Below are 55,274 nucleotides of genomic sequence, written 5' to 3' on the forward strand. Positions count from 1 at the left end.
TCATGGATGCCCACGCCTTGCTAAGTTTCCTGAAAAACCATCGCAGCACTGGAACCAAGCCCCGGCGCGCATTGAAAAATCGTACAGATTGACCCCAAGCAACGTATCCCCACGTCGCGTTGCGCGTTGAGGCTAATGCCATAAAGTGCAATGGCAATAGGCTTTATCTGAAAATGCCTAATCTTTATCCGGAAAAGCTTACCCTATGGCAAATTTAGCGCATAGAAGGACGTGTGGGTTGATTTTGCAAATGCCCACCAACTCAAAGATGTGCTCCCGCCTTGGATGCAGGAAAAGCCCCAAGGCGGGTATATTGTTCAGTCGCCGCGCAGCAGGGCCGCCACGCCGGTGCGGGCGATTTCCATCAGGCCCAACGGGCGCATCAGGTCAGCAAAAGCGTCGATCTTGTCCGGCGCGCCGGTGATCTCGAAGATGAAAGAGTTCAGGGTGCTGTCGACCACATTGGCACGGAAGATGTCAGCCAGTCGCAGCGCCTCGACGCGTTTGTCGCCTTCACCCACGACCTTGATGATGGCCAGTTCGCGTTCAACCGAAGGGCCTTCGACCGTCAGGTCATGCACGTCATGGACAGTCACGATCCGGCCCAGCTGCGCCTTGATCTGTTCGATCACCTGCGGTGTGCCGGTGGTGACAATGGTGATGCGGCTCAGGTGTCCTGTGTGATCCACCTCGGCCACGGTCAGGCTTTCGATGTTGTAACCCCGCCCCGAGAACAGGCCGATCACACGGGCCAGGACACCGGGTTCATTCTCGACCAGTACGGCAATGGTGTGGCGTTCCTGCACGTCCGAGAAGGTAGGCCGTAGGTTATAGGCCGAATGGCGGTTGGAGCCTTTTTTGATATGTAGGGCAGACATTTATGTCCCTTTCATCATCCTGTGTTTGCCGGGCGCAACGGTCGCCCGGCGGTAATCCTCGGACGGTATCAGACCAGAACCGAACCTTTGCTGTCGATCACGCCCTGCGTCTCGGCCTCGCCCAGCAGCATCTCGTTATGTGCCTTGCCCGACGGGATCATGGGGAAGCAATTCTCGTGCTTTTCGACCAGACAGTCGAAGATGACCGGGCCGTCGTAGTTGATCATCTCCATGATCGCATCGTCCAGATCGGCGGGGTCCGAGCAGATGATGCCCTTGGCCCCGAAGGCCTCTGCGAGTTTGACGAAATCGGGCAGGGCTTCGGACCAGCTATGCGAATACCGCTCGCCATGCAGCAGTTCCTGCCACTGGCGGACCATGCCGAGGCGTTCGTTGTTCAGGATGAACTGCTTGACCGGCAGGCGGTACTGAACGGCCGTGCCCATTTCCTGCATGTTCATCAGCCAAGAGGCTTCACCGGCGACGTTGATTACCAGCGCGTCAGGATGAGCCATCTGCACACCGATCGAAGCCGGGAAGCCGTAGCCCATCGTGCCCAACCCGCCCGATGTCATCCAGCGGTTGGGATCTTCGAACCCAAGATATTGTGCCGCCCACATCTGATGTTGCCCAACCTCGGTCGTGATATAGCGATCATGCTTTTTCGTGAGCTCTTCAAGACGTTGCAGCGCGTATTGCGGTTTGATCGACTTTTCGCTGTTGGTGTAGGACAGACAGTTGATCTTGCGCCACTCAGAGATCTGCGCCTGCCATTTCTTGACGGCTGCCGCGTCGGTCTTGCGCCCGCGTGACTTCCACACCTTCAGAATGTCTTCCAGTACATGCGCCACGTCGCCCACAATCGGGATGTCCACACGGATGACCTTGTTGATCGAAGACGGATCAATATCGATATGGGCTTTCTTCGACTTTGGAGAGAACGCGTCGATGCGCCCGGTGATCCGGTCGTCGAACCGTGCGCCGATGTTGATCATCAGGTCACAGCCATGCATCGCAAGGTTCGCCTCGTAGAGGCCATGCATCCCCAGCATCCCCAACCAGTTTTCGCCCGACGCCGGATAGGCACCCAGACCCATCAGGGTTGAGGTGATCGGGAAGCCCGTGGAATCCACCAACTCGCGCAGCAACTGGCTGGCTGCGGGGCCAGAGTTGATGACACCACCACCCGTGTAGAAAACCGGCTTCTTGGCCTTTTCAATGGCTGCAACAAGCTCGTTGATTTCCTCCAGATCGCCTTTCAGCACTGGCTGGTAATGCGAGGTCGAAGGTTTGGGACTGTTGTATTCACCCGTGGCAAACTGCACATCCTTGGGAATGTCGATCAGAACCGGGCCGGGACGGCCCGACTTGGCCACATGGAAGGCCTCGTGCAGCGTCTCGGCCAGCGAATTCGTGTCCTTTACCAGCCAGTTGTGTTTGGTGCAGGGGCGGGTGATGCCAACGGTGTCGGCCTCCTGAAAGGCATCCGATCCGATCATGAAGGTCGGGACCTGCCCGGTCAGAACCACAATCGGAATCGAATCCAGCAACGCATCAGTCAGGCCGGTAACGGCGTTTGTGGCACCGGGACCAGAGGTTACAAGCGCAACACCCGGCTTACCGGTCGACCGCGCATAGCCTTCGGCGGCGTGGATTGCACCCTGTTCGTGACGTACCAGAATGTGGCGAATGTCGTTTTGCAGAAAGATCTCGTCATAGATCGGTAGGACGGCGCCACCGGGGTATCCGAATACCGTGTCCACGCCCTGATCCTTGAGGGCCTGAACCACCATCTTTGCGCCGGTCATCTCACGTGTCATCTGCTTTGCTCCGTTCGCGACATGTGTCTTGCGTTTGACAAAAAAAAGCCCCCGAATTTTCGGAGGCGCATGGGTTCGATTATGGTTTACCGTTACCGGCCCATGCGCGTGGTTCCTACGATTACGACTAGCGTTCTCATCGCCAGAGGCTCCTTTTTGCTTGGAGGGGACATTATGGTCGGGGGGGAGGAGCGTCAACAGGCAAATCCACCAATTTTCTATCTCAATGGCGGTATTTTGCGAAATTTTGTTGCGCAGATTGCCGCATGCCGGGAATTTCCGGGAAAAGGGCAGTCGTTTTCCTGAGGGCGGGACAAGTATGAAGGTCTGAATGCGTCAGGCCGATGTCTGAAATTGGCATGATCCGGTGTTTTGTCTGGGTCACGCTGACCTTGTGGTCGCAAACGAGGGAGGCGGAGCATGTTACAGGACCTGGTAGATCTGGGACGATATCCGATCGATCGCCCGGATTCGCCAGCTTACAGGCGATTGATCGAGGATTTGCGGCGCGAGTTGGAACAGGACGGATGTGCGGTTCTACCGGGTTTCGCACATGCACAGGGGATCGAGCTTTTGGTGCAAGAGGCCGACGAGGTGGCGCCCAATGCACACCGGTCTTTCAATCGTACAAATGCCTATTTCACCAAAGACGACCCACGGTTCGACGCCGCCCATCCGATCAGACGGTTCTATGACCGTTCGAACGCGTTTGTTCCTGCCGACAATTTTGCGCATTCCGGTCCTTTGCGCAGGATTTACGAGTTTAGCGGATTTCTTCCCTTCATTCGGGATGCGCTGGATGAGCCTGAGGACCGCTTCTTTCGTTACGACGACCCACTGGCAGACGTGATCATCAATGTCGTGGAGGAGGGGCAGGGCTTTCCCTGGCATTTCGACACCAACAACTACACCGTGACACTGGCGATCCAGAATGGCGAGCAGGGCGGTGCATTCGAATACGCGCCCAATCTGCGCTCAGCCGAGGATGAGAATTTCGATCAGGTCGCTTCGGTTCTGGATGGAAACACGGCGCGTGTTCATCGGCTGGAATTGCGACCTGGGGACTTGCAGATATTCAAAGGCCGCTATTCCCTGCACAGGGTCGCCCCGGTCAAGGGCACGCGGCGGCGGTATGTGGGTATCTTTTCATTTGTCGAGGCCGAAGGCATGTGCGGCGGGATCGAACGGACGCAGCAGCTTTATGGACGCGTGTTGCCGCATCATTATGAGCGTGAGGGTTTGCGAAAGGATCAGTTGCTGGATTGAAGGGGCACTACCGGAGGTGAACGCTCCCGCCCGCCGTCAACGCGCCTGTGGCGCGTCTTCTCTGGTTGGGCCGGGCAGCGCTGCGCGCTGCGGTTGCGCAAGGATCAGAAACCGACCCCGGTGCCTTGCAGCATGCCATGTTCCAGCGCGTAGCGGGTCAGCCCGGCAGTCGAGGAAATTCCCAGTTTGCGCTTGATGTTCTTGCGATGCGTTTCAACCGTGCGCACCGAGATATCCAGCTTTTGCGCAACCTCTTTGTTTGATTTGCCCTGCGCCAGTTCCAGCAGAATTGTTTGCTCGCGCCCTGTCAGCGCCTCGCGTGCGTTGTCGCCTTTGGGTTTCAGGGACCCACTGGCACCGGTGCACAGATACTGCTCACCCCGCATGACCGCGTCGATGGCCTGCTTGATCTCTTCGGTTGGGACATCTTTGAGAACATAGCCTTTTGCGCCGTGGCTGAGCGCGGTCGAAATGTATTCGGGGCTGTCATGCATCGACAGGATCAGGATGCGCGTATCGGGCAGGCGTTCCAGAATGATTTCCGTGGCGCTGAGTCCGCCGAGGCCAGGCATGTTCAGGTCCATTAAGATGACATCCGGGGAAAGACCAACCGCCTGTTCCACCGCGGCCTGACCGCTGCCGAGTGTTCCAACCACTTCGATATCGTCGTAGCTTTCAAGGATCGACTGAATGCCCTCGGCCACCATGGGATGATCGTCGACAATAAGAACTCGGATGTTTTTGGCGCTCATGTACCGGCCTTTCGGTTCGGAGTTGCGTCTTCCTGCGGTGGCAACAGGTGGCTCAGCGGCAGGCTGGCCTCGATCACCGTTCCGCCGCGCGGTCCGCGTGATGACAGAATACGCAGCGATCCGTCAAGTTGTTCAATTCGCTCCTGCATGTTGCGCAGGCCGATGCCGGTGGTCGGGGTTCCGGATTCTGCGCGCAACCCACGGCCATTGTCGGTGATCCGCATGGTTGCGCCTTTCTTGTGGCCACGCAGGTCAATCGTAACATAAGAGGCATCCGCGTGCCGTTCGATATTTGTCAGCGCCTCTTGTGCGATGCGGTAGAGCGCGATCTTGCTGTCCTGATCCAGCCGGTTACGGAATACAACGGTGGAAAACTCGGTCTCGATCCCGGTTCGTTCGCGAAAATCGTCGGTCAGAGCCTTCAGCGCAGGTCCAAGGCCAAGGTCGTCCAGCACGCCGGGGCGCAGGTCGCGGCTGATGCGGCGCACCTCGGTGATGGCGGTGCGAAGATGGTCGATGCCTTTGTCCAGCGGATCGCGCGCACCCGCATCATCGCCGCGCAACAGACGGCGGCGCGCATTGTCCAGCGCATAGCGTACACCCACAAGGATCTGGCTGATGCCATCATGCAGTTCGCGGGCAACCCGGCCGCGTTCCTCTTCCTGCGCGTCGAAGACACGTTGCGTCAGTTCCTTCAGCTTGGCATCCGCCAACCGTCGCTCGCGAATGTTCAGCAACATGCCCGAGGCAAAGACAATCAGAACGGCGGCAACAACAATGGCGCCGATATACATGAAGGTGCGTTGCACGCGGGCCTCGACCTCGGCTCTTGCGTTGGCGACCGTGGCGACAATGTCGTCAATGAAGACCCCGGTACCCACGACCCAGCGCCAGTCCTGCAACCCGACGACATAGGCGATCATTTGCGCCTCATCCCCGGTCGAGGGTTTTTCCCACATGAAGCTGTGCCACCCGGCCCCCTGACGGGCGAGGCGAATGAACTCGTTAACAATGGGCGTTCCATCGCTGTCGGTCAGACCTTCCCAGTTGCGGTTGATGAATTGTGTCTGTCGGGGGCTGACCAGATTGTTGCCATCATAATCGTAAACGAAAAAGAACCCGTCCTGCCCATAGATCATTGCCGAGAGAATCTGCGAGACAAGGTTCTTTGACACCTCGTCATCCGGTTCAGCGCGGCCATAGATATAGGCAAACCCATTTCGCGCCTGCGTCACGTAGTTGCGAAGTTCTTCTTTCTTGGCCTCGATCAGGCTGCGCTCCAGGGCTTCGATCTCGCGCTCGGCGGTCGCACGCGCCTCATAGGCTACAAGCACAGCGATTGCGGCCACGGCCACAACCAGCGGGATTGCGGCCACCAGCGACAGTTTCTGCGCATAGGTCAGCGAGACCAGATGTCGAAGTCTTTGCATGGACGAATCGATACGCAAGCGGCGTCAAAAATGCAAAAAGATTGGCGTTGGTCTGTGAAATTCCGGTGTTTGGGCCGTTTTTGTTGGAGTTTTCGTTCGGAAATTTCACCGCATCCCCAAAAGAAATCGATTCTCTACGCAGTAGTAGGTATTCCCTTTCGCTTCGCTCACATTAGGCTGACGCGCACTGAATGCGACAGGTCCGGTTCTGCCGGATCGTGACTATGAAGGGGAGGAACACTCATATGGATCGTCGTTCATTTCTGAAAAAATCCGCGCTGGGCGGTTCGGCAGCTGCAGCAACCGCTCTGGCGGCTCCGGCCTATGCACAGGGACAGCGCACACTGACCATGGTGACCTCGTGGGGTCGTGGTCTGGCTGGCGTGTTTGACAGCGCACAGCGTTGTGCCGACAGCATCAACGCCATGTCGGATGGCAGCCTGAATGTTGAAATCAAAGCGGCAGGCGAACTGGTTGGCGCGTTCGAGGTGTTTGACGCGGTGTCGTCCGGTCAGGCCGACATGTATCACGCCGCTGACTATTACTTTGTGGGTCAGCACCCAGGTTACGCCTTCTTTACGGCTGTGCCTTTCGGCATGACCGCGCAGGAACTGGTGAACTGGTACTATCATGACGGCGGTATGGAGCTGCATGATGAGCTGGGCGAAATCTTTGGCCTGAAGTCCTTCCTGGCCGGTAACACCGGTGCGCAGGCGGGCGGCTGGTTCTCGAAAGAAATCAACAGCCCTGAAGACTTCAATGGTCTGAAGTTCCGTATGCCCGGTCTGGGCGGCAAAGCACTGGGCAAACTGGGCGCGTCTGTTCAGAACATCCCCGGTTCCGAAGTGTATCAGGCGCTGTCGTCCGGCGCGATTGACGGAACCGAGTGGATCGGACCCTGGGCCGACGAAAAGGCGGGCTTCCAGGAAATCACCAAGACCTACTACACCGCGGGCTTCCACGAGCCGGGCGCAGGTCTGTCGCTGGCAACCAACCGCGACGTGTTCAATGAACTGACCCCGGCCCAGCAGAAGATCATCGAGATCGCTGCCGCAGAAGCACACCAGTGGAACCTGGCGCAATTCCTGGCCAACAACGGTGCAGCGCTGCAGCGCCTGCAGGCCGGTGGTGTCAAGGTCCTGGAATTCCCTGACAGTGTCTGGGATGCGTTCGGCAAGGCCAGCCAGGAAGTTCTGGACGAGAACATGGGCGATGAGCTGTTCAAGAAGATCCACGACAGCGCAATGCCGTCGATGGCGGCTTCGTCGGCATGGAACAACCTGTCGTCGGGTGTCTACACCGCACAGCGTGACCGTGTTCGCGGCTAATCCTTCCTGATCAAAGGAAAAACGGTTTCCCCGCACCTTGCGGGGAAACCATTCCCGTTGCGTGAAAGGACTTGGGCAAGCCACAATAGGCCTGCGCGCAACTGAGACGACCTGGGGACAACATGCAGGACGAAAACGGTATCTCGTTCTTCGGCGCCCTGTGGAATGGACTGGTCTGGTTCATTCAGAACATTGCCGAAGCCTTCTATAATTTCGGATATGCGATCACGCATCCGCAGCTCTGGCTGGACTGGTCTGACAAGGCGTCGATCATGCGCTTTGTGTATTACGGCGGCTCGGTCGAGTTCTTCTTTGTGGTGTTCACCTTCTTTTTGGTTCTGACAGCCGTCGGGTTGTATTACCGGAACTTCATGTGGGCCATCGTGCGCGGCCTGGAAGGTTTCGCAAACACCACCGGGCGGTTCTTTGCCTGGGCGGGTCTGCTGATGGTGATTCAGCAGATTGTCATCGTATTCATGCAACGGGTCTTTACCCGTCCTGACATGTCCTTCGGTCTGGGCATTCCGTTCCAGATGGATATCAGCTGGTTCGCGGAAGAGCTGAAACTGTATAACGCCATGGTTGTTTGTCTGTGTTGTACCTACACATTTGTGCAGGGCGGGCATGTGCGCGTTGATCTGATCTATGCCGGTATCAGCCACCGCGCCAAGCGTGTGGTCGATATGTGCGGTGCGTTGCTGTTCATGATGCCAATGGCGGTGCTGACCTGGATGTACGGCTGGTTCTTCCTGTGGCGGCACCTGATCGTGCCGAACCCATCGGCCAGTGACGCGCTGGACCGTCTGGTTGCCAAATCCCGCGCCCTGCGTTGGAACGTGGAAACCATCGGGTTCAGCCCCAACGGGTTCAATGCCTACTTCCTGTTCAAGATCCTGCTGGTGGCCTTTGCGGCCATGGTGTTCCTGCACGCCATCGCGTTTTTGTACCGGTCGTATCTGGAATTTGTGGAAGGGCCGGACAGCGTTGGAAAATACCTCGACAAGGACAGTCTTGGTGAGGGTGAAGAAGCCTATGAAGGCGCGCATTAAGGGCGGAGACAAAGACAATGCTATTCGGACTTGATGGCGTCGAGATAGGCCTTATTATCGTATTCTTTTGCCTTTTCGGGGGCATCCTTTCCGGCTTTCCGGTGGCTTTTGCCATCGGCGGGGCAGGGATTATATCCTTTGGCATCATCGCCGCGCTGGACAGTGCGGGGTTGCTGATCCACCAGGCGATTGACGTTGGATCGCAAAGTTATCGGGACCTTGTGAATTCCGGGATCAAGCCGGACACCATATCGGTGTTCCGATACCCGGATTTGCCAAGGCTCGCCGAACCGGTTTTTGCCTCGGGCTGGGAAACCGCGCTGGACCGCAACGTGTCGTTCATCGTGAACCGCATGAACGAGCGGGTTCTGGCCGGTCAATCCATCGAGACCCTTCTGGCCGTGCTCATGTTTGTTCTGATGGGCATCACGCTGGAACGTTCAAAGATTGCCAACGATCTTCTGACGACGATGGCACGTGTTTTTGGCCCACTTCCGGGTGGTCTGGCCGTGTCGATCGTGGTTGTGGGGGCGTTCCTTGCGGCTTCGACCGGTATCGTTGGCGCGACCGTTGTGACGATGGGCCTGCTGGCGCTTCCAACCATGTTGCGCAACAACTATTCGCCGGAACTGGCGACCGGTGTGATCGCGGCATCGGGCACCCTGGGGCAAATCATTCCACCGTCGATCGTGATCGTCCTGCTGGGCACATTGGCGGGGGATCTGTATTCGACAGCGCAGGAAACCCGGGCTGTTGAAGCCGGTTGTACCGACGCGCTGACCTATCTGGGTGAGCCTGCGGTTGTCTCGGTCGGAACATTGTTCCAGGCTGCGCTGCTGCCGGGGATCATGCTGGCGCTGCTCTACGCTCTCTACGCCTTTGGCTATGCGCTGCTGAACCCGCACAAAGCGCCTGCTGTGGCTGTGTCCGGTGGCTCCGGGGAACCCATTACGCGGTCAGAAGGCCTGACATGGTTGCTGGGCGCGCCGGTTGCCCTGATCGTCGGCGCGGTCCTTCTGGGCAATGTCGGTGTGATCGGAAGCCAGAACATCTCGGTCTCGGCCTTTTCGGATATCGGCGAGGGTGCGTCGCTGCGGACCAACGTGTCGGCAGAGTGCAAGGCGTCGATGATCGATCTGCACGGGCAAGTTGCCTGGGATCAGGCTGTTGCCGAGCAGGAGGCAATTGATGCCGCTGGCGGCGCAACCGAAGCGCATCGCCTGACAGAAGAGGAACTGGCCGCCGAACAACAAAAAAGGATTGCCGACGCGGCGCCGATTGGCACTGGTGTGGCGGTTTCCCTTGTTCTGCTGGGGCTGACCCTGGTTCTGGGCCGTGGTATCGCACCGTCGCGGTCACCGCAGCCGCTGATCCTTGGCGCGATCGGGCTGCTGCTGATGGCATTGGCCGATATCCTGATGATATCGCCTACCACATCCTCTGGCGTGACTTTCGTGCTGCTCGCCCTGCCGTTCGCGCTCGCCATGTATGGCTGCAAAGAGGCTGCGGCGCGCTGTGCCACAAACGATCTGATCCGCGTGGTCTTCCCGCCGCTTGTTCTTATCATCGCGGTGCTGGGCTCGATCCTGGGAGGTGTCACCAATCCGACACCGGCGGCTGCGCTGGGCGCGGGTGGCGCGATCATGCTGGCGGCCTATCGCAAGCTGCAGGATCAGGGCCGTTCGGGCAAAGTGGTCATCTGGTCGACTTTCGCCGTTGTCATTGCATTGCTGATGGGGGTCAACTTTGACCTGCGTATCAATCAAGGCAATGTGACGGTGGAAAGCTGGATCGCCTTCATCATTGCTTATGCGGCCTACCTGTACGCGCTGTTCGGTCTGCTTTACGGGTGCTGGGTGCTGTATTCCAGCGGTGTATTGACCCCGGTGGTTCGCGAGACGGCCAAGGTGACCTCGATGGTATTCACCATCCTGATCGGATCGCAGTTGCTGAACCTCGTGGTGATTTCATTCGGAGGGGAGCATTATATCCAGCAATTCCTGAAGAGCTTTGACAACGAGTTCACGGTTTTCCTGATCGTGATGCTGGTGCTGTTCATTCTGGGGTTCGTGCTGGATTTCCTCGAGATCATCTACATCGTGATCCCCATCGTGGGCCCTGTGATCTATGGCGGCTCGTTCGATCCGAAATGGGTCACGATTATGGTGGCGGTGAACCTTCAGACGTCGTTCCTGACGCCACCTTTCGGGTTTGCGTTGTTCTACCTTCGGGGGGTTGCGCCGAAGGAGGTGACTACAGGTCATATTTATCGCGGGATCGTTCCGTTTGTTCTGATCCAGGTGATGGGGATCGCGATCTTGTGGTTCTTCCCGACGATTGTCACGATCGTTCCGGACCTGATGCCAAACTGATCCGATCCGGAAGAGAATATTGCAAAGGGGGCCGATTGGCCCCCTTTTCTGTTTATTTCGGGGCAAGGGGCCAGCCCCTTCTTGGCCTGCGGCCAATTCATCCCCGGGATATTTTTGGCCAGATGAAGATGCGGATCAGGTGAACTGGATCAGGTCCCAGCGATTGCCGAAGGGATCACGCCAGACAGCGACGACGCCATAGGATTCGTGGCGTGGTTCTTCTTCGAAGTGAACATCCCTGGCGCGCATGTTCGCATGGTCGCGATAGAAATCATCGGTTTGCAGGAAGAACCCAACGCGCCCGCCGGTCTGGTTGCCTATGGCGGCGGTTTGTTCAGGTCCGTCAGCCTTTGCCAGAAGAAGGCAGCCGCTGTCCGAACCGGGAGGCGCGACCAGAACCCAGCGCTTGCCATTGCCGAGGTCTATGTCCTTGATAAGTTGGAAGCTGAGCGTCTTTGTATAAAACAAGATGGCGTTGTCGTAATCCGGCACCACAAGGGTGACGGCATGCAGGCTTTGTTTCATCGCGCGGTCAGCCTTTGGTCGGGTGCCGGTCAGGCAGCTGGATATTGGCGACCTGTTCGGCGATTGGCGGCGCCGACAAGGGGTGATGCGATGTGCCGGTATAGGCATCCGGATCGCTGATTTTTTGCCAGCCCCCCTGAATATAGGCCTCGAGCCCTGAAAACTTGGCTTTGTAGCCCATCTTGGGGCTGCCGGGGACCCAGTACCCCAGATAGATATAGGGCAGGCCCGCCTCACGTGCGATGTCGATATGGTCGAGGATCATGTAGGTGCCGAGTGAGTTTTGCGGCTGTTCCGGGTCGTAGAAAGAATAGACCATACTTAGCCCGTCATCGAGCACATCGGTCAGGCTGACGGCGATCAACTCGCCCGTTTCAGGATCGGCATATTCCACAACGCGGCTGCGGATCGGTGTTTCCTCGATCATCGCGGCGAATTCGAAAACATCCATGTCAGCCATGCCGCCATCGGCGTGACGGGTGTCAAGATAACGGCGGAACAGCTCGTATTGCTCATCCGTGGCCCATGGCGAGGTTGCGCGGCGTTCCAGGTAACCATTCCGCCTTGCTGCGCGCTTCTGGCTTTTGGTCGGCCGGAAGGCTGAAACATCGATCCGAGCAGACAGGCAGGCTGCGCAATCCGTACACGAAGGACGGTAGAGTACATTCTGAGACCGGCGAAATCCTTGTTGAGACAGGGAGTTGTTCAGCTGTTCAGCCCCTTCGCCTTGCAGGGCGGTGAACAGTTTACGTTCCATCCTGCCGCCAAGATAAGGGCAGGGCTGCGGTGCCGTGACATAGAATTGTGGCGCAATTGGCAGCGTATGTCGCATGAAATCCCCATCCAACCTCGGGAGGGATGATAGCAACCGTTCCCGAGACCGCCAAGTGTTTCACGCAACCTTGCGTCAGGCCCGTTGGTTGATCATCACGGTGCCCAGAAAACTGTCGGTCAGACCCTGGCCACGGGCGCTGGTCATCATCATGATGACCGAGATGATCTGGACCACGGGAAAGGCCATGCTGACAAAATAGCCGGCAGTGTGGGCAAGCGCCTTGCCCAGGTCCATTCGTTCTCCGAACGCGTCACGCAGCTCGATCCCCATAAAGCGCATTCCCAGCGTGGCTGAGCCGTTGGCGATGGTCACCACCCGGTAGACGAAGCTGACAACGGCGTAGATCAGGGCCAGGAAAAACAGACCCAGAAACGCAGTAAAGAGGATTGCCACCGTGCAAAGCAGCGAAATGAAGGCGATATCGAACAGCCAGGCGACAAAGCGTTTGGTTGTCACGGAACGATAGAAATCGGGTTGGGTGTCCGGGTCGGGCAGATGGTTCATTCGATAGGTCCGAAAAACTGGGGTAGGGGCACCCTGTCCCGAAACACCGGGGCAGGGCAAGGTCAATCAGGCGGGCTCGCCCTTGCCATCTTCGTCATGGTTCTCGCGGGCGCGTTCATCCATGAATTGGTCGAATTCGGCCTTGTCCTTGGCGTCACGCAGGCGGCGCAGGAATGCTTCGAAATCCTGTTGTTCGCGTTCCAGGCGGGCCAGTGTATCTGCTTTGTAGGCGTCAAAGGCGCTGTTGCCCGAGGGCTTCATTGCACTCATGTGGCTGTGCCAGGATTTGCGGCGGTTGCAGGATTTGCTGAACATGCGTTTGCTCCAGATCATATAGGCCAGCAGGGCAAGGCCAACGGGCCAGAAGAAGATAAATCCAAGAACCATGGCGGCGATCCAGGCCCCTTTGCCTTTGTCATCCAGCCAGGCTTCGGTTCGATAAAGCCATCCCGGATTCGCGGGGACGGCGGGGTCGGACAATGCGGTCATTTGAGCTCTCCAGGGTTGATGTAAACTCTATTCACATTGCATAGATGGGGTATCGTTTGGTTGCGTGCAAGGGGTAATGTGAAAAAGATTTACATTAAGCAATCCGGTTGACGTTTCAGGATCTGGCTCGCAGGGTCTGGGTATGGATATGACGGACAACAAAGCTGCCCCTGCACTAAAGGACATTCTTGAACTGGAAACGCAGGTCTGGGTGGCGCTGGTTGAAGGCGATGCAAGCGCCGACCGCGCCTTGCTGAGCGCGGATTTTCTGGGCGTTTATCCCACGGGTTTTGCCAATCGGGACGATCACGTCGGGCAATTTGCAGATGCGCCAACGATGGCCGAGTTTGATCTGAGTGACACTCGGTTACGCGTTCTGACCCCGGATATCGTCTTGCTGTCCTACCGTGCCGATTACCTGCGCCCGGGCGCAGATCGGCGCGAGGCAATGCTGATTTCATCTTTGTGGGAACGAAGAAACGACGTTTGGGTCAACAGCTTCAGTCAGGATACGCCGGTTCAGGAAACCTGATCAGAATGCCCCATTGACGATTACGTCCCGCAATGCGCAGGTTGCGCGCATGACTGACGCTCTTGCCATTACCCGCCTTCCACGTGCGTTTGATCCGTCTCTGGGCGATGAAACCCGCGCTCTGATACCTGATCTGTCGCAGGAGATGGGAGAGCTGGTGGCGGGAATCGCCGGGTCCAGCCCATATCTGAAAGGCCTGATCGAGCGTGAAAGGGAATGGCTGCCTGATGCCTTATTGCGCCCGGATCAGGCGCTGTCTGAAGTCATGGCGGATGCGCGTAAGCTGCCGCCGGATCAGCTGAAGTCCGGCTTGCGGCAGGCAAAGCGGCGTGTGGCGCTGTTGACCGCGCTTGCCGACATTGCAGGTGCCTGGCCGCTTGAAAAAGTCACCGCGGCACTGACCGATTTCGGGGCATTGGCCGCGGATACAGCGGCCAAGGCCGAGATTGCGACGTTGATCCGGCGCAACAAACTGCCGGGTATGACCGAGGACGATATCGAAACTGCCGCCGGGATGGTCATTCTGGCCATGGGCAAGATGGGCGCGCATGAGCTGAACTACAGCTCGGATATCGATCTGATTGTGCTGTTTGATGAGACGCGGTTCGATCCCGATGACTTCTACGAGGCCCGGCAGGGCATGGTACGGGCAACGCGGAACTTCTGCGCGACGCTCAGCGACAAGACTGCCGATGGCTATGTTTTCCGTACCGATCTGAGGCTGAGGCCAGATCCTGCCGTAACACCGGTCTGCATGGCGATGGAGGCCGCTGAACGGTACTACGAAAGCCTCGGCCGCACGTGGGAGCGCGCGGCGTATATCAAGGCCCGTCCCTGTGCCGGAGACTTGGCTGCGGGGCAGCGGTTTCTGGACACATTGCGCCCCTTTGTCTGGCGTCGCCATCTGGATTTTGCCGCCATTCAGGACGCGCATGATATGCGTCTTCGGATTCGCGAAAATAAAGGTACGGGCGGGGCCTTGTCGATTCCCGGCCACGACATGAAGCTGGGGCAGGGCGGTATTCGCGAGATCGAGTTCTTCACCCAGACCCGTCAGCTGATCGCAGGTGGTCGCGATCCGGATTTGCGGGTGCGCGGAACGGTTCCGGGGTTGGCGGCGTTGGCGTCAAAAGGCTGGGTGCCGCAGGATGTCGCGGATAAATTGACCGATCATTACCGGGCACATCGCGAAGTCGAACACCGCATTCAGATGGTTCATGATGCACAGACGCATAAGGTGCCGAAATCACCGGAAGGCATCGAACGTATCGCCTGTCTGATGGGGATCGGCAGCGATGAACTGAAACAGGACCTGAAAAACCGCCTGACCGAAGTGCACGAACTGACTGAAGGATTTTTTGCGCCTGGACCCGGTCCTGCACCTGTGGCGGTGCAGGATGTGGAGTTTGACCAGAGTATTCTGGCCCGGTGGACGACATATCCGGCCTTAAGGTCCCAGCGCGGGTCGCGGATATTCGAACGGTTGCGGCCCGAGTTGCTGTCGCGTCTTGCTAAGACCGCCAAACCGGATGAGGCGTTGATGGCGCTGGATGGGTTTCTGTCTGGCCTTCCCGCCGGGGTTCAGCTGTTTTCCTTGTTCGAGGCCAATCCGCAACTGATCGACCTGCTGGTCGATATCGTTGGCACATCTCATGCTCTTGCCTCGCATCTGTCGCGCAATGCCTCGGTTTTCGACGCGGTGATCGGCGGCAGTTTCTTTGCCGATTGGCCGGGTCAGAAGGCATTGCAAATCGAACTGGCCCGTGCGCTGGCGGAGGAGCCTGACTACGAAACCCGGCTCGACCTTGCACGGCGCTGGTGCAAGGAATGGCATTTCCGGGTCGGTGTCCACCACTTGCGGGGTCTGATCGACGGGGCACAGGCAGGCCGGCAATATGCAGAACTTGCACAATCGGTGATTGCCGCCATCCTGCCATATGTTGCCGAGAATTTCGCCCGCAAACACGGGCCCGCCCCGGGGCGCGGAGCGGCGGTGTTGGGCATGGGATCGTTGGGCGCAGGACGGATCAATTCGCAATCCGATCTGGACATGATTGTGATCTATGACCCGCAGGATCAGGACATGTCCGATGGTCCGCGTCCTCTGGCCACGCGCACCTATTATGCGCGGTTCACGCAGGCGCTGATCACGGCACTTTCGGCACCGATGTCACAGGGGCGGCTGTATGAGGTCGACATGCGCCTGCGCCCGTCCGGCAATCAGGGGCCGGTTGCCACCAGTTGGGCCAGCTTTACCAATTATCAGCAGAATGAGGCCTGGGTGTGGGAACATCTGGCCCTGACCCGTGCTAATGTCGTTGCGGGTGATGCCGGTTTGGCAAATGATATCGAAGCGTTTCGCGTCGGGTTTCTGTCGCGCCCACGCGAGCGGGACAATGTCTTGCGCGAAGTCGCCGAGATGCGAACGCGTCTGGCCGCAGCCAAGGCACCCGCCGGGATCTGGGATGCCAAAAACGGGCCCGGCCGCCTGATGGATATCGAACTAATGGCCGAAACCGGTGCCTTGCTGGCAGGGACTACCGCCCGCGACGTGTCCTCAGGCCTCGATGGTGCCGTCGCTGCCGGGTTGCTGGATGTCGCGCAGGCGCAATCCCTGAAAGACTGCTACAGCCTATGCTGGTCGGTGCAATGTGCGGCCCGGCTTCTTTCGGGCAAGGTCATCGAGGCGGAACAGATCGGTGAAGGAGGTGTGGATTTCCTGTGCCGCGCCACCGGGTTTGAACAGGTCGATGCACTGCAACGGGCATTGCAGAAGAGTTACACAACCGCGGCCGACCTGATCGGCAGCGTGATCCAAGAGGGCGAAAATGGCACGCAGCACTGATCCCAATGACCACAAAGGTCTGATCCAGGAAGCCTATCGCATCGAAGGCATCACCTTGCCGGAATGCCGCAGCATATTTCTGGACTGGGCGCTCAGCCTGCCCGAAGAGCGTGACCAGAACTCGGCGCTGACCGAATTGCACGCGGCATACGCGCCGCACAGCCCGGATCATCCCATGACTCAGGTTCTGTCCGAGGGCCTTCAGGCGGCCCAAACCCCGAAACGGCGCGGTGGCTGGCGCTCACGAAACCGCTAGGGCTTTTCCATCGGCATATTCGCGACTAAGAGGGCGCCATGACCCAATCTGCCGACCGCCCCCGTATCCGCCTGAAACCCAAAGCCAACGCGCGCGGCCTGCGCCATGGTTTCCCTTGGGTCTATGCAAATGACATCGTCACCGACCGCCGTACGCGCAAGATCCCCGCAGGCGCTCTGGCGATTCTCGAGGATGACAACCGTGCAGCGCTTGCGCTGGTGGCCGTCAATCCTGACTCAAAAATCATGTGCAGGGTGCTGGATCACGACACAAACGCGCAGTTGGACAATACTTGGTTCGAAACCCGCCTCAGCCGCGCCGTTGCACTGCGTGAAACTCTGTTTGATGCGCCTTTCTATCGTCTGGTCCATGCCGAGGCCGATGGCTTTCCCGGTGTGATCATCGACAGGTTTGGCGATAGCTGTGTCATCCAGCCCAACGCGGCTTGGGCCGAGATGCATCTGGATACGCTCACCGACGCACTGATCAAGGTCACAGGCGTGACGACGGTGCTGAAAAACGCCTCGGGCCGTACGCGCGGGCTGGAAGGGCTGGACGATGAGAACCAGACTTTGCACGGCACCGCACCCGACGCACCCCTGCCTGTGCCGATGAATGGTGCCACGTATATGGCCGACCTGACCGGAGGTCAGAAAACCGGCCTGTTTTACGATCAACGCCCCAACCATGCCTTTGCCGCACGGCTGGTACATCCCGGAGCGCAGGTGCTGGACGTGTTCAGCCATGTCGGCGGCTTTGGTCTGGCAATGCTGGCTGCAGGTGCCGGGCAAGCCCTGTCCGTCGATGGGTCTGCGGCCGCGCTGGAACTGGCCACCAAAGGCGCGGCGGCTTCGGGCCTTGCCGACAGGTTCCAGACCCGGCAGGGCGACGCGTTCGATGTGTTGACCCAATTGGGGGACGAGGGTGCGGCGTTTGACGTGGTCATCTGTGACCCACCTGCCTTTGCCCCGTCAAAACAAGCGCTCGACGCGGGGTTGCGCGCTTATGAACGTATCGCACGGCTTGCCGCACCTCTGGTCAAACCCGGCGGCTATCTGGGGCTGTGCTCGTGTTCTCATGCCGCCGATCTGGGACGGTTCCGCGACGCCTCCTCCCGCGGGATCGGCCGGGCGGGTCGACATGCGCAACTGATCCACACCGGATTTGCCGGGCCGGATCACCCGCAACTGCCGCAACTGGCGGAAAGCGGCTACCTCAAAGCGGTGTTCTACCGCCTATGAAGGCTGTTCTCGACACTTGCGTCCTCTATCCCACGGTCATGCGCGAGATGCTGTTGGGTGCTGCGCGATTGGGGCATTTCACCCCGCTCTGGTCCGCCCGCATCCTCGAAGAATGGGCCCGCGCCGCCCGTAAGTTGGGCCCGACGGGTGAGGCGCAGGCGCGCGCCGAGATCGCGTTGGTGCAAGCGGCCTGGCCGGATGCTGAACGTCCAACGAATGAGGGTCTTCAAAACCGTCTGTGGCTGCCGGACGCCGCAGATATCCACGTGCTGGCTACAGCAATAGCTGCTTCCGCTGATCTGATTGTCACGGTTAATGCCAAGGATTTTCCCAGAAATATCCTGACTGATGAAGGGCTTGACCGGCAAGACCCCGACAGCCTGCTGTACGGCTTTTGGCAATCCAATCCAGAAGGCATGAGCACACTTGCCACTCAGGTCCTTGCCGAAGCCAATCGCCTCTCAGCCGAAAAATGGACCCTTCGCGCGCTCATGAAAAAAGCCCGGCTTCCGCGATTGGGCAAGGCACTCGCCACCTGAGTGGGATCCAGCTTCATCTGGCCCAAAATATCCCGGAGAGCGCGAGAGGCTGGCCTCTCGCAGCACAGGCTTCACTGCTGTGCCCAACGCTGTTCAAGCTTTTCCAGCGCCGCAACACGTTCATCTGTCTTGGGATGGCTCATCAGCCATGCCGGGACCACCCCGGCGCGTTGCTGTGTCAACTCTTCCAGCTTGTGAAACAGTGATTTCTGCGGACCGATTCCGATACCGGCTTTTGTCAGCAAGGCGGCCGCATATTCATCCGCTTCATACTCATCCCCCCGCGACAGGCGCGAGGCGATCAGTGCGGTCAACGCGTTGGCAATCATCGCTCCGACAAAAGGGATGAACCGGTTCAGGACCATGATCAGCGCCGTGCGCATCGCATTCTGCCCCGAAAAATCGATCATCCGCCGCCGCGCGTGACCTAGTGCCACATGGCCCAACTCATGCGCGATTACACTGGCCATTTCCTCAGCCGAAACCTCGCCGTTGCGGAACTTGCGGTAAAATCCCCGCGTGATGAATATCCGCCCGTCCGGTGCGGCCAGCCCGTTCACCGGGTCGATCTCGTAGATATAAACCGGAACCCGCTCGATCTCGAGCGCGGCAGCCAGCCGGTCGGTCATGCGCTTGAGGGCCGGGTCAACAAGTTCGGTCGACTTTGCGTCCAGTTCCCGATGGGTGCGCCAGACGGAAATCCGGTACATCACAATTCCATAGGCAATGGCCAGCAGGATAGGGGTCAGACGCAGCATGGGCTAGATATGGGTTTTCAACACCCCAAGAGCAAATGGAAAATAGAAGCTTCTCACAATCCAGCCGCATTTCAAAGTGAGGCTGCAGAGCGCGACCGTGTTCATGGATCGCTTTCAGGTTGCGGAAGCGTACGTCCAATTTCATAGCAACGTTCCAAAAGCGCCTGTCGCCGCGGGGCTGATCCGGTCGCGCCATGCAACAGCTCGAGTTTCCGGGGTGAAAACCCGAAATACCCGAACGTGCCTTTGGTCCAGAGTGTCTCAAGCGCGTCGGTGTATCCTTTGGTTTCCATTTCGTCAGAACGCGCACCGGCTGGCACCAACAGTAACCCTGTTCGGGACCTCTGGAGGGACTTTTCCGGATCGTCCAACTGATCGTAGGCCCAGCCCCACATCCACACGCGGTCGACCCAGCCTTTCATCATCGAAGGCATTCCCCACCAGAACAGCGGAAAGGCCAGGCAGATTGCATCGGCGCGCGCAATCCGTGTTTGTTCCGCAAGTATGTCTTGCGGCGCGCCCGTGCCTGCTTCGCCTTCTATATCCGCCATTGACCAGCGTGGATCGAACCCTTCTGCATGCAAATCCGCAACCTCGGTGGTATGGCCAGCCGCCTTTGCGCCTTCGCAGAGTTTCGCGACAGTGGCGGCCGTAAAGGAGTTCGGCTTTGGGTGATCCAGGATTGTCAGCAGATGCACAGTAAGCTCCTCAGGTTTTCAAACGGCAACCGGGTTACTGTGAAAGCTCAACCCTGCTTGAGGTCAAGGTATTAATCAGCAGGAATACCTGAAGGTGTGTTTCACCGCGTCAGCTCGCGCATTCCCTGTTCCAGACCAGCCAGTGTCATGGGCACCATGCGATCTTCAAAGATGTCGCGGATCATGCCGATGGAATGAGTATATTCCCAGTATTTCTCGGGCACCGGGTTGATCCACAGGTTTGACGCCCACTGTTCGCGCGCGCGTTGCAGCCAGACTTGCCCGGCTTCCTGGTTCCAATGTTCATTGGCACCGCCGGGATAGGCGATCTCATAGGGGCTCATCGAGGCGTCGCCGACAAAGATGCACTTGTAGTCTGACCCATAGGTGCGCAGCACTTCGTGGGTCGGGGTCTGTTGGTTCCAGCGGCGGCGGTTGTCGCGCCAGACCCCTTCATACAGGCAATTGTGAAAGTAGTAATATTCCAGATGCTTGAACTCGGTTCTTGCAGCGGAAAACAACTCTTCAACCACTTTGATATGCGGGTCCATCGAGCCGCCGACGTCCAGAAACAACAGTACCTTCACCGCGTTGTGGCGCTCGGGCCGGGTTTTGACATCCAGATAGCCATGCTCGGCCGTGGCACGGATGGTGCCGTCCAGATCCAGCTCTTCAGCTGCCCCCTCCCGCGCCCAGCGGCGCAGGCGTTTCAAGGCGACCTTGATGTTGCGGGTGCCCAGTTCAACCGTGTCGTCGAGGTTCCTGAATTCCCGCTTGTCCCAGACCTTGACGGCACGCTGGTGGCGGCTTTCTTTCTGTCCGATACGGACGCCTTCAGGGTTGTACCCATAAGCCCCGAACGGAGAGGTTCCTGCGGTACCAATCCATTTGTTACCGCCCTGGTGACGGCCTTGTTGTTCCTTGAGGCGCTCGCGCAACGTTTCCATCAGCTTGTCGAAACCGCCGAGCGCTTCGATCTCTGCCTTCTCCTCGTCCGACAGGTGTTTCTCGGCCATCTTGGCCAGCCAATCGGCTGGGATATCGACAGCTTCCAACACCTGATCGAAACTGATCTCGCCCAAGCCCTCAAAGCTGGCGGCAAAGGCGCGGTCGAACTTGTCGATATTGCGTTCGTCCTTCACCATCGACACGCGGGCAAGGTAGTAGAACGCTTCGACATCATAGGTGACCAGACCCTTTTTCATGCCTTCCAGAAAAGTCAGATACTCCCGGAGCGATACCGGGATGCCCGCTTTGCGGAGGTTTTCGAAAAAGGGCAGGAACATCGCGTCACGCCACCATGCGAAGCAGAACCAGCGAGATCACCAGACCCACAAGCGCAAAAGCGATCCCATATCCGGCGGCATACTGCGCCATGTCGGCGCCGTTTCCATTGCGTTTTTTTGCGGTCAAAGCACCCAGGATTGCACCCAGTATCGCCATTCCCAGTACTAGCAACATATGTGTTTTATCCGTCTTTCGTGCTGTCAGCGGGGCGTCGGCCACTGTTTTGAGCCAGAGATTGAGCCACCAAATCCGAACCGAACCCGTATCGCGCCCATCCAAGGCTGTCCAGCCTGACGGCACGTGCCTGCTGCAATTGACCGGCCTGTTTCAAGGCCTCGGACTTGAGCAGCAGCAACGTTGCCAGCAGCGAAGCGTTTTCCGCGCGGGTCATCACGTCGATGGCCTGATCCAGTTCGGGCAGAACCTCGGGTCCGCGATCCTGCGCAAGCGCAAAGGCTGCGGTCTGGGTTGAGACATAAGCCTGATGAACCTCGGTTCCGGGCGTCGCGCGAAGAAATTGTTGCGCGATCTTGAACTGCCGCTGGGCTTCTGCCGGATCACGAAACTGCTCCATCCGGCCCATCAGGTAGTGGGGATAGGCGCGGCGGTGATCTGTCCATCCCAGTTGCTGCCCGATGCGGGCTGCCTTTTGCGCGGCGCGCATCTGTCGGGGGGAACCCGGCCCCGGTCCCAGTGATTTCTGGATCGCGTTGATCCACTCTCGGGGGGTATTTGTGGGGGGTTGCGCAGCTATTCTGTCGCCGCGTGGATTCAGACGGCTGAGAATTCCGGGGATGACGGCGGCGACCTGATCGCGGGTCATGCCGGTGTGCAGTTCGGGCGCATAAGCCGCGCTCAGGATCAGCATGTCGAACCCGGTCAAGACCGTATGAATATTGTCGTCGTTGAACACCGAATCCGGCAGATGATAGAGGTCGTTCAGAGGACCAAGGGACTGTGCCAGTTCTTCGTGCAGACAATCGCGCATTTCCTGCGGGCTGACATCGTAGGGGATGAAAATCCCCAATCTTTCGCGCTGGCGCAGCTCAACCCAACTGCTTTTGGGTTTGCGGCGGTCGCGCTGATACTCGGCCAGGCTGGACGCGTTTGGCACCACGAAACAGGCCGCGTTTGGCAGAATTTGCAGAATGTCCTTCTGGCTGACCGCTTCGATCGTGATATTGGCCTGACCGTCGTTGATTTGTCGGATGTTGATGCCTGCCTCGCGCTTCAGGCGGTTCAGCAGGCGGGTCAAATCCTGCTGCATACTTTGTGTCGGCGATCCGGTCAGGCGAACGGTGATCGGCGTTTCGAACCGCGTGAACACGGGCAGTGCGGCCCCGCTTTCCAGTTCGAAATGCAGGGACAGGAAATCCGACGCGATGTTCGTATTGGACCGTGCCGGTGGCGAAGGGCGGGGTGCCGCAAAAGACTTGGCCGGCGGCAACGCCACTTCGACATATGGGACATCGTTCCCGAGTTCGATTGTCTCGACAGACGTGCAGCCAGCGATAACCAGCGCCAGAAAAAGGGCGCCCAAACGCATCATGGGCGGGCGTACTTGATGAACGGTGTCAGGGTGCCGATGCGATCATAAAGGTGGCGTGCCATGTGGTTGAACTCTTGCGTCAGCCAGTAAACGGATGGGGCGCCCTGGCGATCCGCCTCTTCATAAACCGCCTGAATCAAGGCGCGACCGACGCCCGTTCCTCGGGTTTCAGGTCGGGCGAACAGGTCTTGCAGATAACAGACCTTTTCCACTTTCCAGGCGTGGCGGTGAAACAGGTAATGCGTCAGTCCGACCAAAACACCATCCTGTTCCGCGACAAAACAGGAAAAATCCTGCGGGTCGTCGCCCACCAATCTGGAAAAGGTCGATTCATACACGTTTTCAGGCAGGGTGGTTTCATAAAACGCCAGATAATCCCGCCACATTTCGGCCCACTGATCTTTGTCCTCGGCCCGCAGGGTCCGGATTGTCAGAGCGTTCGCCAAGTGATGACCCCAATACTGCTGCTTTGCAACGCGGTTGCGTCAGGTATCTCGATGCTGACACCCGAGATACCCAATGGCAAGCCGTGATCACAGATTGTTCACACGCAGGCTAGCGTTTGCCACGTGCCATGAATGCAAGACGTTCGAACAGATGCACATCCTGTTCATTTTTCAGCAAGGCGCCATGCAGCTTCGGCAGCGCGCTGGCCCCGTCACGCCTGAGGTCTTCCGCCGTCAGGTCTTCGGCCAGCAACAGCTTCAGCCAGTCCAGCACCTCTGAGGTCGAGGGCTTTTTCTTGAGCCCTTGCGTCTCGCGGATTTCATAGAATTGCGTCAGCGCGGCGGTCAGAAGTGCGTCCTTGATGCCGGGGTGATGCACATCGACGATCCGGCGCATCGTCGCCTCATCCGGAAAGCGGATATAGTGGAAGAAACAGCGGCGCAGGAAGGCGTCGGGCAGCTCTTTTTCGTTGTTCGAAGTTATGATGACGATAGGGCGGTGCTTGGCCCTGACCGTCTCGCCCGTTTCGTAGACATGGAACTCCATCTTATCGAGTTCCTGCAACAGGTCATTGGGGAACTCGATATCCGCCTTGTCGATTTCGTCGATCAGCAGAACAACCTTTTCGTTGGCGTCGAAGGCCTGCCACAGCTTGCCCTTGCGGATATAGTTCGACACGTCATGGACGCGCTCTTCGCCCAATTGGCTGTCACGCAGGCGGCTGACGGCATCATATTCATAAAGACCCTGCTGCGCGCGGGTGGTGGATTTCACATTCCACTCGATCATTCTCAGCCCCAGCGCACCGGCCACCTGCCTGGCCAACTCGGTCTTGCCGGTACCGGGCTCGCCCTTCACCAGAAGGGGGCGTTCCAGCGTGACAGCGGCGTTCACGGCAATGGTCAGATCGTCGGTGGCGACATATTCGGCTGTACCTTGGAAACGTGCGGTCATGGGCCTCTCGTGCGTATATTGTGTTGGACGGGCAGGTTGTGGTTTCCGGGTTACAGAGCGGCAAGGTTTTTTACAACCCGCGTCCCTGCGTCGCCCGGCGGGAATTGTGCTGCAACTCCAAGCCCTTTTGCTTGATTCCGATATAGACCAATCCCGGGCGCCGTGCCTCTCGCCCCAAAAAAGCCTGTCAAATTTCATAGAAATACAAGGTTTTGTTGATGTTTGTCTCATAGTTAGACAAATCCGCAGGGGTGCACCGTTGCGCAACGTTTGTGTAGTGACATTCCACCGCCCGTCGGCTAAACGCTGCGCAGAAGGGAGAGCCAAATGTCAGCTGAAACAGCCTCGAACGACGTCACTGGCCATACCGAGGGAGCAAATATGAAGCAGGAAGTTTTTCTGCCGGAAGATTACCGTCCGGCCGAAGATGAGCCTTTCATGAATGATCGTCAGCTTGAGTATTTTCGCCGCAAGCTGCTGGATTGGAAGACAGAGTTACTGGCTGGTAGCCGCGACACCATCGAAGGGCTGCAAGACAACACCCGTAACATTCCGGACGTCGCGGACCGCGCCAGCGAAGAAACAGACCGTGCGCTGGAGCTGCGGACCCGTGATCGTCAGCGAAAGCTGGTCGCCAAGATCGACTCGGCCCTGCGCCGGATTGATGATGGCGAATACGGGTATTGCGAAATGACGGGCGATCCGATCTCGCTGAAACGTCTGGACGCACGACCGATAGCAACCATGACACTTGAAGCGCAAGAGCGCCACGAGCGTCGCGAAAAGGTCCACCGCGACGATTAATCGCCGGGTATGTGTAAGGAATCCAAACGCCGGGGCCTGTGGCTCCGGCGTTTTTGCGTTATGTGGGTGTCATGAAGATAGACGGATTGAAATTCTGTGTAATCGGCGGTGGAATCGGCGGCCTGGCCTCGGCACTGGCGCTGCAACACCGTGGGGCGCATGTCACGCTTCTGGAGCAAGCCCCGGCCCTGACCGAAGTCGGTGCTGGTTTGCAGATCAGCGAGAACGGGATGCGCGTTCTTCATGCACTTGGCGTCACAGGTCTTTCTGTCGGGCAGAAATCCCATGGAACTGTCTTGCGCGATTACCGAAATGGGTGCCTGGTCAGTCGGCTGCCAGGCCCCGCAGCTGGTCCGACCTACTACTACCACCGTGCCGACCTTCTGAACCTTCTTCATGATGCGGCCTGTGACGCAGGCGTGGATCTCCGGTTGGGTGCCAAAGTTTCGCATGTGCAAAAGCACCCCAACGAGGCAGAGGTGGTCTTGGCGTCAGGCGAGCGAATTCGCGCAGAATGCGCCATTGCGGCCGATGGCGGCCGCAGCGTGCTCCGCCCGGCTCTGAACGGGGCAGAGGCGCCGGAGTTCACGCATCAGGTGGCCTGGCGCGCCACCATACCCTGGCAGCCCGGTCATGATCCGGTTTCCGCATCCCTGACGATGGGGCCGGGGCGGCATGTAGTGACCTATCCGCTGCGCGACGAAAGCATGATGAACATTGTCGCGGTCGAAGAGCGTTCGGACTGGCGGGAAGAAGGATGGCGTCAGACGGGCGATCCTGACGAGTTGCGTAAGCGATTTGCAGATTTCGGTGGCCCCGTGCGCGACATTCTGTCGAAAGTCACGGATGTGCATCTGTGGGCATTGTTTCTTCGGCCTGTCGCGCAAAACTGGCAGAATGGCCGATTGGTTCTGCTAGGGGACGCGGCCCATCCAACATTGCCATTCATGGCACAGGGTGCATGTCTGGCGCTTGAAGACGCCTGGGTGCTGGCGCGCGCGTTTGACGAACGATCGGGTATCACCAGCGCGCTGGCAACCTATGAAACGACCCGCAAACCAAGGGCGCAGCGCGTCGTCACGGCGGCCGGATCAAATGCGCGGAACTTTCATCTGCGCGGTCCAGCCCGATTGGCTGCGCAATGTGTGCTGAGGGTCGTTGGCGCCCGGTTGTCCCAACGCTATGAGTGGATCTACAGTCACGACGTCACGGCTGCTTAGGGCCTCAAAGATCCAGGTCAATCCAGACGGGAACGTGATCGGATGGCTTTTCGTGCCCCCGAACAGCCGCATCAATCTGGCAATCCCGCATGAGGTCGGCCGCTTGTGGCGTCAACAGGAAATGATCAATCCGAATTCCGTCATTCCGATTCCACGCGCCAGCCTGATAATCCCAGAAAGAATAGTGGTCGGGATCCTGCGTTGTCGCGCGGAAGGCCTCGGTAAAGCCAAGGTTTAGGATTTTTCTAAAGGCGGCCCGGCTTTCCGGGCGGAACAACGCGTCTTCCCGCCAGGCATCGGGGCGTTTGGCATCCTCGGCCTGTGGGATGATGTTATAATCACCCGCCATTAGCGCCATCTCTTCTGATTCCATCAGACCCTTTGCGCGCTCATAAAGCCGTTCCATCCAGGCCAGCTTGTAATCGTATTTCGGTCCGGGTGCCGGATTCCCGTTGGGCAGATACAGCCCACAGAGGCGCAAGGCCTTTTTGCCCACGACGGTCGCCTCGATCCACCGCGCCTGTTCATCATTGTCATCACCGGGAAGGCCGCGTGATACATCCTCCAGCGGAAGCCTCGACAGGATCGCGACGCCGTTGAAGCTTTTTTGACCGTGTGTTTCCACGTTGTACCCGCGATCTTCAAACATCTCGCGGGGGAAGTTTTCGTCGACGGATTTGATTTCCTGAAGAAGAACAACGTCGGGTTGGGCATCGTCCAACCAGCGGGGCAGCGCCTCGGTTCGCGCCTTGATGCCATTGATGTTGTACGTGGCGATTTTCATGCGCGATCCTCCGAAACTTTGTGGCAACCTATCGCTCAGAACGGGCCCAGCGGCAAGTCGGAGATCGGATTAGCGAGGCTCTGCCTCGCGCTCCGGGATATTTTTAGCCAGATGAAGAAACGGATCCTTAACCATTTTTTCGATACTTGAAAGGGCGGTACAGGCGGGGACGCCGATGACCGCGCCAGGTGAAGCTCTCTGGTCGTTTTGGTCAGAGAGCGGATCCCTGCTTCATCTGGCTGAAAATATCCTGGGGGTGTGGGGGCAAAGCCCCCACCGGTTACATCGAAAACGACGTGCCGCAGCCACAGGAAGAGGTGGCGTTGGGGTTGTCGATCACAAACCGCGCACCAATAAGTTCCTGAGTAAAATCTATCACCGCGTTTTCAAGAAAGGGCAGAGAGACCGGGTCGACGATGACTTTCTGCCCTTTGCCTTCAAGAATGAGGTCGTCGGTGTTTGGCGTATCCAGAGCAATTTCATATTGAAAACCGGAACATCCACCGCCCTCCACTGCGACACGCAGGGCTTGCCCCTGTTCCGCGGCACCGATTTCGGCAAGGCGGTCAAAGGCGCGTTCGGTGACTGATGGGGGCAGATTCATGCCGGTCTCCAAAGGTTTATTTCCCAAGCGACCTACAATATATGAAACCAAAAGACAGGCGACAAGGACAAGGCCTTTGGACAGAGCGGGTTTTGCTTCGGACCCAGACCGCGCAAGGGGGCGGCTGGTGCCAGAGGAAGAGAGCAGCTTCCGGTCATGCTTTCAGCGTGATCGCGACCGGATCATTCACGCCAGTGCGTTTCGGCGGCTCAAGCACAAGACGCAAGTCTTTGTCGAGCATGAAGGTGACAGTTATCGAACACGGCTGACCCATTCCATCGAAGTTGCTCAGGTCGCGCGAACAATTTCAGGGGCGTTGGGCCTGAATCCTGAACTCACCGAAGCTGTTGCGCTGGCGCACGACCTGGGTCATACGCCCTTTGGTCATACGGGTGAGGACGCCCTCCACGCGCTGATGGCGCCTTACGGGGGGTTTGATCACAACGCTCAGGCCATTCGGATCGTAACCAAGCTGGAGCGGCATTATGCCGGGTTTGACGGATGCAACCTGACTTGGGAGTGTCTGGAGGGTATCGCCAAGCATAACGGTCCGGTTGTTGGCGATCTGCCCTGGGCCCTGGCTGAATGCAACCAGGGCTTTGACCTTGAACTTCATACCCATGCAAGTGCCGAGGCGCAGGTGGCGGCCTTGTCTGATGACATTGCTTACAACAATCACGACCTTCTGGATGGGTTGCGTGCGGGGTTGTTTGAAGATGATGATCTGCGCCATCTTCCGATCGTGGGGGCGTGTTACGCGGATGTGGATGCGAAATACCCCGGTCTTGATCCGTATCGGCGGCGTCATGAAGCACTGCGGCGGGTTTTTGGGGTCATGGTGGCGGACGTCATCACAACGTCGCGCGACTTGATCGCGGCCTCGGGCGCGCAGTCGGTCGAAGAGGTTCGCCATCTTGGGCATCCTGTCATCCGATTCTCGACCGGGACTTGGGCGGATCTGAAACAAATCAGGGCGTTCCTGTTCACCCGGATGTATCGCGCACCCAGCGTCATGAAGGTGCGGGCCGAGGTTGCAACGGTTGTCGAAGACCTGTTCCCGATCTACCTGAACGATCCGAAACAGATGCCGGCACGCTGGCACGAGGACATTGAAGCTGCGGCGGACGAGACTGCTCTGGCCCGGATCGTATCGGACTATATTGCAGGAATGACCGACCGTTTCGCTTTGCAGGATCACGCCCGGCTGACGGGCTGATTGCGCCGCAATGAAACGGGTAATGGTCCATGTTTGCGACCTTTATTGCGGGTTGATTGGTACCTTGCGCAGGCGGGAAGCGATGATCAGAAGCCGTACGACGGACAGTGCGCAGGGTATTTGAAATCTCAGACAGAGGATATCTGGGCAACATTGGCAGACATTGGGCGCAAACCATGTCCAAACAATAGGCGTCCATTGACCTTGCCGTGATGCGTGGTAAACCGCCGGGCAAGCAAAAGGACATCCGAAATGAACCTGTTTTCCGAGATCCGCGGCCTTGTACTGGACGCGCTGGCACAGATGCAGTCCGAAGGCGCGTTGCCCGAGGGGCTGAATTTTGACAACGTGGCGGTCGAACCGCCGCGTGATGCGGCGCATGGCGACATGGCGACCAACGCGGCGATGGTGCTGGCAAAACCGGCCAGGATGAAACCGCGTGACATTGCCGAGGCATTGGCAGGGAAGCTGGTGGCGGATGATCGGATCACCAGCGCCGATGTGGCGGGTCCGGGCTTTCTCAATTTGCGGCTGGCACCGTCGGTCTGGCAAGGCGTGCTGGCGGCCGTGCTGGAGAAGGGCACCGATTATGGCCGCTCGACTATGGGCCATGGGCAAAAGGTCAACGTTGAATATGTTTCGGCCAACCCAACCGGTCCGCTGCACGTGGGTCATACACGGGGCGCGGTTTTCGGGGATGCTCTGGCAAGCCTGTTGGCCTATTCCGGCCATGACGTGACCCGTGAGTATTACATCAACGACGGCGGTGCGCAGGTGGATGTGCTGGCGCGCTCGGCTTACGAACGCTATCGCGAGGCCAATGGTCTGAGCCCCGAGATTGCCGAAGGTCTTTATCCTGGCGACTACCTGATCCCGATCGGTGAGGCGTTGAAAGAGAAATACGGCGACAGCCTGATCGACAAGCCGGAAAGTGACTGGCTGGAAGAGGTGCGTGAGTTCTCGACTGACGCGATGATGGATCTGATCCGCGCTGACCTGAAAGCGCTGGGCGTCGAGATGGATGTGTTCTTCTCGGAAAAATCTCTCTATGGCACTGGTCGGATTGAGGCCGCATTGCAATCGCTGACTGACAAGGGCCTGATTTACGAAGGCGTGCTCGAGCCGCCGAAAGGCAAAAAGCCCGAGGATTGGGAGCCACGCGAACAGACGCTGTTCAAATCGACCGAACATGGCGACGACGTCGACCGCCCTGTCAAGAAATCGGATGGTAGCTGGACTTATTTTGCCCCGGATATTGCTTATCACTATGACAAGGTGACCCGTGGTTTTGACGCACTGATCGACGTGTTTGGCGCCGACCATGGCGGCTATGTCAAACGGATGAAGGCGGCTGTTTCGGCACTGTCCGACGGTAAGGTGCCGCTTGATATCAAGCTGACACAGCTGGTGAAGCTGTGGAAGAATGGCGAGCCGTTCAAGATGTCCAAGCGGGCAGGGAACTTTGTCACTCTGCGCGATGTGGTCGATCAGGTGGGCCCGGACGTGACGCGGTTTGTGATGCTGACCCGCAAGAACGACGCGCCGTTGGATTTCGATTTTGACAAAGTGCTGGAACAAAGCCGCGAGAACCCCGTGTTCTACGTTCAGTATGCACATGCCCGTGTCATGAGCGTGCTGCGCCGCGCGGCCGAGGCTGGAATTGCGGCTGATGATGCGATCCTTGCGGGTGCTGACCTGAGCAAGAACGATCATGCCTCGGAACTGGTTGTTGCGAAGAAGCTGGCAGAATGGCCACGGCTGGTGGAGATTGCGGCCCGAACCAATGAGCCGCACAGGGTCGCCTTTTATCTCTATGAACTCGCAGGCGACTTTCACGCGTTGTGGAACAAGGGCAATGACGAGACGCAATTGCGTTTCATCCAGGATGGCGATGTTGCCACAAGCCAGTCAAAAATCGCTTTGGCCCGGGCCGTTTCTGTTGTGATTTCAGCGGGCTTGGGTATTCTTGGCGTTACTCCGGCGCAGGAGATGCGGTAACGAATATCGCCCGAACCGCCGGTACGAGGTAGGCAAGAAATGACCCGCGGGCCTTATTTTCAGGCGCGAAACGGGCAGTGAGGCGGACATGGCGAGTTACGATTACTCGGGGCACCAAAGCCCCGGGCAGAATCATTACCCGAATCAAGCGCATTCAGATGATGTGTATGATTTTCCCGAAGACATGCAGGAAGATGACGCGCCGCGTGGCTCGTTTGGTCTGGGCAGGGCGGTCAATTTCCTGGGGGCTGTTGCATCCTTGACGCTGGTCGCCGGTGTCGGGGTCTGGGGCTATCAACTGATCATGCGCGATGTCAGTGGCGTGCCGGTTGTTCGCGCCGCCGAAGGGCCGATGCGTGTGCAGCCGGAAAATCCGGGTGGAACTCCGGCCGATCATCAGGGCTTTGCCGTGAATGCCGTCGCCGCCGAAGGCAGTGCTGCGGCGCCGGCCGACCGGTTGATCCTTGCGCCGCGCCCGGTGTCCTTGACGGACGAAGATCTGCCCGCCGGAGAACTGAAGCCGACCCCTGCGCTGCATGTGGTCGAAGAACCGATCACCACGCAGGAGGCCGCGCGCTTGCGCCAGAACGCAGTAGATGCGCTGGTTGCGGAATTGGCGGGTGCGGCGGCAGAAACGCAGCAAGAGTTCGAAGATGGTGTGCAACTGGCATCGCTGACCACCCCTGATGAAGAACCCGCCATTGACCCGGCAGATTTTGCTGCGGCCTTGCCGGACCCGAGCTTCGCCGAGTTGCCGGGCGTGCGCCGATCGTTGCGCCCTGTGACGCGTCCGGCACGGTCCACCCGCAGTCAGGTCGCGCCCAGCGAGAATTCCGAAGACGCCATCAATGCAGCGGTGAAAGCCGCGGTCGGGGTGGATGTTGATCCGGATACACTGGCCAAGGGAACCCGGCTGGCGCAGCTTGGAGCTTATGACAGCACGCAAGTGGCACAGGCTGAGTGGGACCGTTTGAATGGTCAATTTGGTGATTATTTGTCGGGAAAACAGCGGGTTATCCAGAAAACTTCAAGCGGTGGACGGACCTTCTACCGCCTTCGTGTGCTGGGGTTCGAAGACCTGAGCGACTCGCGCCAGTTCTGCGCTGCTCTGGTCGCGCAAGGCGCTGATTGTATCCCGGTGGCCGTGAGGTGAAGTTCGGAGCAGCGATCACAGATGCTGAAGGACTGCGCCTGACGCAGGAGGAAAGAGACCTGTTTCGCCAGATGAACCCGTTTGGGTTCATTCTGTTCGCCCGCAATATTGAAAGCGCCGATCAGGTGCGGGCCTTGTGTGATGATTTCCGCGAGGCCGTTGGGCGCAACTGTCCCATTACCATTGATCAGGAAGGTGGGCGCGTACAGCGTTTGCGCGCACCCTTGGCCCGCGAATGGCTGCCGCCGCTGGATCATGTGATCAGGGCGGGTGATCAAGCGGAACGCGCCATGTACCTCAGGTACCGCCTGATTGCGGATGAGCTGTTTGGTCTGGGTATCGACAGCAACTGTGCCCCCATGGTCGATGTGGCGCGGCCCGAGACCCACGCGTTTCTGAAAAACCGCTGTTATGCCTTTGATCCTGAACAGATTTCCAGGATCGGCAGGGCCGCGGCACAGGGTCATCTGGATGGGGGTGTTCTTCCGGTTCTCAAGCACATTCCCGGCCATGGCCGTGCCACTCTGGACAGTCACCATGACCTTCCGCACGTTGATTTGCCGCTGGAAGAGTTGGAATACAGCGATTTCGCGCCGTTCCGCGCCTTGAATGACCTGCCGATGGGGATGACAGCACATCTGGTCTTCGATCAGATCGATCCCCGGCCAGCCACCATTTCTGCGGCCATGATGGGCCTGATCCGAGACAATATCGGCTTTGGCGGCCTGATCATGACCGACGATATTTCGATGAAAGCGCTCAGTGGGGCGTTGACGGACCTCACACAGCAATCTTTGCAGGCGGGCTGTGATGTGGTTCTTCATTGCAATGGCAGCTTTTCTAAACGCGCCGCTGTGATGGAAGTCGCCGGGGAGATGTCGGATGTGGCACAAGCCCGCGCAGAACGGGCGCTGGAGATGCGGAAACCCCCGCGGGAACTTGACATCCAAGCCGCCGAAGCGGAACTATCTGCCCTAATGGGCGGGCAGGTATATGAACGATAATCTTTTTAGCGAAGACCCTGTCTCGGTCGCGGATCGTCTTGCGGCCGAAGCGCTGATTGTTGATGTCGACGGCTTCGAAGGCCCGTTGGATGTTCTGCTGACCCTGTCCCGCACGCAAAAAGTGGATCTGCGCAAGATCTCGGTTCTTGCGCTGGCGCAGCAATATCTGGCCTTTGTTGAAAAGGCGCGTGCGCTGCGCATTGAACTGGCCGCCGATTATCTGGTCATGGCGGCGTGGCTGGCCTTTCTCAAGTCCCGTCTACTGCTACCGCCAGACCCCGATGACGACGGGCCATCGGGTGAAGAGCTGGCCGCGCATCTGGCGTTTCAACTTGAACGCCTGCAGGCGATGCGTGACGTCGCTGCACGGTTGATGGCCCGCGACCAACTGGGGCGTGATTTTTTCAAACGCGGGCAGGGCGAGGACGTCACCCGCATTCGCACCGTGACTTATTCTGCCACGCTGCTGGACCTGATGCAGGGTTATGCCCGTATCCGCACCCGTGACGAATTCCGCCCCTTTGTGATGGACCGCGATGCGGTGTTCACGATGGAGCAGGCACTGGAGCGGATGCGCCCGCTGATCGGTTTTGCGGGGACGTGGACCGATATGGAAACCTATCTGCCCGATGGTTGGGATACTGACCCGGTGCGCCGCAGATCGGCGACGGCTGCGACCTTTGCGGCCTCGCTGGAACTGGTGAAAGAAGGACATATGGAGATCAAGCAGAGCGAGACATTCGCGCCGATCCATTTGCGCAAGAGGACCCAGACACGTGACTGACGTCCCAGAAGAAACCGGCACCCTGTTCGAGGCGCCACCGCTGGCGGAACAGGAGCGTATGGTCGAGGCCGTTTTGTTTGCCAGTGCCGATCCGGTGACGATTGCCGATCTTGAGGCGCGGATGCCGCATGGAAGCGACGCCGCGCAAGCCGTTGAATTGCTTCAGAGACGTTACGAAGGGCGTGGCGTGCGCGTGGTGCGCGTTGGTGAGGCATGGGCGATCCGTACGGCCCCTGATCTGGGCTTTCTGATGCAGAAGGAAACGGTTGAGACTCGCAAACTCAGCCGCGCCGCGATTGAGACATTGGCGATCGTGGCCTATCACCAGCCCTGCACCCGCGCCGAGATTGAGGAAATTCGCGGCGTATCAGTCTCTCGCGGGACGATTGATCAATTGCTAGAGATGGAGTGGATCAGGTTGGGCCGTCGCCGAATGACACCGGGTCGTCCGGTGACATTTGTGGTGACGCCAGAGTTTCTGGATCATTTTGGTCTGGAGAACGCCCGCGATCTGCCAGGTCTCAAGGAACTAAGGGCTGCGGGATTGTTGGAAAACCGGCCTCCACCGGGGGCGATCCCGCTGGGTGAGGGGCGCGAGGACGAAGTGGACGAGGACCAGTCGGAACTGTTTGAGGAGTAATAACCCGGACAGGTCACAACAGGTCAGGCGCGGAACCTGTGGCAGTAAACGCGGGTTATACGACACATGCACCGTTGAAAAAAATTGTGAGGATCAGACGGCCGCTTTGAAGTGCTTGGACAGTTTCAGGCCTTGCCCCTGATAGTTCGATGCAATCCCGGCACCATATAGCTGCGTGGGCATCTCGGCCATTTTCTCATAGACAAGACGCCCGACCACCTGTCCGTGTTCCAGCACGAAAGGCGCTTCGTGGCATCGCACCTCAAGCACACCGCGTGACCCGGCACCGCCTGCTGCGGCATGGCCAAAGCCGGGATCGAAGAACCCGGCATAATGCACTCGGAATTCACCAACCATCGCCAGATAAGGTGCCATTTCGGCGGCATACATCGGCGGGATATGGACCGCCTCGCGGCTGACAAGGATATAGAATGCGCCGGGGTCAAGTATGATGCGACCGTCCTTGGTGCGCACTTCCTCCCAATAGTCCTGGGGGTCGTATTCGCCAATTCGGTCCAGATCGATTACCCCGGTATGGGGCTTGGCGCGATAGCCGACCAGATCGGTGTCGGGCAGTTGCAGATCGACCGAAAAGCCAAGACCATCATGAATCACAGCAGGCCCGTCCACCAACGGCGATTCGGCGTGCAGGGCGGTCAGTTCGGCGTCAGACAAGACGGCCTGACCCTGACGGAAACGAATCTGGTTTAGACGCATACCGGGTCGGACCAGAACCGAAAACGAACGTGGACAGATCTCGGCGTACAGCGGGCCTTTGTAGCCTGCGGGCACGCGATCGAACTCGGTGCCACCATCGGTGATGGTACGGGTCAGAAGGTCAAGCCGCCCGGTCGAGCTTTTGGCATTGGCGACGGCGGTCATGTCGCGGGGCAGGGCAAGCGATTCCATCAGAGGCACCAGATAGACGCAGCCCTTTTCCAGAACAGCGCCGTCCGAGATGTCGATGCGGTGCATTTCAAACTCGGCCAAGCGATCCGTAACAGTCCGTCCTTCGCCCGCGAGGAACGAGGCGCGCACTCGGTAAGCAACTGTTCCTAAACGCAAATCAAGGCTGGCCGGTTGAATTTGCGCTGGCAGAACATCGGGGTTGGCGGCAATTTCTCCGCGCGCGATCATTGCTTCGATTTGCTGGTTCGCGCAAACACCTGTCATCTCGATCCCCTCGTGTGCCAGAGCGGGATCTGGCCTTTGTGCCATAAACGTCGGTGTGATTTGGTCGGGCTAGCAGGACTCGAACCTGCGACCTTCCGTCCCCCAGACGGACGCGCTACCAGGCTGCGCCATAGCCCGACGTTGGGCCGTTCATAAAGATTTTCCCGGCAGGGGCAAGAGGAAAACACTGCCTTTTTTCCTAACCCGTCGCCTGTGTTTCAACACGATCCAGCCAACGGCGCAGGTCTTTTGCAATTGGTTCAATCCGGCGCAGAAGTTCGTCGTCAAACTCGGCGCACTTCCACGCCAGCGAAGCAATTCCGCCCATCAGGGGCGCTGTGTTCAGGTCAGACTCTGGTTCTTGCTCTGACGCGGCCGCGGGAAGTGCTTCGGCCTGCACACCTTCATTCACCGGCTGCTCGGCCGGTTCGTCCAGATCCATAGGAATTTGTTCGGTGGTGGCTGCGGGTTTGGGTTCGAACGGCACCACAGTACCTTGAACGGGTTCAATCAGGGCAGGGCCCGGTTCGTCCAGAGGCGGAGACAGTGCTGCGACATGTGCGACGCCTTGCTCGCGCAGGATGCGCTGCACGCCCTTGATTGTGGTCCCGTCTTCATGAAGCAGTTTCTTGATGCCCCCCAGAAGACGCATGTCATTGGGGCGGTAATACCGACGCCCGCCTGCGCGTTTGACCGGTTTGACCTGAGTGAAGCGGCTTTCCCAGAATCGCAAGACATGGGCCTGGACACCAAGCCAATCCGCTACTTCACTGATCGTGCGAAACGCGTCGCGGGATTTGCTCATATCCGCGTGACCCTGGGGTTACTTGCGATTCCCGACGGCGACGCGATCTTTCATAAGATGCGACGGGCGAAAGGTCAGTACACGGCGGGGCTGTATCGGAACCTCTTCGCCGGTTTTGGGGTTGCGGCCGACTCGCGCGGTCTTGTCGCGAACACTGAACGTACCGAAGGACGAGATTTTCACCTGCTCACCACGCACCAGAGCGTCGGACATGTGGTTCAGAACGCTTTCGACCAGCTGCGCACTTTCGTTGCGCGAAAGCCCAACTTCGCGAAAGACGGCCTCGCTCAGATCCATTCGAGTCAGTGTATTGTCGCCCATGTCATTTCCCCTGTTGCTGTCAAAGCATACGGGTACGGCAAATTCGCTGTCAATATCAATGAATTGCAGGAAGCTGTGTAAGCTGGATTGCGCCGGTTACCAGCGCAGAACCACCGCGCCCCAGGCCAGACCGCCGCCAATCGCTTCCGTCACGATCAGGTCGCCGGGTTTGATCTGCCCGCGTTGTTTACCAACCGACAATGCCAATGGGATGGATGCAGCCGAGGTGTTGCCGTGATCCTGAACGGTCACAACTACATTATCCATTGGCAGGCCCATCTTTTTGGCCGTGCCCTGAATGATGCGAATATTGGCCTGATGAGGAACAATCCAGTCTACGTCAGCGCTGCTCAGCCCCGCGCGGTCCAGGGCTGTCTCAGCGGTTTTGGTAAGCTTTTCAACGGCATGTCGGAAGACCTGATTGCCCTGCATACGCAGATGCCCGGTGGATTGGGTCGAAACCCCCCCATCGACATAAAGAAGGTCCTTGTAGCGCCCGTCCGAGTTCAGATCGGTTGCGAGTATGCCGCGATCCGCAGCGGTGCCTTCGCCGTCCTGCGCTTCGAGTACCAATGCGCCGGCACCATCACCGAACAGAACGCAGGTCGAGCGGTCGGTCCAGTCCATAATCCGGGAAAAGGTTTCGGCACCAATGACCAGCACGCGTTTGGCCTGACCTGACAGAATCAAAGCATTTGCGTTGCTGAGGGCGAAAACGAATCCTGCGCAGACAGCCTGTACGTCGAAGGCAAACCCTTTGGTCATGCCCAGTCGGGCCTGAACCATGGTCGCGGCAGAAGGAAAGGTCAGGTCTGCGGTCGAGGTCGCCAGGACGATCGCGTCGATATCATCCGCTGTCAGGCCCGCATCGGCCAGCGCAGCTTCGGCAGCCTTGGTGGCCAGGTCCGACGTCGTTTCGTCATCGGCAGCAAAGTGGCGGCGTTCGATCCCCGACCGGGTTCTGATCCACTCATCCGTCGTGTCCAGCGTTTTCTCGAACTCGGAATTGGGAACAATACGTTCCGGCAAATAATGCCCGACACCTACTACAACTGAACGGCCTGCCATTTTTGGGGTACTGCCTTTTTGTTATTTATCGGTCTGCGGCGCTGCTTGCGCGGCATCTTGTTCAAGCTGGGCTGTGGATGCAACCCGCGCCGCTAATTTTTCGGCGAAACCGGACTGTGCCAGAGTAAAGGCCAGTTTGATCGCCGCCGACACTCCGGTCGCATCTGCCCCGCCGTGGGATTTAATAACGGTCCCGTTCAGACCCAGAAACACGCCACCGTTCACACGACGCGGATCGATGCGCTTTTTCAGGCGCTGTAGTGACGTGATGGCCAGAATCGAAGCCAATCGGGACAACGGAGAGTATTTGAACGCCTCACGCAGAAGCTCTCCGATCAGGCTGGCGGTGCCTTCGCCTGTTTTGATCGCAACATTGCCCGTAAACCCATCAGTAACAATGACATCTGCCTTGTCACCGGGAATATCACTGCCTTCGACAAAGCCAACAAATTCGAAATTCGCCTGTTCCGCGAAATCCGAGATCAAGGCGTGCGCTTCTTTCAGTTCCGCGCGGCCCTTATGCTCCTCGGTGCCAACGTTCAGAAGCCCGATCCGGGGGCGGTTCAGGGCCATGCCGTTGCGCGCATAAGACGCGCCCATCAGGGCGAATTGCAGCAAATCCTTGGCGTCGGCGCGTACATCGGCGCCCACATCCAGCATTACATTGAACCCTTGCGGGTTGCGCGAAGGCCACAGGATCGCGATTGCGGGGCGGTTCACACCCGGCAATTTGCGCAGACGCATCATCGACAGGGCCATCAGGGCACCGGTGTTCCCGCAGGACACCGCGCCATGAGCTTCGCCCTGACGAACCGCTTCCAGCGCGGACCACATCGAGGTCTGCTTGCCGTTGCGCACAACCTGGCTGGGCTTGTCCTCCATCGTGACAACGTCGGGGCAATCACGAAAAACGACGCGCCCTTCAAGGACACGTCGTTTAGCAACCAGCTTGCGCAATACCTGTTCGGGCCCGTGCAGCAGGAACCCGATATTCGGGTTCTTGCCAGCCGATTTTGCCAGACCTGCAACGACGACAGCGGGACCTGCGTCCCCTCCCATTGCGTCAACCGAGATGGTGATCCGTCCGGCGTGCGTGGGCTGATCGTTCATGCCTTGGCCTGCGCTCGATCAGGCTTAGGCTGCGTCTTCGTCCAGATCGATTTCGTCGGCCTGTGCGACGACTTCGCGATCGTCATAGTGGCCGCAAGATGCACAAACGTGGTGCGGGCGTTTCAGCTCGCCGCAGTTCGGGCATTCGTTCGGGTTTGCAGCAACCAGAGCGTCGTGTGCGCGGCGGTTGTTGCGACGCGACTTGGAAACTTTGTTCTGTTGGACGGCCATGGTCTCAACCTTTGTCTGACTGGGGGCCGCAGATTCGCTGCCGACCCGGGTTTCGTAGTTCGTTTATCGTGGTTTGACGCGCGTTTAGGCGACGAGCCCCGCAATGTCCAACCCAAAATCCGATGAGCGCGCGAAAATACTGCGATTCTCGGCATGTTCAAGCGATTTTTCTGACCGCCTGCTATGACAGGAAATCCGGCACCTGTCACTCGTCTTTTTTTAGCACATCGCGCAATCCTGCCAATCCTGCAAAGGGTTTGGCATCGTCATCCGTCATCGCCTGTTTGCCCGGTTCTGTGTAGGCAGCCTGACCCAGTTCCGCGCCGTCTTTCCGTGGATATTGTGGCAAAGCCAGAGACAGGGCCTCGATCATGACAAGGGCCGGATCAATTTCCGGTCCCAAAGGTTCAGATTCGTCATCTTCAGGGATCTCGAACTCTGGATCATCAGGGTCTGCCCAATCCGCAAGAAATGTCCGGTGCACTGGAATGTCGATCCTTGTCGTCACCGGTTCCAGCGTCACCACGCAAGGTTGGGTGACAGTTGCACCGAGTTTGCCGTTTAGAACCCAGTCCCGTTTGCCCTGCGCCCGCAGGTCGCCGGAAAAGCTGAGCTTTCGCAGCCCCAGCAGCCCAAGGTCTTGCCTGATTTGCTCAAGCACGGTGGTTGCAGGGCGCAGATCGAACCGTGTCGGGGCGTTCTGCGGCAGGTCTGACACCCGAAATGATGTCGCGTTGCTCATTCGTGAGCCTTTCTATGTGTTGAACCGTGGCAACGGTTTATGTAATCGGATAGAAGCCGAAGAAGGCCAAGGCAAGAGGGTGCAGATGTTGAAGGTAGTGAACCGGTTGAAACCAGCTGCGAAATCGCTTGTGTTTGTTGCCTGTCTGGCTGCGACCGGAGCTTGTACGGCTGTCTTCAAGAATCACGGCTATGTGCCACCGGCCGAGGAACTGGCGGAAATCAAAGTGGGCGTAGACACGCGGGACAGCGTGCAAGAGGCCATCGGCGCGCCGGGCGCATCCGGCGTGGTTCGGGATTCGGGCTATTACTATGTCCGCTCTCGCGTGCGTCACTACGGTCCGAAACGGCCCGAGGTGGTATCCCGCGAACTGGTTGCCATCAGTTTTGATCAGCGCGGTGTTGTCAGAAATATCGAACGCTTTGGTCTTGAAGACGGGAATGTGATTGCTCTGGAGCGCCGCGTTACCGATTCCAACGTTCAGGACAAAGGCTTCCTGCGTCAGCTGCTGGGCAATATCGGCAACTTCAATCCGGCCAACATTCCGGGCGCCAACTAATTTGCGCCAAAACCTTGCGGTAGTCACAGGGCAGTCACATGTCTTGTGCTAACGGTGTCGTACCGACGCCTGAGGGTCGGCAACCGTGGAGGACGCGACCGTGGCAACGGCAGTTTTGTTAAGCAAGGGGCGCTATCGCGCCAGACTGGCGCAATCGCCCGAGGATATCAGAACAGCTCAGGCATTGCGGACCTTGGCTTTTGGCACAGAGCAACCGGACTGCGACGAGTTTGATGCACGCTGTAGCCATATCCTGATCGAGGATATGCGCTCGGCAGACCGGCTGGTCTGCTGCTTTCGGATGCTGACCATGGATAGTGGCGGCGAGATCGGGCGAAGTTATTCGGCACAGTTCTACGACCTGACCTCGCTCGAAGGCTTCGAAGGCCGGATGGTTGAAATGGGACGATTTTGTATCCATCCCGATCACAGCGACCCCGACATCCTGCGTGTAGCCTGGGGGGCAATGACGGCCTACGTTGACCGGAACAACGTCGAGATGCTGTTTGGATGTTCCTCTTTTGCCGGAACCGAAACTGAGCAGTATCTGGATGCGTTTGCGATGCTCAAACACCGCCATTTGGGCCCGAAACGTTGGTTGCCGCGTGTGAAGGCTCCGGATGTGTTTCGATTTGCCGCGCGTCTGCGGCGCAGACCGGATGTGAAAAAGGCAATGCTGCGGATGCCACCCTTGTTGCGGACCTATCTGATGATGGGCGGTTGGGTCAGCGATCATGCAGTGGTGGATCGCCACATGAACACGCTGCACGTTTTCACAGGGGTGGAAATCGGTGCGATCCCGCCGGCACGCAAACGTCTGTTGCGGGCGGTGGCCGGGTAGATTGAGTATTTTTGAAAAGGTGAAGACGGGGCGTTGACGCAATGTGTCAGCCGGTTTAGCTGGCGCACATGGCGAGAATTCCTTTGTTGCAGATGTCCGGCATTTCCCTGACTTTCGGGGGTGACCCGGTGTTTTCCGAACTGGATCTGGTGGTTCAACCCGGTGATCGTGTTGCGCTGGTGGGGCGAAACGGGTCCGGAAAATCCACGCTGATGAAAGTGATGGCCGGTCTGGTCGAGGCGGATCGGGGCGAGATCGTCGTGCCGCCCGGAAAATCCGTTGGCTATATGGAGCAAGATCCGACAATGGAAGGCTTTGCCACGTTGGGGGATTACGCCTCCAGCGGGTTGGAGCCGGGAGAACTTTACAAGGTTGAACGGGCCGGTGAAGGGTTGAAGTTCGATCCTTCACGGGCGGTTGAGACGGCTTCGGGCGGAGAGAGGCGGCGGGCTGCGCTGGCCAAGCTGATGGCAGAAGCTCCGGATCTGATGTTGCTGGACGAGCCGACCAACCATCTGGATATCGAAGCCATCGCGTGGCTGGAACGCGAACTTGGCGCGACCCGAGCGGCCTTTGTGCTGATCTCGCATGACCGGGCCTTTTTGAGGGCGTTGACCCGGGCAACACTTTGGATCGACCGGGGGGCTGTTCGGCGACAGGAACAGGGCTTTGAAGCCTTTGAGGCCTGGCGGGACAAGGTCTGGGAGGAAGAGGACCAGCAACGCCACAAGCTGAACCGCCTGATCAAGTCCGAAGCGAAATGGGCGGTAGAGGGCATTAGCGCCCGACGCAAACGTAACCAAGGCCGGGTGCGGGCCTTGCAGGCGTTGCGGGCCGAAAAGGCGGCGCAGATCAAACGTCAGGGTTCGGCTGCAATGGCACTGGAGGCCGGGCCAAAATCAGGCCGTAAAGTGATTGAGGCCAGGGCGCTGGCCAAAGGGTTTGGCGACAAGCAGATCGTTCGGAACTTTGATCTGCTGGTGCAGCGCGGTGACCGGGTGGCCTTTGTCGGGCCGAACGGTGTTGGCAAAACAACGTTGCTGAAGATGCTGCTGGGGCAGGTGGAGCCGGACGAGGGCTCGGTTTCCTTGGGGACGAACCTTGAAATCGCGGTGTTCGATCAGACCCGTGCCCAACTGGACCCCGAGATGAGCCTGTGGGACAGTCTGACCGGCGATCCGGAAATGCGGGTGTCGGGCAAGGCCGATCAGGTTATGGTGGGCGGGCAGCCCAAACATGTTGTAGGGTATCTCAAGGAATTTCTGTTTGACGAACGGCAGGCCCGAGCAGCCGTGAAATCCCTGTCAGGTGGGGAAAAAGCCCGGTTGTTACTGGCTAAGCTGATGGCGAAACCCTCGAACCTTCTGGTGCTGGACGAACCGACCAACGATCTGGATGTCGAGACGCTGGACCTGCTGCAAGAGCTTTTGGATGATTATGACGGCACCGTTCTGCTGGTGAGCCATGACCGGGATTTTCTGGACCGCGTGGCGACAACCACCATCGCGATGGAGGGGAACGGACGGGCGACAGTCTATGCTGGCGGCTGGTCGGATTACATCGCGCAGCGTGGCGACGTGATCCAAAAAAGCGTAGAAAAAGCAAAAGCTTCAAAGCCAAAGATCAAGCAGGAAGAAAAGCCGAAATCCGGCCTATCCTTCTCGGAAAAGCACCGGCTGGAGAAACTGCCTGCCGAGATCGCGCGCCTAGAGGCCGAGATTGCCAAGCTGGAAGAGTTGATGTCCGATCCCGAGCTGTTCACGCGCGAACCGGTGAAGTTCCAAAAAGCGACCGAGGCGCTGGTTGAGCGGCAGGAGAAACTCTCGGCCGCTGAAGAGGAATGGCTGACGCTCGAAGAGAAGGCTGAAAGCGCTTAGCGCGCCATACGTTTTGCCGGATTACCTGCCACGGTTTCTCTGGCGGGGACGTCTTTGGTGATGACGCTGCCAGCGCCGATTGTGGCGTAGTCGCCTATGGTTACGCCGGGCAACAGGATCGCTCCGCCGCCAACCCAAACCCGCCTGCCGATGGTGACGGGCAGGCCGATTTCCAACCCTTGTGCCCGATCAGCCGGGTCTTTGGCATGATGGGCGCAGTAAATCTGAACATTGGGGCCAAACATCGTGTCGTCGCCGACCCGAACGAGGGCCGTGTCCAGAACCACGCATCCGGCATTGAAGAAAACCCGGCTGCCCAGATGGATGTTCATTCCATACGCGCAGTGAAAAGGGGCTTCGAGAAAACAGTCCTCGCCGACATGGCCCAGCAGCGCGTGTAGTTCCGGGGCCATCGCGCCGCGTGTGTCGGGCGGACAGGTGTTGTGAGCGTGAACAGCCCGTCGTGCCCGCGCGCGCAGATCGTCCAACTCAGGATCGAGACAGCAGTACCACTGCCCGGACTGCATTTTCTGGCGCTCCGACATAGAGCTGTCTTACCGCATCCGCAGAGCGCCGTCGATGCGGATGACCTCGCCGTTCAGGTAGCCCATTTCAACGATGAAACCGGCCAGCCGCCCGTATTCCTTGGGGTCACCCAGGCGGGCCGGGTTCGGGACGTCGGCGGCCAGTTGTTTCTGCACGTCTTCGGGAAGGCCCGCCAGCATCGGGGTCATAAAGATACCCGGCGCAATGGTCATGACGCGAATCCCGGTCGAGGCCAGATCGCGGGCCATTGGCAGGGTCATGCCAACAACCCCGCCTTTCGATGCAGCATAAGCCGCCTGTCCCTTTTGGCCGTCGAATGCGGCAATAGATGCAGTGTTGATGATCACACCGCGCGCCCCGTCCGGTTCGGGTTCGTTCTTTGCCATCTCGGCAGCGGCCAGCCTTGAGACGTTGAATGTGCCGACAAGATTGATGTCGATCGTACGCTGGAACGCGTCCAGCGGGTGGGGCCCATCCTTGCCGACTGTCTTGATTCCATAAGCGATACCCGCGCAGTTCACAGTCGCGGTGATCTTGCCCATCTTGTCCATGCCGTGGCGCACGGCAGCTGCGACCGAGGTTTCGTCGGTTACATCCGTCAGCGCAAAATATCCGCCGATTTCGGAGGCGACTTGAGCGCCACGGTCCGCGTCACGGTCCAGAATAGTGACTTGCGCGCCCTGCGCGGCAAAGTGACGGGCGGTGGCTTCACCCAGACCGGATGCGCCGCCGGTGACAAGAGCGGCTGTGGTGGACAAGTGCATCGGAACTCCTCCCTAGGATATGAACAACTGTTCAATAACTGCTTTGCAGGGGCGGTGTCCACATCTTTGAGCCTGAACGCCTAAAGGGGCGGGGCGGACTGACCGCCGCCGGGTCAATACGCATCTTTAAGGCATCTTAATCCGCGCTTCACGAAAACGCGCCTGTTCGTGAACGAAGTAATCACAGCCATTGCGTGTTTTTTCGTCAGGAGGTTCCGATATGGTAAATGGTATGAAACAAACACTGGGCGCTGTTCTGGCTGCACCTGTCTTTGGGATTGTGGTTGCCGGCAGTGCTGTTGCAGCGCCGGAAACGTGTAACTGGAAAACGGCTCGAAATCTTGCGAATGCAGGCGACTATGCCGGTCTTTGCGATTGTGTTCAGGTGACCCCGAGCTTTCTGGACAGACTTCAGAAGCGACCGGATTTTGAGACAACGCTGCGCGTTACCGGGGCGCAATGCCCGGGCCTGGCCGCTTTGCTGACAGATGTGCCAACGGCAAGCCTGTCCGGTCTGGCAGAGAATCGGGGTGAAAGTCGCGGTTCAGAACCCGGCGGGGCGGGATTTGCGAACGCGGCTGGACCAGACGGCCCCGGCGGTGGTGGAGAACCTGACAACGGCGGCCAAGAACCCGGTGGTGGCGGAGAACCCGGCGGTGGCGGTGGAGAACCTAGCGGTGGCGGTGGAGAACCCGGCGGTGGCGGTGGAGAACCCGGCGGTGGCGGTGGAGAGCCCGGCGGCGGTGGCGGGGAACCCGGTGGTGGCGATGGTGAACCCGGCGGTGGCAAAGGCAATAACGGCGGCGGAAAGGGCCATAACGGCGGCGGCAAAGGTGGCGATAAGGGTAACAATGGCGGCGGCAACGGCGGCGAGGGCAGCAGTCCGGGTCGCGGAAACAACGCCAATGACGACGAGGGCGAAAGCGACCGGCCCGGTCGCGGAAAGGGACGTCAGTAGCCTTGCCCATTCCAAAATAGATACGGCCACCCAATCGGGTGGCCGTTTCCTGCTTTGCAATCAAAGGTGAAAGGGGCGTCAGCCCAGTTGCACCAATGCGTGGCGTTTCTTGCCTGCACTCAGCTTGATCGGGGATGACAATGCGCCCGCGTCGATCATCAAACCTGCATCCGTCAGCGGAGCGTCGTCCAGTTTGGCCCCGTTTTCGGCAATCAGGCGCTTGGCCTCTTTGCCGGATTTGGCCAGACCTGATTTGACAATGATCTGGACGATGGACATGCCGTCGCCCAGTTCATCCGCGCTGAGGGTCAGGGTGGGCAGATCGTCTCCAACGCCACCTTTTTCGAACACTTCACGGGCCGTGGCTTCGGCCGTTGCCGCAGCTTGCGCCCCGTGCAAAAGGGCTGTCACCTCATTGGCGAGGCGGATTTTGGCCTCATTGATCTCGGACCCGGCAAGCGCGCCAAGACGGTCACATTCGTCCACCGGCAATTCGGTATAGAGCTTCAGGAACCGCCCGACATCCGCATCGGTGGTGTTGCGCCAGAACTGCCAGAATTCATAGGGCGAGCGCATCTCGGCGTTCAGCCAGACCGCGCCATCCTGCGATTTGCCCATCTTCTTGCCGTCGCTGGTGGTCAACAAGGGAGAGGTCAGGCCGTAGATTTCGTGATCCAGCACCCGGCGTGTCAGGTCGATACCGTTGACAATGTTGCCCCACTGGTCGCTGCCGCCCATTTGCAGAACACAGCCATAGCGGCGGTTCAGTTCCAGAAAGTCATAGGCTTGCAGGATCATGTAGTTGAACTCGAGAAACGACAGCGACTGTTCGCGATCCAGCCGGGATTTCACCGATTCAAAGCTGAGCATCCGGTTGACCGAAAAATGCCGCCCGATGTCGCGCAGGAAATCGAGGTAGTTCAGATCATCCAGCCATTCGGCATTGTTCAACATCAGCGCCTTGTTTTCGGCGTCAGTGTCGTAATCGATATAGGCCGCGAACACCTTTTTGATGCCTGCGATGTTTTCGTCGATCTGTTCGGGACCCAGCAGGGGGCGTTCATCCGCGCGGAACGAGGGGTCGCCCACCTTGGTGGTGCCGCCGCCCATAAGGGTGATCGGCTGATGACCGGTCTTCTGGAACCAGCGCAGCATCATGATCTGGATCAGACTGCCCACATGCAACGACTTGGCCGTTGCATCAAAGCCGATATAGGCCGGCTTGCACCCACTGATCAGCGCGTCGTCAAGGCCCTGATAATCGGTGCAGTCGGCGAGGAAGCCGCGCTCGATCATCGTGGCGATGAAATCCGATTTGGGGTGGTAGGTCATATCGTGCCCTCGGGGTTTGTGTTGCGGGGCACTGTATAGGCGGCGCTGCGGATGAGGAAAAGCCACCTTTTCACTCTAAAAGCGCGTGCCGTGATATGCGCGCGCAGCTTGATGGCCGGGGTGTTGATCCTGAAGCGCGACGTCGGAAAAAAACCGACGCGCCCAATCAGAAGGCTTGCCAAGGCGGCATAACAAAAGCACCTTGACCAAGCTGCAACCCAGAGGTGAAGTCCGGAAACCCCGGGCACGGCGGAAACATTGCCAGATCAGGAGGCAGGCGTGGGCCAAACCATCAAGAAACACGGAATGGTTCGGGCATTGGGCGCGATGTCCGGTACGTCGCTGGACGGGGTGGACGCTGCGGTAGTGGAAACCGACGGGCACTCCATCGCTGGATTCGGGAAAAGCGGTTATCGCGCCTATACCGAAGCCGAACGCGAAATTCTGCGGGCGGCTTTGGGGCAATGGCACGGCCCGCAAGTCGATGCGGCAGCTGAGATGGTGACCTTTGCCCATGCCGAGGCGCTGTCCGAGTTCGAAGACGTGGATCTGATCGGCTTTCACGGCCAGACGCTGGCGCATGAACCGCGCGGGCGCGGGACATTGCAGGTGGGCGATGGTCTTGGTCTGGCGCAGGCTTTGGGGCGCCCGGTGGTTTGGGACTTCCGAAGCGATGACGTGGCGATGGGGGGCGAGGGTGCTCCGCTGGCGCCGTTTTTTCACTTTGCTTGCGCCAAGTGGTTTGGTGCGGACCGCCCGTTGTGCTTTCTAAACCTGGGTGGTGTTGGTAATCTGACCTATGTGGACCCAAGCTTTGATGGTCCCGAGGCGCCGGGGGCGCTGCTTGCCTTTGATACGGGGCCGGCGAATGCACCGGTCGATGACCTGATGCAGGCCCGGCTGGGGCAGCCGATGGACCGGGATGGAGCAGTTGCGCGCAATGGCACCGTCGAAATGGGTGCGCTGGAGCTGTTTCTGGCTGAGCCTTTCTTCGCACGCATGCCGCCCAAGTCGCTGGACCGGAATGATTTCTCTGAGATGATCGACCTGGTGAAAGAACTGGGTGACGCTGACGCGGTGGCGACCCTGACCGGGATGTGCGCAGCGGGGGTGGTGCAGGGGATGGAACACTGTCCGCAACCGCCGTCTTGCGTGCTGGTTACAGGCGGCGGTCGGCGCAATCCGGTGTTGATGGAGATGCTGCGCGTGTCCCTCGACTGCCCGGTCGAACCGGTCGAGGCCGTGGGGCTGGACGGTGACATGCTCGAGGCGCAGGCTTTTGCCTATCTGGCCGTGCGCGTGGCGCGGGGATTGCCAACCTCGTGCCCCGGAACAACCGGGGTGAAAGCGCTGGTAGGCGGCGGCATGGTCAGTTCAGTGAGCGTTCAACCGGTGGGTTGAGGCTACATCCAGGTACTGGCTAACGCGTTATCGACACACAGGCTTGCCACTGCGTCGGGCTGTGTCGAAGTGAAAATGCCCTTTGTGATACCGGTCAGCATCAGGACCAAGAACAGTTCCGAACAGGCCACAGGCTCCGCTGTGCAACTCTTGTAACACGGCGCTTTGATCGGTATCGCTCCACCCGTCCTGAACGGTGATCTGCGTTCCGTCCTGCAACACGAAGGTCGAGATATCGATGGCCCGACCCCGCGCATGTTCGGAAATGCGCGCATAGGGCTGGCTGTTCTGCGTCTTGCAGGCATAGTGGCCAACAACGCGCATCCCCTTGAGCCCACCACCCAGATCAGCGAAGACGGGTTTGGCGACGTTTTCGATCCACGTTTTCAGCGTGACAGCTGTCTGACAGTCCATCAGCGAAAACTGGCTGAGCGCAACATCCGAAATTCTGTAAATCCGGACCGGGTTGGCGATGCCGCAACCTTGCGCTTTTCCAGCCAAAGACGTGCGGGTTTCGCCCAAGATGGTCCAGTCACCACAGACCGCGCCGCGGTCGCGCATACGCTGACGACCCACTTCAAACTGGCGGAACTTGCAAGGGCGCAGCGCAGGGCGTTTCGAGATCAGCACCGCAGGTTCGACAGTCGCTGCAGGTTCGATGTGTTCAGTTGCGAATTCCTCCTCCAGATCGGGTAGTGCCAATTCGGATGAAAGGGGGGATTCTGCGCAGGCGGTCTCGGCGTTTGCAAGACCGGTGCTTGCGAACAGAAGCAGAAGGACCAGAAAGATGTGTTTCGCAATCACCCGATGCTCCGATACCTGCGGTTGCGTTTACAGAATGATAAATGTGTAACTTTCTGTAAACTCACCTTTTCAGAGCATCCCCAGACCAGCCTATCCCCGAGGGATATCAAACCCAGGTTCTGCCAGTTGGAACCCATCGAATTGAAATCCGGGAGACACTGTACAGCTGACCAGTGTGTAATCACCGGTGCTGCGCGCGGCCTGCCAATGGCCGGTGGGAACAATCAGTTGCGGTGCGCCCCGAGACAAATCAGGCGACAGCACATGGTCAACCGCCGGGCCCTTGTCTGTTGCGCTCAAGGACAGGATTAATGGCGCGCCCGCGTGGTAGAGCCAGATCTCGGTCGCGTCGACCCGGTGCCAGTGGCTGCTTTCCCCCGCCTGCAGCAAGAAGTAGATACAGGTGCCGGTCGGGCGGCCCTTGTTCTCGGCGCGCCAGGTTTCCGCGTACCAGCCGCCCTCGGGGTGAGGTTGCAGGTTCAGGCGGTCGATGATCTCTTGTGCGGTCATGTGGCCCTCGTGTGTTTGACGCGATTATGCACGGCAAGGTGTGATCCGCTATGGTATTCGTGCGCACGGGGAATATGTTTGCCGCATGACACTGACCATTCCATTCGATAACTCATATGCCCGCCTGCCGGACGCGTTTTTTGCGCGACAGAATCCGGCGCCTGTACGCGCGCCCAAGTTGATCGCGTTCAATGATGATCTGGCACGGCTGTTGGAGGTCCATCCGGGCGACGTGCAAGAGATGGCGGAAGCCTTTGCAGGTAATCGCATCCCCGATGGTGCGGACCCCATCGCGCAGCTTTATTCCGGGCATCAGTTTGGCCAGTACAACCCGCAGCTTGGGGACGGGCGCGCGGTGCTGTTGGGCGAAACTGTCGGAACGGATGGTGTGCGGCGGGATGTTCAGCTGAAAGGTTCGGGTCCGACGCCGTTTTCACGTAGGGGCGACGGCAGGGCGTGGCTGGGTCCGGTTCTGCGCGAATACGTGGTGTCCGAGGCGATGCACGCGCTGGGCATCCCCACAACACGCGCGCTGGCGGCGGTAGAGACCGGTGAAACCGTGTTCCGGGAGGGTCCGATGCCCGGTGCGGTGCTAACCCGGGTTGCAACCAGCCATTTGCGAGTAGGTACCTTTCAGGTCTTTGCCGCGCGGGGGCAGTTGGAAAATCTGCGGCGTCTGACAGAGTATGCCATCGCGCGCCACTATCCCGGCGTCGAAGGGCCAATGGGCCTGCTGCGCGCCGTTCGGGATGCGCAGGCCCGCCTGATCGCTCGGTGGATGAGCGTGGGCTTTATCCATGGGGTCATGAACACCGACAATTGCTCGATCGCGGGTGAGACCATCGATTATGGCCCCTGTGCCTTCATGGACGTTTATCACCCCAATACGGTCTACAGCTCGATAGATCGGATGGGCCGTTATGCCTATTCCAACCAGCCAGATATAGCAGTGTGGAATCTGGCGCAGCTGGCAACTTCACTGATCCAGCAGATGGACAACAAGGACGCCGCTGTTGAGGAGGCGACCGAGATCGTGCACGCCATGCCGGACCTGCTGCAACAGAACTGGTTGACCCGGTTCCGGGCAAAGGTCGGACTGACGACCGCTGAAGAAGGCGATCAGGCGCTGATCACCGATCTGCTAAAACGCATGGCCGAGGGGCAGGCTGATTTCACCAACACCTTCCGTGCGCTGGGCAAAGATACCGCGCGCGATCAGTTTATCGACCCGCAGGCCTTTGACAGCTGGGCAGAGGGCTGGCGTGCACGTTTGGCACGTGAGGCGTCACCGCATGACGTGATGACAGCAGCGAACCCGGCCTTTATTCCGCGCAATCACCGTGTCGAGCAGATGATCCAATCAGCGGTGGCGGGGGATTACCGGCCGTTCCATCGGCTGAACGCCGTCCTCGCGCGGCCTTACGACGATCAGGCAGATGCGGACGATCTGAAACGGCCCCCGACCGATAACGAGGTCGTGCACGCCACGTTCTGTGGTACGTGACGGTCAAACATCTCTGGTAGTCGCTCGGTGCGGTATGGTTTCGCTGGGAGGGGCGAATTGTTTTGTCCGGTCTAAATCGGTGTTGGATGCGCTGAAACTGCGGCACTTCCGTCCTGCCGCTCCCGGATGAATTGAGGGGAAACCCATTTGTTTCCGGCCGCGTCACGTGCCGGGTTTTTAAGCGATATACCATGCCAAGGCGACTTCCCCGGTTGCCGTTGCTGCGAAGTGAAACTGAAGGGTTGCGTCCGGCGGCAGGCGTGTCACTTTGGGTCAAGCCCACTGGTCAAATCTACATGCAGTCATCTTCCACCCTTCGCATTGCCAGCTATAACATTCAGAAATGCCTCGGGCTGGATTTCCGGCGCCAGCCGCAGCGCATTTTGCAGGTCATCGAACATATGCAGGCCGATATCGTTGTGTTGCAGGAGGCCGACAAACGTCTGCCGCCGCGCCCGGCGGCCCTGCCGCATTTCATGTTGGATGAAGCGGGGTGGCAGATCGTCGATCTGGGCGGTGCCGGTAGTCTGGGCTGGCATGGCAACGCGGTGATCTGGCGTGGCGAGGGCCTTTCGGTCCGGCGGACCGGACATCACGAATTGCCCGGGCTTGAACCGCGCGGCGCGGTCCGTGTCGAATTTGATACCCAAATCGGGCCGTTGCGGGTGATGGGTATGCATCTGGGGCTGTTGCCTGCATCGCGACGTCAGCAGATCTCGCATATCAGGCGGTTTGATAAAGAGCTGGAGCAGATGCCGACTGTCTGGGCGGGGGATTTCAACGAATGGTCCCGACAGCCGATTCTGGATCACCTCGCGCCGGAAATGCGTTTCCTGCCCCCCAAGCCAAGTTTTCCCGCGGCGCAGCCGCTGGGCGCGTTGGATCGGATCGCGCTGGGCGCGGGCGTCAGGGCCACTGCGCATGGTGTCCATGACGCGCGCCCTGCACATATCGCATCGGATCATTTGCCGGTCTGGGCTGATTTGGCGCGCGTGGCTTAACTTCAACGGAAAAGAAGAAATCCCTGTGGCGCAAAGTGCGCAGACATACTAAGACAGACACCCGAGCAATTCTGAGGGGCATCATGTCGGAAACGATTATTGGACGTTGTGAGGCCAAGGGTCTGCGCATGACCGGTCAAAGAAGGATCATCGCGCAGGTATTGGAACAAAGCGACGACCATCCGGATGTCGAAGAACTGTACGCGCGTGCTTCTGCCATCGACACAGGCATCTCAATTGCGACGGTGTATCGTACGGTCAAATTGTTCGAAGAGGCCGGAATTCTGGAACGTCTGGAGTTCGGCGATGGGCGGGCCCGATACGAGGATGCCGAGCGTGATCACCACGATCACCTGATCGACATGCACTCGGGCGAGGTTATCGAATTTGTTGACCCCGAGATCGAAGCCCTGCAGGAAAAGATCGCCGCCAAGCTTGGGTACAAGCTGAAAGGGCATCGGCTGGAACTGTACGGCGTACCGCTCAAGCAGAAGTGATCCATCACAAATCGCGAACGGCCCGAACACGTTAATTCATTGAACGTGTCGGGAAATGGCTTGCCAGACGTCGCTGGTTGCGGTTCATGTGCCCGGACACTGCACCCCAAGTACCCTTTTCCTGTGGACGCGCGCATGAATAACGTAAACGGCATCCTTTTGCTGATCGGCTCGATGGCGGCCTTTTCGCTTGAGGATATGTTCATCAAGTTCCTGTCGGGCGCTGTGCCGACCGGTCAGATCATGGTGTGTCTGGGTGTGTTCTGCGGGCTTGTCTTTGCGGTGATGTCGGTGGTCACCCGCAAACGCATTTTCGATCCCGTGGCGTGGAAACTGCTGCCGATGCTGCGCGCAGGGACAGAAGGATTCGGTGCCGTGACCTTTGTCACCGCGCTGTCGCTGATCGATCTGTCCACTGTCGCCGCCGTGTTTCAGGCCATGCCGCTTGCCGTGACCATGGGCGCGGCCCTGTTTCTGGGAGAGCAGGTCGGCTGGCGCCGCTGGAGTGCCATTGGTGTCGGCTTTGTCGGTGTTCTGATGATCATTCGCCCCGGATTGGAAGGGTTTCAGCCGGACTCGCTGTTTGTCGTGCTGACCGTGTTTGCGATTGCGGCGCGTGATCTGATAACCCGCAAGCTGGATGTTCGGGTGGCTTCATCCGTTGTGGCGATGCAGGCGTATATCGCAGTGGCGCTGGCGGGGTTGCTGTTGATGGTTGTTTCAGGAACACCCTTCGTGCCGGTACAAAGCGGCCAGGCAGGTCCGTATCTGGGGGCGATCGGTTTTGGTGTTCTAGGGTATTACGGCATCGTTACGGCCATGCGGGTTGGCGAGGCTTCGGCCATGATGCCATTCCGTTACACGCGTTTGGTGTTTTCGATCCTTGCCGGAATGCTGATGTTCGGGGAACGCCCTGACGCGCTGACAATGGCAGGGGCGAGCCTCATCATCGGATCTGGCCTGTATACCTTTATCCGCGAGCGACGTTTGGCGCGCAATCTGGTTCCGGCGTGAACCTGTTGGCGCAAACAGCAAACTGTTAGCCCTAAAGGTCGGTAGATATGCGTGTTAGCGATAACGGAACCGGTTTACTTTTGGCCGGTTGCTGCTATGACGCGTGCAACCGACTGCAGCCATAGGGACAGACCTCATGAGCACCATTATTGACATCCACGCGCGCGAAATTCTGGACAGCCGGGGCAACCCGACGGTCGAGGTCGACGTGATTCTGGAAGACGGCACCATGGGCCGCGCCGCCGTACCGTCCGGTGCGTCCACCGGTGCACATGAAGCCGTTGAAAAACGCGACGGCCACAAATCCCGCTATATGGGCAAAGGGGTTCTGGAAGCCGTGGCCGCCGTGAATGGTGAGATCGCCGAGGAACTGGTGGGTTTTGACGCGACAGAACAAGTGGCCATCGATCAGGCGATGATCGAACTGGATGGAACCAATAACAAAGGCCGTCTGGGTGCCAACGCCATTCTGGGCGTGTCGCTGGCCACCGCAAAGGCGGCAGCCGATTTCACCACGCAGCCCCTTTATCGCTATGTCGGCGGCACCTCGGCCCGCGTGCTGCCGGTGCCGATGATGAATATCATTAACGGCGGCGAACACGCTGACAACCCGATCGACATTCAGGAATTCATGATCATGCCAACCTCGGCTGCGAATATTCGCGAAGCCGTGCGCATGGGGTCCGAAGTGTTCCACACCCTGAAGAAAGAGCTGTCGGCTGCCGGTCTGGCCACCGGTGTCGGTGACGAGGGCGGTTTTGCCCCGAACATCGCCAGCACCCGCGAGGCGCTGGATTTCATCCTGAAATCCATTGAAAAGGCGGGCTACAAACCGGGCGAAGAAATCCACCTGGCTTTGGATTGCGCGGCGACCGAGTATTACAAGGACGGCAAATACGTTCTGGCGGGCGAGGGGATCACCCTGACGTCCGAGGAAAACGCAGCCTATCTGGCGGCGCTGGTCAATGACTATCCGATCATCTCGATCGAAGACGGCATGTCCGAGGATGATTGGGACGGCTGGAAAGCCCTGACCGACGCCATCGGCGACAAGGTGCAGTTGGTGGGCGACGACCTGTTTGTGACCAATCCGGCGCGCTTGGCCGAAGGGATCAAGCGCGGCTGCGCGAACTCGATGCTGGTCAAGGTGAACCAGATCGGTTCGCTGACCGAAACTCTGCGCGCCGTCGATATGGCGCACCGTGCGCGTTACACAAACGTGATGTCGCACCGTTCGGGCGAGACCGAGGATGCCACCATTGCTGATCTGGCGGTGGCGACCAATTGCGGTCAGATCAAAACTGGCTCGCTGGCGCGGTCGGACCGGTTGGCCAAATACAACCAGTTGATCCGCATCGAGGAATCACTGGGCGAGGTTGCGGAATACGCAGGCGCGTCGATCCTTCGCAAGTAACGCGCGTGGTGCTAGGCTGGCCCCTGGGTTTGATCCGGGAGTCGCATTGTGCTGAACATCATCGAACCGGAAACGCCGGACCAGTTTGAAGCGGTTCGGCGTTTGTGTTGGGATTACAGGGATTTCCTGCTGGCACTGGATGAAAGAACCGCCCAGATCGTTCAGGCCTTCTACCCAAGCGAAAAATACACCCGTGTAATGGACAACATCGACGCGGAACACACGCCGCCGAACGGTGGGA

The 55,274-nt window shown here is 58.8% G+C and carries 58 protein-coding genes and 1 tRNA gene (2 of these 59 running past the window's edge); 28 read left to right on the forward strand and 31 right to left on the reverse strand.

Going from position 1 to position 55,274, the window contains the following annotated elements:
- From AC2FPW_RS14495 to AC2FPW_RS14505, 3 genes are all read right to left on the reverse strand, one after another.
- Positions 1 to 4, reverse strand: the start of a protein-coding gene (locus AC2FPW_RS14495; RefSeq protein ID WP_496814262.1) for a helix-turn-helix domain-containing protein. It extends 626 nt beyond the left edge of the window; 4 of the gene's 630 nt are visible here — the first part of the coding sequence; it begins with the start codon at positions 2 to 4; the stop codon falls past the left edge of the window.
- 313 nt (positions 5 to 317) lie between these two features.
- Complete coding sequence (ilvN, locus tag AC2FPW_RS14500) at positions 318 to 878, reverse strand: acetolactate synthase small subunit (RefSeq protein ID WP_209503637.1); 561 nt, start codon at positions 876 to 878, stop codon at positions 318 to 320.
- A 68-nt stretch (positions 879 to 946) separates the two neighbouring features.
- Positions 947 to 2,698 (reverse strand): acetolactate synthase 3 large subunit, encoded by a 1,752-nt coding sequence (locus AC2FPW_RS14505; RefSeq protein ID WP_480584774.1) that lies wholly within the window; start codon positions 2,696 to 2,698, stop codon positions 947 to 949.
- A gap of 420 nt (positions 2,699 to 3,118) precedes the next feature.
- On the opposite strand from AC2FPW_RS14505, the gene AC2FPW_RS14510 reads away from it, so the two are divergent.
- On the forward strand, positions 3,119 to 3,964 hold the full coding sequence (locus AC2FPW_RS14510) for a HalD/BesD family halogenase (protein ID WP_496814264.1): 846 nt from the start codon (positions 3,119 to 3,121) through the stop codon (positions 3,962 to 3,964).
- A gap of 104 nt (positions 3,965 to 4,068) precedes the next feature.
- Here the strand turns inward: AC2FPW_RS14510 and AC2FPW_RS14515 are convergent, their stop codons facing one another.
- Both AC2FPW_RS14515 and AC2FPW_RS14520 read right to left on the reverse strand, forming a co-directional pair.
- A complete protein-coding gene (locus AC2FPW_RS14515) occupies positions 4,069 to 4,716 on the reverse strand; it encodes a response regulator transcription factor (protein WP_496814265.1) in 648 nt (215 codons plus the stop codon).
- Positions 4,713 to 6,146, reverse strand: a complete 1,434-nt coding sequence (locus AC2FPW_RS14520) for a cache domain-containing protein (protein ID WP_496814267.1) — start codon at positions 6,144 to 6,146, stop codon at positions 4,713 to 4,715. The genes AC2FPW_RS14515 and AC2FPW_RS14520 overlap by 4 nt, the downstream gene beginning before the upstream one ends.
- Positions 6,147 to 6,391: 245 nt before the next feature.
- Between AC2FPW_RS14520 and AC2FPW_RS14525 the strand changes: the two genes are divergently transcribed.
- The 3 genes from AC2FPW_RS14525 to AC2FPW_RS14535 all read left to right on the forward strand — a co-directional run bounded on the left by AC2FPW_RS14525 (position 6,392) and on the right by AC2FPW_RS14535 (position 10,895).
- The gene (locus AC2FPW_RS14525; protein WP_267363846.1) at positions 6,392 to 7,474 is read left to right on the forward strand and encodes a TRAP transporter substrate-binding protein; all 1,083 of its coding nucleotides are present in this window, start codon (positions 6,392 to 6,394) and stop codon (positions 7,472 to 7,474) included.
- Between the two features lie 122 nt (positions 7,475 to 7,596).
- A complete protein-coding gene (locus AC2FPW_RS14530; RefSeq protein ID WP_480913273.1) occupies positions 7,597 to 8,523 on the forward strand; it encodes a TRAP transporter small permease subunit in 927 nt (308 codons plus the stop codon).
- 17 nt (positions 8,524 to 8,540) lie between these two features.
- A complete protein-coding gene (locus AC2FPW_RS14535; RefSeq protein WP_496814269.1) occupies positions 8,541 to 10,895 on the forward strand; it encodes a TRAP transporter large permease in 2,355 nt (784 codons plus the stop codon).
- A 135-nt stretch (positions 10,896 to 11,030) separates the two neighbouring features.
- Here AC2FPW_RS14535 and AC2FPW_RS14540 read toward each other — a convergent pair whose 3' ends face one another.
- The 4 genes from AC2FPW_RS14540 to AC2FPW_RS14555 form a co-directional block, all read right to left on the reverse strand.
- Positions 11,031 to 11,420, reverse strand: coding sequence for a VOC family protein (locus tag AC2FPW_RS14540; protein WP_496814271.1), 390 nt, complete (start codon positions 11,418 to 11,420; stop codon positions 11,031 to 11,033).
- 7 nt (positions 11,421 to 11,427) lie between these two features.
- The gene (locus AC2FPW_RS14545) at positions 11,428 to 12,252 is read right to left on the reverse strand and encodes an arginyltransferase (RefSeq protein WP_480480490.1); all 825 of its coding nucleotides are present in this window, start codon (positions 12,250 to 12,252) and stop codon (positions 11,428 to 11,430) included.
- Between the two features lie 75 nt (positions 12,253 to 12,327).
- Positions 12,328 to 12,759: an RDD family protein gene (locus AC2FPW_RS14550; RefSeq protein WP_209503648.1), complete on the reverse strand. Its 432-nt coding sequence runs from the start codon at positions 12,757 to 12,759 to the stop codon at positions 12,328 to 12,330.
- Between the two features lie 66 nt (positions 12,760 to 12,825).
- Positions 12,826 to 13,248 carry a DUF2852 domain-containing protein gene (locus AC2FPW_RS14555; RefSeq protein WP_209503649.1) on the reverse strand — a complete coding sequence of 141 codons (423 nt, stop codon included), beginning with the start codon at positions 13,246 to 13,248 and terminating at the stop codon, positions 12,826 to 12,828.
- 148 nt (positions 13,249 to 13,396) lie between these two features.
- Between AC2FPW_RS14555 and AC2FPW_RS14560 the strand changes: the two genes are divergently transcribed.
- The 5 genes from AC2FPW_RS14560 to AC2FPW_RS14580 are packed head-to-tail and all read left to right on the forward strand — an operon-like array spanning position 13,397 to position 18,661.
- Positions 13,397 to 13,780, forward strand: coding sequence for a DUF4440 domain-containing protein (locus AC2FPW_RS14560; protein WP_496814272.1), 384 nt, complete (start codon positions 13,397 to 13,399; stop codon positions 13,778 to 13,780).
- 49 nt (positions 13,781 to 13,829) lie between these two features.
- Positions 13,830 to 16,625: a bifunctional [glutamate--ammonia ligase]-adenylyl-L-tyrosine phosphorylase/[glutamate--ammonia-ligase] adenylyltransferase gene (glnE, locus tag AC2FPW_RS14565; RefSeq protein ID WP_496814273.1), complete on the forward strand. Its 2,796-nt coding sequence runs from the start codon at positions 13,830 to 13,832 to the stop codon at positions 16,623 to 16,625.
- Entirely contained in the window at positions 16,609 to 16,881 is a 273-nt protein-coding gene (locus tag AC2FPW_RS14570) for a hypothetical protein (RefSeq protein ID WP_267363859.1), read from the forward strand. Before glnE ends, AC2FPW_RS14570 begins: the two co-directional genes overlap by 17 nt.
- A 38-nt stretch (positions 16,882 to 16,919) precedes the next feature.
- Positions 16,920 to 18,122, forward strand: coding sequence for an RSP_2647 family RNA methyltransferase (locus AC2FPW_RS14575; protein ID WP_496814274.1), 1,203 nt, complete (start codon positions 16,920 to 16,922; stop codon positions 18,120 to 18,122).
- A complete protein-coding gene (locus AC2FPW_RS14580) occupies positions 18,119 to 18,661 on the forward strand; it encodes an RSP_2648 family PIN domain-containing protein (protein ID WP_480480498.1) in 543 nt (180 codons plus the stop codon). The genes AC2FPW_RS14575 and AC2FPW_RS14580 overlap by 4 nt, the downstream gene beginning before the upstream one ends.
- Before the next feature lie 71 nt (positions 18,662 to 18,732).
- On the opposite strand, the gene AC2FPW_RS14585 is transcribed toward AC2FPW_RS14580, so the two are convergent.
- The 7 genes from AC2FPW_RS14585 to AC2FPW_RS14615 all read right to left on the reverse strand — a co-directional run bounded on the left by AC2FPW_RS14585 (position 18,733) and on the right by AC2FPW_RS14615 (position 24,354).
- Positions 18,733 to 19,419, reverse strand: a complete 687-nt coding sequence (locus AC2FPW_RS14585) for a M48 family metallopeptidase (RefSeq protein ID WP_480480500.1) — start codon at positions 19,417 to 19,419, stop codon at positions 18,733 to 18,735.
- 101 nt (positions 19,420 to 19,520) lie between these two features.
- Positions 19,521 to 20,117, reverse strand: coding sequence for an NAD(P)H-dependent oxidoreductase (locus AC2FPW_RS14590; protein ID WP_496814276.1), 597 nt, complete (start codon positions 20,115 to 20,117; stop codon positions 19,521 to 19,523).
- Positions 20,118 to 20,218: 101 nt separating this feature from the next.
- Complete coding sequence (locus tag AC2FPW_RS14595; RefSeq protein ID WP_480584746.1) at positions 20,219 to 21,403, reverse strand: vWA domain-containing protein; 1,185 nt, start codon at positions 21,401 to 21,403, stop codon at positions 20,219 to 20,221.
- Between the two features lie 4 nt (positions 21,404 to 21,407).
- Positions 21,408 to 21,578: a hypothetical protein gene (locus tag AC2FPW_RS14600; RefSeq protein ID WP_209503658.1), complete on the reverse strand. Its 171-nt coding sequence runs from the start codon at positions 21,576 to 21,578 to the stop codon at positions 21,408 to 21,410.
- A gap of 7 nt (positions 21,579 to 21,585) precedes the next feature.
- A complete protein-coding gene (locus AC2FPW_RS14605) occupies positions 21,586 to 22,953 on the reverse strand; it encodes a DUF2927 domain-containing protein (protein ID WP_496814278.1) in 1,368 nt (455 codons plus the stop codon).
- Positions 22,950 to 23,399 (reverse strand): GNAT family N-acetyltransferase, encoded by a 450-nt coding sequence (locus AC2FPW_RS14610; RefSeq protein WP_496814280.1) that lies wholly within the window; start codon positions 23,397 to 23,399, stop codon positions 22,950 to 22,952. Before AC2FPW_RS14610 ends, AC2FPW_RS14605 begins: the two co-directional genes overlap by 4 nt.
- 109 nt (positions 23,400 to 23,508) lie before the next feature.
- Positions 23,509 to 24,354 (reverse strand): AAA family ATPase, encoded by an 846-nt coding sequence (locus AC2FPW_RS14615; RefSeq protein ID WP_480558090.1) that lies wholly within the window; start codon positions 24,352 to 24,354, stop codon positions 23,509 to 23,511.
- Between the two features lie 381 nt (positions 24,355 to 24,735).
- Here AC2FPW_RS14615 and dksA point away from each other — a divergent pair, with 381 nt between their 5' ends.
- Positions 24,736 to 25,158: an RNA polymerase-binding protein DksA gene (gene dksA / locus AC2FPW_RS14620; RefSeq protein ID WP_209504868.1), complete on the forward strand. Its 423-nt coding sequence runs from the start codon at positions 24,736 to 24,738 to the stop codon at positions 25,156 to 25,158.
- 71 nt (positions 25,159 to 25,229) lie between these two features.
- A complete protein-coding gene (locus AC2FPW_RS14625; protein WP_496814281.1) occupies positions 25,230 to 26,378 on the forward strand; it encodes an FAD-dependent monooxygenase in 1,149 nt (382 codons plus the stop codon).
- Positions 26,379 to 26,382: 4 nt separating this feature from the next.
- Here the strand turns inward: AC2FPW_RS14625 and xth are convergent, their stop codons facing one another.
- Positions 26,383 to 27,162: an exodeoxyribonuclease III gene (xth, locus tag AC2FPW_RS14630; RefSeq protein ID WP_496814282.1), complete on the reverse strand. Its 780-nt coding sequence runs from the start codon at positions 27,160 to 27,162 to the stop codon at positions 26,383 to 26,385.
- A 280-nt stretch (positions 27,163 to 27,442) separates the two neighbouring features.
- Positions 27,443 to 27,766 (reverse strand): HesB/IscA family protein, encoded by a 324-nt coding sequence (locus AC2FPW_RS14635; RefSeq protein ID WP_267363969.1) that lies wholly within the window; start codon positions 27,764 to 27,766, stop codon positions 27,443 to 27,445.
- A gap of 76 nt (positions 27,767 to 27,842) precedes the next feature.
- Here AC2FPW_RS14635 and AC2FPW_RS14640 point away from each other — a divergent pair, with 76 nt between their 5' ends.
- The 6 genes from AC2FPW_RS14640 (at position 27,843) to scpB (ending at position 34,561) form a co-directional block, all read left to right on the forward strand.
- Positions 27,843 to 28,982, forward strand: coding sequence for a deoxyguanosinetriphosphate triphosphohydrolase (locus tag AC2FPW_RS14640; RefSeq protein WP_496814283.1), 1,140 nt, complete (start codon positions 27,843 to 27,845; stop codon positions 28,980 to 28,982).
- Positions 28,983 to 29,234: 252 nt separating this feature from the next.
- The gene (gene argS, locus AC2FPW_RS14645) at positions 29,235 to 30,980 is read left to right on the forward strand and encodes an arginine--tRNA ligase (protein ID WP_496814285.1); all 1,746 of its coding nucleotides are present in this window, start codon (positions 29,235 to 29,237) and stop codon (positions 30,978 to 30,980) included.
- An 88-nt stretch (positions 30,981 to 31,068) separates the two neighbouring features.
- Positions 31,069 to 32,133, forward strand: a complete 1,065-nt coding sequence (locus tag AC2FPW_RS14650) for an SPOR domain-containing protein (RefSeq protein WP_496814286.1) — start codon at positions 31,069 to 31,071, stop codon at positions 32,131 to 32,133.
- Positions 32,130 to 33,137 carry a beta-N-acetylhexosaminidase gene (gene nagZ, locus AC2FPW_RS14655; protein WP_496814287.1) on the forward strand — a complete coding sequence of 336 codons (1,008 nt, stop codon included), beginning with the start codon at positions 32,130 to 32,132 and terminating at the stop codon, positions 33,135 to 33,137. The genes AC2FPW_RS14650 and nagZ overlap by 4 nt, the downstream gene beginning before the upstream one ends.
- A complete protein-coding gene (locus tag AC2FPW_RS14660) occupies positions 33,127 to 33,921 on the forward strand; it encodes a segregation and condensation protein A (RefSeq protein WP_480538046.1) in 795 nt (264 codons plus the stop codon). The genes nagZ and AC2FPW_RS14660 overlap by 11 nt, the downstream gene beginning before the upstream one ends.
- Positions 33,914 to 34,561 (forward strand): SMC-Scp complex subunit ScpB, encoded by a 648-nt coding sequence (gene scpB, locus AC2FPW_RS14665; RefSeq protein ID WP_496814288.1) that lies wholly within the window; start codon positions 33,914 to 33,916, stop codon positions 34,559 to 34,561. The genes AC2FPW_RS14660 and scpB overlap by 8 nt, the downstream gene beginning before the upstream one ends.
- Before the next feature lie 93 nt (positions 34,562 to 34,654).
- On the opposite strand, the gene AC2FPW_RS14670 is transcribed toward scpB, so the two are convergent.
- The 8 genes from AC2FPW_RS14670 to AC2FPW_RS14705 form a co-directional block, all read right to left on the reverse strand.
- The gene (locus AC2FPW_RS14670; RefSeq protein WP_267363959.1) at positions 34,655 to 35,734 is read right to left on the reverse strand and encodes a 2'-deoxycytidine 5'-triphosphate deaminase; all 1,080 of its coding nucleotides are present in this window, start codon (positions 35,732 to 35,734) and stop codon (positions 34,655 to 34,657) included.
- 61 nt (positions 35,735 to 35,795) lie between these two features.
- A tRNA-Pro gene (locus AC2FPW_RS14675) sits at positions 35,796 to 35,872 on the reverse strand.
- A 61-nt stretch (positions 35,873 to 35,933) separates the two neighbouring features.
- Positions 35,934 to 36,539 (reverse strand): MerR family transcriptional regulator, encoded by a 606-nt coding sequence (locus AC2FPW_RS14680; RefSeq protein WP_496814290.1) that lies wholly within the window; start codon positions 36,537 to 36,539, stop codon positions 35,934 to 35,936.
- 18 nt (positions 36,540 to 36,557) lie between these two features.
- Positions 36,558 to 36,860: an integration host factor subunit alpha gene (gene ihfA, locus AC2FPW_RS14685; protein WP_209503673.1), complete on the reverse strand. Its 303-nt coding sequence runs from the start codon at positions 36,858 to 36,860 to the stop codon at positions 36,558 to 36,560.
- A 96-nt stretch (positions 36,861 to 36,956) separates the two neighbouring features.
- Entirely contained in the window at positions 36,957 to 37,928 is a 972-nt protein-coding gene (locus tag AC2FPW_RS14690; protein ID WP_496814292.1) for a beta-ketoacyl-ACP synthase III, read from the reverse strand.
- 21 nt (positions 37,929 to 37,949) lie between these two features.
- Positions 37,950 to 39,038 (reverse strand): phosphate acyltransferase PlsX, encoded by a 1,089-nt coding sequence (gene plsX / locus AC2FPW_RS14695; protein ID WP_480584706.1) that lies wholly within the window; start codon positions 39,036 to 39,038, stop codon positions 37,950 to 37,952.
- Between the two features lie 24 nt (positions 39,039 to 39,062).
- Positions 39,063 to 39,269: a 50S ribosomal protein L32 gene (rpmF, locus tag AC2FPW_RS14700; protein WP_008756996.1), complete on the reverse strand. Its 207-nt coding sequence runs from the start codon at positions 39,267 to 39,269 to the stop codon at positions 39,063 to 39,065.
- A 205-nt stretch (positions 39,270 to 39,474) separates the two neighbouring features.
- The gene (locus tag AC2FPW_RS14705; protein WP_480545465.1) at positions 39,475 to 40,011 is read right to left on the reverse strand and encodes a YceD family protein; all 537 of its coding nucleotides are present in this window, start codon (positions 40,009 to 40,011) and stop codon (positions 39,475 to 39,477) included.
- Between the two features lie 85 nt (positions 40,012 to 40,096).
- Between AC2FPW_RS14705 and AC2FPW_RS14710 the strand changes: the two genes are divergently transcribed.
- The 3 genes from AC2FPW_RS14710 (at position 40,097) to AC2FPW_RS14720 (ending at position 43,288) form a co-directional block, all read left to right on the forward strand.
- A complete protein-coding gene (locus tag AC2FPW_RS14710; protein ID WP_480545467.1) occupies positions 40,097 to 40,570 on the forward strand; it encodes an outer membrane protein assembly factor BamE in 474 nt (157 codons plus the stop codon).
- A 100-nt stretch (positions 40,571 to 40,670) separates the two neighbouring features.
- Entirely contained in the window at positions 40,671 to 41,411 is a 741-nt protein-coding gene (locus tag AC2FPW_RS14715) for a GNAT family N-acetyltransferase (protein ID WP_496814294.1), read from the forward strand.
- A gap of 68 nt (positions 41,412 to 41,479) precedes the next feature.
- Complete coding sequence (locus AC2FPW_RS14720; protein WP_496814295.1) at positions 41,480 to 43,288, forward strand: ABC-F family ATP-binding cassette domain-containing protein; 1,809 nt, start codon at positions 41,480 to 41,482, stop codon at positions 43,286 to 43,288.
- Here AC2FPW_RS14720 and AC2FPW_RS14725 read toward each other — a convergent pair.
- Positions 43,285 to 43,833: a sugar O-acetyltransferase gene (locus AC2FPW_RS14725; RefSeq protein WP_496814296.1), complete on the reverse strand. Its 549-nt coding sequence runs from the start codon at positions 43,831 to 43,833 to the stop codon at positions 43,285 to 43,287. The genes AC2FPW_RS14720 and AC2FPW_RS14725 overlap by 4 nt on opposite strands.
- A gap of 9 nt (positions 43,834 to 43,842) precedes the next feature.
- Entirely contained in the window at positions 43,843 to 44,598 is a 756-nt protein-coding gene (locus AC2FPW_RS14730; RefSeq protein WP_267363947.1) for a 3-hydroxyacyl-CoA dehydrogenase, read from the reverse strand.
- Positions 44,599 to 44,830: 232 nt separating this feature from the next.
- On the opposite strand from AC2FPW_RS14730, the gene AC2FPW_RS14735 reads away from it, so the two are divergent.
- Complete coding sequence (locus tag AC2FPW_RS14735; RefSeq protein WP_496814297.1) at positions 44,831 to 45,556, forward strand: hypothetical protein; 726 nt, start codon at positions 44,831 to 44,833, stop codon at positions 45,554 to 45,556.
- 78 nt (positions 45,557 to 45,634) lie between these two features.
- Here the strand turns inward: AC2FPW_RS14735 and tyrS are convergent, their stop codons facing one another.
- Entirely contained in the window at positions 45,635 to 46,888 is a 1,254-nt protein-coding gene (gene tyrS / locus AC2FPW_RS14740; RefSeq protein ID WP_267363943.1) for a tyrosine--tRNA ligase, read from the reverse strand.
- Between the two features lie 306 nt (positions 46,889 to 47,194).
- Here tyrS and AC2FPW_RS14745 point away from each other — a divergent pair, with 306 nt between their 5' ends.
- A complete protein-coding gene (locus AC2FPW_RS14745) occupies positions 47,195 to 48,289 on the forward strand; it encodes an anhydro-N-acetylmuramic acid kinase (protein ID WP_496814348.1) in 1,095 nt (364 codons plus the stop codon).
- Positions 48,290 to 48,316: 27 nt separating this feature from the next.
- Here AC2FPW_RS14745 and AC2FPW_RS14750 read toward each other — a convergent pair whose 3' ends face one another.
- Together AC2FPW_RS14750 and AC2FPW_RS14755 are read right to left on the reverse strand one after the other, a co-directional pair.
- A complete protein-coding gene (locus AC2FPW_RS14750) occupies positions 48,317 to 49,093 on the reverse strand; it encodes an extensin-like domain-containing protein (protein WP_496814299.1) in 777 nt (258 codons plus the stop codon).
- A gap of 90 nt (positions 49,094 to 49,183) precedes the next feature.
- On the reverse strand, positions 49,184 to 49,603 hold the full coding sequence (locus AC2FPW_RS14755) for a cupin domain-containing protein (protein ID WP_480485391.1): 420 nt from the start codon (positions 49,601 to 49,603) through the stop codon (positions 49,184 to 49,186).
- Positions 49,604 to 49,688: 85 nt separating this feature from the next.
- Here AC2FPW_RS14755 and AC2FPW_RS14760 point away from each other — a divergent pair, with 85 nt between their 5' ends.
- From AC2FPW_RS14760 to AC2FPW_RS14785, 6 genes are all read left to right on the forward strand, one after another.
- Complete coding sequence (locus tag AC2FPW_RS14760; RefSeq protein ID WP_496814300.1) at positions 49,689 to 51,107, forward strand: protein adenylyltransferase SelO; 1,419 nt, start codon at positions 49,689 to 49,691, stop codon at positions 51,105 to 51,107.
- A 296-nt stretch (positions 51,108 to 51,403) separates the two neighbouring features.
- Entirely contained in the window at positions 51,404 to 52,108 is a 705-nt protein-coding gene (locus AC2FPW_RS14765) for an endonuclease/exonuclease/phosphatase family protein (RefSeq protein WP_496814301.1), read from the forward strand.
- Between the two features lie 83 nt (positions 52,109 to 52,191).
- Positions 52,192 to 52,605 (forward strand): Fur family transcriptional regulator, encoded by a 414-nt coding sequence (locus AC2FPW_RS14770; protein ID WP_496814302.1) that lies wholly within the window; start codon positions 52,192 to 52,194, stop codon positions 52,603 to 52,605.
- A 135-nt stretch (positions 52,606 to 52,740) separates the two neighbouring features.
- Complete coding sequence (locus tag AC2FPW_RS14775; protein ID WP_267364551.1) at positions 52,741 to 53,619, forward strand: DMT family transporter; 879 nt, start codon at positions 52,741 to 52,743, stop codon at positions 53,617 to 53,619.
- 136 nt (positions 53,620 to 53,755) lie between these two features.
- Entirely contained in the window at positions 53,756 to 55,033 is a 1,278-nt protein-coding gene (gene eno / locus AC2FPW_RS14780; protein WP_496814304.1) for a phosphopyruvate hydratase, read from the forward strand.
- Between the two features lie 48 nt (positions 55,034 to 55,081).
- On the forward strand, positions 55,082 to 55,274 hold the 5' end (the start) of the coding sequence (locus tag AC2FPW_RS14785; RefSeq protein WP_496814305.1) for a GNAT family N-acetyltransferase. The gene runs 347 nt beyond the window's last position; 193 of the gene's 540 nt are visible here — the first part of the coding sequence; it begins with the start codon at positions 55,082 to 55,084; its stop codon lies beyond the right edge, outside the window.

It is taken from the genome of Ruegeria sp. SATB027 (assembly GCF_059613825.1).

Bases quoted from the DNA above. Each gene is read 5' to 3' on its own strand.
- ilvN (WP_209503637.1), bottom strand. From the start codon at position 878: ATGTCTGCCCTACATATCAAAAAAGGCTCCAACCGCCATTCGGCCTAT.
- AC2FPW_RS14505 (WP_480584774.1), bottom strand. From the start codon at position 2,698: ATGACACGTGAGATGACCGGCGCAAAGATGGTGGTTCAGGCCCTCAAG.
- AC2FPW_RS14510 (WP_496814264.1), top strand. From the start codon at position 3,119: ATGTTACAGGACCTGGTAGATCTGGGACGATATCCGATCGATCGCCCG.
- AC2FPW_RS14515 (WP_496814265.1), bottom strand. From the start codon at position 4,716: ATGAGCGCCAAAAACATCCGAGTTCTTATTGTCGACGATCATCCCATG.
- AC2FPW_RS14520 (WP_496814267.1), bottom strand. From the start codon at position 6,146: ATGCAAAGACTTCGACATCTGGTCTCGCTGACCTATGCGCAGAAACTG.
- AC2FPW_RS14525 (WP_267363846.1), top strand. From the start codon at position 6,392: ATGGATCGTCGTTCATTTCTGAAAAAATCCGCGCTGGGCGGTTCGGCA.
- AC2FPW_RS14530 (WP_480913273.1), top strand. From the start codon at position 7,597: ATGCAGGACGAAAACGGTATCTCGTTCTTCGGCGCCCTGTGGAATGGA.
- AC2FPW_RS14535 (WP_496814269.1), top strand. From the start codon at position 8,541: ATGCTATTCGGACTTGATGGCGTCGAGATAGGCCTTATTATCGTATTC.
- AC2FPW_RS14540 (WP_496814271.1), bottom strand. From the start codon at position 11,420: ATGAAACAAAGCCTGCATGCCGTCACCCTTGTGGTGCCGGATTACGAC.
- AC2FPW_RS14545 (WP_480480490.1), bottom strand. From the start codon at position 12,252: ATGCGACATACGCTGCCAATTGCGCCACAATTCTATGTCACGGCACCG.
- AC2FPW_RS14550 (WP_209503648.1), bottom strand. From the start codon at position 12,759: ATGAACCATCTGCCCGACCCGGACACCCAACCCGATTTCTATCGTTCC.
- AC2FPW_RS14555 (WP_209503649.1), bottom strand. From the start codon at position 13,248: ATGACCGCATTGTCCGACCCCGCCGTCCCCGCGAATCCGGGATGGCTT.
- AC2FPW_RS14560 (WP_496814272.1), top strand. From the start codon at position 13,397: ATGACGGACAACAAAGCTGCCCCTGCACTAAAGGACATTCTTGAACTG.
- glnE (WP_496814273.1), top strand. From the start codon at position 13,830: ATGACTGACGCTCTTGCCATTACCCGCCTTCCACGTGCGTTTGATCCG.
- AC2FPW_RS14570 (WP_267363859.1), top strand. From the start codon at position 16,609: ATGGCACGCAGCACTGATCCCAATGACCACAAAGGTCTGATCCAGGAA.
- AC2FPW_RS14575 (WP_496814274.1), top strand. From the start codon at position 16,920: ATGACCCAATCTGCCGACCGCCCCCGTATCCGCCTGAAACCCAAAGCC.
- AC2FPW_RS14580 (WP_480480498.1), top strand. From the start codon at position 18,119: ATGAAGGCTGTTCTCGACACTTGCGTCCTCTATCCCACGGTCATGCGC.
- AC2FPW_RS14585 (WP_480480500.1), bottom strand. From the start codon at position 19,419: ATGCTGCGTCTGACCCCTATCCTGCTGGCCATTGCCTATGGAATTGTG.
- AC2FPW_RS14595 (WP_480584746.1), bottom strand. From the start codon at position 21,403: ATGTTCCTGCCCTTTTTCGAAAACCTCCGCAAAGCGGGCATCCCGGTA.
- AC2FPW_RS14600 (WP_209503658.1), bottom strand. From the start codon at position 21,578: ATGTTGCTAGTACTGGGAATGGCGATACTGGGTGCAATCCTGGGTGCT.
- AC2FPW_RS14605 (WP_496814278.1), bottom strand. From the start codon at position 22,953: ATGATGCGTTTGGGCGCCCTTTTTCTGGCGCTGGTTATCGCTGGCTGC.
- AC2FPW_RS14615 (WP_480558090.1), bottom strand. From the start codon at position 24,354: ATGACCGCACGTTTCCAAGGTACAGCCGAATATGTCGCCACCGACGAT.
- dksA (WP_209504868.1), top strand. From the start codon at position 24,736: ATGAAGCAGGAAGTTTTTCTGCCGGAAGATTACCGTCCGGCCGAAGAT.
- AC2FPW_RS14625 (WP_496814281.1), top strand. From the start codon at position 25,230: ATGAAGATAGACGGATTGAAATTCTGTGTAATCGGCGGTGGAATCGGC.
- xth (WP_496814282.1), bottom strand. From the start codon at position 27,162: ATGAAAATCGCCACGTACAACATCAATGGCATCAAGGCGCGAACCGAG.
- AC2FPW_RS14635 (WP_267363969.1), bottom strand. From the start codon at position 27,766: ATGAATCTGCCCCCATCAGTCACCGAACGCGCCTTTGACCGCCTTGCC.
- argS (WP_496814285.1), top strand. From the start codon at position 29,235: ATGAACCTGTTTTCCGAGATCCGCGGCCTTGTACTGGACGCGCTGGCA.
- AC2FPW_RS14650 (WP_496814286.1), top strand. From the start codon at position 31,069: ATGGCGAGTTACGATTACTCGGGGCACCAAAGCCCCGGGCAGAATCAT.
- AC2FPW_RS14660 (WP_480538046.1), top strand. From the start codon at position 33,127: ATGAACGATAATCTTTTTAGCGAAGACCCTGTCTCGGTCGCGGATCGT.
- AC2FPW_RS14670 (WP_267363959.1), bottom strand. From the start codon at position 35,734: ATGACAGGTGTTTGCGCGAACCAGCAAATCGAAGCAATGATCGCGCGC.
- AC2FPW_RS14680 (WP_496814290.1), bottom strand. From the start codon at position 36,539: ATGAGCAAATCCCGCGACGCGTTTCGCACGATCAGTGAAGTAGCGGAT.
- ihfA (WP_209503673.1), bottom strand. From the start codon at position 36,860: ATGGGCGACAATACACTGACTCGAATGGATCTGAGCGAGGCCGTCTTT.
- AC2FPW_RS14690 (WP_496814292.1), bottom strand. From the start codon at position 37,928: ATGGCAGGCCGTTCAGTTGTAGTAGGTGTCGGGCATTATTTGCCGGAA.
- plsX (WP_480584706.1), bottom strand. From the start codon at position 39,038: ATGAACGATCAGCCCACGCACGCCGGACGGATCACCATCTCGGTTGAC.
- rpmF (WP_008756996.1), bottom strand. From the start codon at position 39,269: ATGGCCGTCCAACAGAACAAAGTTTCCAAGTCGCGTCGCAACAACCGC.
- AC2FPW_RS14705 (WP_480545465.1), bottom strand. From the start codon at position 40,011: ATGAGCAACGCGACATCATTTCGGGTGTCAGACCTGCCGCAGAACGCC.
- AC2FPW_RS14710 (WP_480545467.1), top strand. From the start codon at position 40,097: ATGTTGAAGGTAGTGAACCGGTTGAAACCAGCTGCGAAATCGCTTGTG.
- AC2FPW_RS14720 (WP_496814295.1), top strand. From the start codon at position 41,480: ATGGCGAGAATTCCTTTGTTGCAGATGTCCGGCATTTCCCTGACTTTC.
- AC2FPW_RS14725 (WP_496814296.1), bottom strand. From the start codon at position 43,833: ATGTCGGAGCGCCAGAAAATGCAGTCCGGGCAGTGGTACTGCTGTCTC.
- AC2FPW_RS14730 (WP_267363947.1), bottom strand. From the start codon at position 44,598: ATGCACTTGTCCACCACAGCCGCTCTTGTCACCGGCGGCGCATCCGGT.
- AC2FPW_RS14735 (WP_496814297.1), top strand. From the start codon at position 44,831: ATGAAACAAACACTGGGCGCTGTTCTGGCTGCACCTGTCTTTGGGATT.
- tyrS (WP_267363943.1), bottom strand. From the start codon at position 46,888: ATGACCTACCACCCCAAATCGGATTTCATCGCCACGATGATCGAGCGC.
- AC2FPW_RS14745 (WP_496814348.1), top strand. From the start codon at position 47,195: ATGGTTCGGGCATTGGGCGCGATGTCCGGTACGTCGCTGGACGGGGTG.
- AC2FPW_RS14755 (WP_480485391.1), bottom strand. From the start codon at position 49,603: ATGACCGCACAAGAGATCATCGACCGCCTGAACCTGCAACCTCACCCC.
- AC2FPW_RS14760 (WP_496814300.1), top strand. From the start codon at position 49,689: ATGACACTGACCATTCCATTCGATAACTCATATGCCCGCCTGCCGGAC.
- AC2FPW_RS14765 (WP_496814301.1), top strand. From the start codon at position 51,404: ATGCAGTCATCTTCCACCCTTCGCATTGCCAGCTATAACATTCAGAAA.
- AC2FPW_RS14770 (WP_496814302.1), top strand. From the start codon at position 52,192: ATGTCGGAAACGATTATTGGACGTTGTGAGGCCAAGGGTCTGCGCATG.
- AC2FPW_RS14775 (WP_267364551.1), top strand. From the start codon at position 52,741: ATGAATAACGTAAACGGCATCCTTTTGCTGATCGGCTCGATGGCGGCC.
- eno (WP_496814304.1), top strand. From the start codon at position 53,756: ATGAGCACCATTATTGACATCCACGCGCGCGAAATTCTGGACAGCCGG.